The sequence below is a fragment of the Saccharopolyspora dendranthemae genome (assembly GCF_007829955.1).
GTDB lineage: Bacteria > Actinomycetota > Actinomycetes > Mycobacteriales > Pseudonocardiaceae > Saccharopolyspora > Saccharopolyspora dendranthemae.
In genome coordinates, this window is record NZ_VIWX01000001.1 from 342,728 (window position 1) to 400,398 (window position 57,671).

General features: G+C 69.8%; 50 protein-coding genes and 1 riboswitch (2 of these 51 running past the window's edge). Of the genes, 23 read left to right on the forward strand and 27 right to left on the reverse strand.

Annotated features, from left to right (window positions below; genetic code table 11):
- On the reverse strand, positions 1-349 hold the start of the coding sequence (locus FHU35_RS01535) for a M14 family zinc carboxypeptidase (RefSeq protein WP_186459217.1). Its footprint begins 1,007 nt before the window's first position; only the first 349 of its 1,356 coding nucleotides appear in the window; it begins with the start codon at positions 347-349; its stop codon lies beyond the left edge, outside the window.
- 127 nt (positions 350-476) lie between these two features.
- On the reverse strand, positions 477-1,220 hold the full coding sequence (locus tag FHU35_RS01540; protein WP_145735939.1) for a FadR/GntR family transcriptional regulator: 744 nt from the start codon (positions 1,218-1,220) through the stop codon (positions 477-479).
- A 127-nt stretch (positions 1,221-1,347) separates the two neighbouring features.
- On the opposite strand from FHU35_RS01540, the gene FHU35_RS01545 reads away from it, so the two are divergent.
- Both FHU35_RS01545 and FHU35_RS01550 read left to right on the forward strand, forming a co-directional pair.
- Positions 1,348-2,259, forward strand: a complete 912-nt coding sequence (locus FHU35_RS01545; RefSeq protein ID WP_145735941.1) for a carbon-nitrogen hydrolase family protein — start codon at positions 1,348-1,350, stop codon at positions 2,257-2,259.
- Between the two features lie 37 nt (positions 2,260-2,296).
- Complete coding sequence (locus FHU35_RS01550) at positions 2,297-3,670, forward strand: APC family permease (protein ID WP_145735943.1); 1,374 nt, start codon at positions 2,297-2,299, stop codon at positions 3,668-3,670.
- A gap of 105 nt (positions 3,671-3,775) precedes the next feature.
- Here FHU35_RS01550 and FHU35_RS01555 read toward each other — a convergent pair whose 3' ends face one another.
- Complete coding sequence (locus FHU35_RS01555) at positions 3,776-4,771, reverse strand: aldo/keto reductase (protein WP_145735945.1); 996 nt, start codon at positions 4,769-4,771, stop codon at positions 3,776-3,778.
- 269 nt (positions 4,772-5,040) lie between these two features.
- Here FHU35_RS01555 and FHU35_RS01560 point away from each other — a divergent pair, with 269 nt between their 5' ends.
- Positions 5,041-5,577, forward strand: coding sequence for a glutathione peroxidase (locus FHU35_RS01560; RefSeq protein WP_145735947.1), 537 nt, complete (start codon positions 5,041-5,043; stop codon positions 5,575-5,577).
- Here FHU35_RS01560 and pptA read toward each other — a convergent pair.
- Positions 5,574-5,807 carry a tautomerase PptA gene (pptA, locus tag FHU35_RS01565; protein ID WP_145735949.1) on the reverse strand — a complete coding sequence of 78 codons (234 nt, stop codon included), beginning with the start codon at positions 5,805-5,807 and terminating at the stop codon, positions 5,574-5,576. The genes FHU35_RS01560 and pptA overlap by 4 nt on opposite strands.
- 132 nt (positions 5,808-5,939) lie before the next feature.
- Entirely contained in the window at positions 5,940-6,533 is a 594-nt protein-coding gene (locus FHU35_RS01570) for a TetR/AcrR family transcriptional regulator (protein ID WP_246110011.1), read from the reverse strand.
- A 263-nt stretch (positions 6,534-6,796) separates the two neighbouring features.
- Here FHU35_RS01570 and FHU35_RS30115 point away from each other — a divergent pair, with 263 nt between their 5' ends.
- The 3 genes from FHU35_RS30115 to FHU35_RS01575 are packed head-to-tail and all read left to right on the forward strand — an operon-like array spanning position 6,797 to position 8,253.
- The gene (locus FHU35_RS30115) at positions 6,797-6,922 is read left to right on the forward strand and encodes a hypothetical protein (RefSeq protein WP_281290199.1); all 126 of its coding nucleotides are present in this window, start codon (positions 6,797-6,799) and stop codon (positions 6,920-6,922) included.
- A 12-nt stretch (positions 6,923-6,934) separates the two neighbouring features.
- On the forward strand, positions 6,935-7,057 hold the full coding sequence (locus FHU35_RS30120) for a hypothetical protein (protein ID WP_281290200.1): 123 nt from the start codon (positions 6,935-6,937) through the stop codon (positions 7,055-7,057).
- Positions 7,054-8,253 (forward strand): PucR family transcriptional regulator, encoded by a 1,200-nt coding sequence (locus tag FHU35_RS01575; RefSeq protein WP_145735951.1) that lies wholly within the window; start codon positions 7,054-7,056, stop codon positions 8,251-8,253. Before FHU35_RS30120 ends, FHU35_RS01575 begins: the two co-directional genes overlap by 4 nt.
- A gap of 56 nt (positions 8,254-8,309) precedes the next feature.
- On the opposite strand, the gene FHU35_RS01580 is transcribed toward FHU35_RS01575, so the two are convergent.
- The 5 genes from FHU35_RS01580 to FHU35_RS01600 all read right to left on the reverse strand — a co-directional run bounded on the left by FHU35_RS01580 (position 8,310) and on the right by FHU35_RS01600 (position 12,708).
- The gene (locus FHU35_RS01580; RefSeq protein WP_145735953.1) at positions 8,310-9,482 is read right to left on the reverse strand and encodes an NAD(P)/FAD-dependent oxidoreductase; all 1,173 of its coding nucleotides are present in this window, start codon (positions 9,480-9,482) and stop codon (positions 8,310-8,312) included.
- The gene (locus FHU35_RS01585) at positions 9,475-9,669 is read right to left on the reverse strand and encodes a ferredoxin (RefSeq protein WP_145735956.1); all 195 of its coding nucleotides are present in this window, start codon (positions 9,667-9,669) and stop codon (positions 9,475-9,477) included. The genes FHU35_RS01580 and FHU35_RS01585 overlap by 8 nt, the downstream gene beginning before the upstream one ends.
- Complete coding sequence (locus FHU35_RS01590; protein WP_145735960.1) at positions 9,666-11,084, reverse strand: fatty acid desaturase; 1,419 nt, start codon at positions 11,082-11,084, stop codon at positions 9,666-9,668. Before FHU35_RS01590 ends, FHU35_RS01585 begins: the two co-directional genes overlap by 4 nt.
- A 255-nt stretch (positions 11,085-11,339) precedes the next feature.
- Complete coding sequence (locus tag FHU35_RS01595; protein ID WP_145735963.1) at positions 11,340-11,987, reverse strand: 3-oxoacid CoA-transferase subunit B; 648 nt, start codon at positions 11,985-11,987, stop codon at positions 11,340-11,342.
- Between the two features lie 10 nt (positions 11,988-11,997).
- Entirely contained in the window at positions 11,998-12,708 is a 711-nt protein-coding gene (locus FHU35_RS01600; protein ID WP_145735965.1) for a CoA transferase subunit A, read from the reverse strand.
- 160 nt (positions 12,709-12,868) lie between these two features.
- Here FHU35_RS01600 and FHU35_RS01605 point away from each other — a divergent pair, with 160 nt between their 5' ends.
- Positions 12,869-13,651 carry an IclR family transcriptional regulator gene (locus FHU35_RS01605; protein ID WP_145735968.1) on the forward strand — a complete coding sequence of 261 codons (783 nt, stop codon included), beginning with the start codon at positions 12,869-12,871 and terminating at the stop codon, positions 13,649-13,651.
- 16 nt (positions 13,652-13,667) lie between these two features.
- Here the strand turns inward: FHU35_RS01605 and FHU35_RS01610 are convergent, their stop codons facing one another.
- The 3 genes from FHU35_RS01610 to FHU35_RS01620 form a co-directional block, all read right to left on the reverse strand.
- Positions 13,668-14,183 (reverse strand): carboxymuconolactone decarboxylase family protein, encoded by a 516-nt coding sequence (locus tag FHU35_RS01610; protein WP_246110012.1) that lies wholly within the window; start codon positions 14,181-14,183, stop codon positions 13,668-13,670.
- Between the two features lie 62 nt (positions 14,184-14,245).
- On the reverse strand, positions 14,246-15,250 hold the full coding sequence (locus tag FHU35_RS01615; RefSeq protein ID WP_145735971.1) for a pirin family protein: 1,005 nt from the start codon (positions 15,248-15,250) through the stop codon (positions 14,246-14,248).
- Complete coding sequence (locus FHU35_RS01620) at positions 15,247-15,732, reverse strand: MarR family winged helix-turn-helix transcriptional regulator (RefSeq protein ID WP_222429258.1); 486 nt, start codon at positions 15,730-15,732, stop codon at positions 15,247-15,249. The genes FHU35_RS01615 and FHU35_RS01620 overlap by 4 nt, the downstream gene beginning before the upstream one ends.
- Before the next feature lie 420 nt (positions 15,733-16,152).
- Between FHU35_RS01620 and FHU35_RS01625 the strand changes: the two genes are divergently transcribed.
- Both FHU35_RS01625 and FHU35_RS01630 read left to right on the forward strand, forming a co-directional pair.
- Positions 16,153-16,617, forward strand: a complete 465-nt coding sequence (locus FHU35_RS01625; protein WP_145735972.1) for a VOC family protein — start codon at positions 16,153-16,155, stop codon at positions 16,615-16,617.
- Between the two features lie 352 nt (positions 16,618-16,969).
- Complete coding sequence (locus FHU35_RS01630) at positions 16,970-17,557, forward strand: hypothetical protein (protein ID WP_145735974.1); 588 nt, start codon at positions 16,970-16,972, stop codon at positions 17,555-17,557.
- A gap of 15 nt (positions 17,558-17,572) precedes the next feature.
- Here the strand turns inward: FHU35_RS01630 and FHU35_RS01635 are convergent, their stop codons facing one another.
- The gene (locus FHU35_RS01635) at positions 17,573-18,460 is read right to left on the reverse strand and encodes a LysR family transcriptional regulator (RefSeq protein ID WP_145735977.1); all 888 of its coding nucleotides are present in this window, start codon (positions 18,458-18,460) and stop codon (positions 17,573-17,575) included.
- Positions 18,461-18,542: 82 nt separating this feature from the next.
- Here FHU35_RS01635 and gabT point away from each other — a divergent pair, with 82 nt between their 5' ends.
- The 7 genes from gabT to FHU35_RS01670 all read left to right on the forward strand — a co-directional run bounded on the left by gabT (position 18,543) and on the right by FHU35_RS01670 (position 28,463).
- Positions 18,543-19,874, forward strand: a complete 1,332-nt coding sequence (gene gabT, locus FHU35_RS01640) for a 4-aminobutyrate--2-oxoglutarate transaminase (protein ID WP_145735980.1) — start codon at positions 18,543-18,545, stop codon at positions 19,872-19,874.
- A gap of 80 nt (positions 19,875-19,954) precedes the next feature.
- Entirely contained in the window at positions 19,955-21,352 is a 1,398-nt protein-coding gene (locus FHU35_RS01645; RefSeq protein ID WP_145735982.1) for an NAD-dependent succinate-semialdehyde dehydrogenase, read from the forward strand.
- 90 nt (positions 21,353-21,442) lie between these two features.
- Entirely contained in the window at positions 21,443-22,861 is a 1,419-nt protein-coding gene (locus tag FHU35_RS01650) for a PucR family transcriptional regulator (protein ID WP_145735984.1), read from the forward strand.
- Between the two features lie 215 nt (positions 22,862-23,076).
- Positions 23,077-24,558, forward strand: a complete 1,482-nt coding sequence (locus tag FHU35_RS01655; protein WP_145735987.1) for a purine-cytosine permease family protein — start codon at positions 23,077-23,079, stop codon at positions 24,556-24,558.
- A gap of 232 nt (positions 24,559-24,790) precedes the next feature.
- Positions 24,791-26,098 (forward strand): flavin monoamine oxidase family protein, encoded by a 1,308-nt coding sequence (locus FHU35_RS01660; protein ID WP_145735990.1) that lies wholly within the window; start codon positions 24,791-24,793, stop codon positions 26,096-26,098.
- Positions 26,095-27,039, forward strand: a complete 945-nt coding sequence (speB, locus tag FHU35_RS01665) for an agmatinase (protein ID WP_145735992.1) — start codon at positions 26,095-26,097, stop codon at positions 27,037-27,039. The genes FHU35_RS01660 and speB overlap by 4 nt, the downstream gene beginning before the upstream one ends.
- Entirely contained in the window at positions 27,039-28,463 is a 1,425-nt protein-coding gene (locus FHU35_RS01670; RefSeq protein ID WP_145735994.1) for a gamma-aminobutyraldehyde dehydrogenase, read from the forward strand. The genes speB and FHU35_RS01670 overlap by 1 nt, the downstream gene beginning before the upstream one ends.
- 130 nt (positions 28,464-28,593) lie before the next feature.
- Here FHU35_RS01670 and FHU35_RS01675 read toward each other — a convergent pair whose 3' ends face one another.
- The gene (locus FHU35_RS01675; protein ID WP_145735996.1) at positions 28,594-29,754 is read right to left on the reverse strand and encodes a hypothetical protein; all 1,161 of its coding nucleotides are present in this window, start codon (positions 29,752-29,754) and stop codon (positions 28,594-28,596) included.
- A 400-nt stretch (positions 29,755-30,154) separates the two neighbouring features.
- Here FHU35_RS01675 and FHU35_RS01680 point away from each other — a divergent pair, with 400 nt between their 5' ends.
- Entirely contained in the window at positions 30,155-30,907 is a 753-nt protein-coding gene (locus tag FHU35_RS01680; RefSeq protein WP_145735999.1) for an SDR family NAD(P)-dependent oxidoreductase, read from the forward strand.
- A 51-nt stretch (positions 30,908-30,958) separates the two neighbouring features.
- Here FHU35_RS01680 and dnaE read toward each other — a convergent pair whose 3' ends face one another.
- Positions 30,959-34,549: a DNA polymerase III subunit alpha gene (gene dnaE, locus FHU35_RS01685; protein WP_145736001.1), complete on the reverse strand. Its 3,591-nt coding sequence runs from the start codon at positions 34,547-34,549 to the stop codon at positions 30,959-30,961.
- Positions 34,550-34,720: 171 nt separating this feature from the next.
- Positions 34,721-35,506 carry a DUF2470 domain-containing protein gene (locus FHU35_RS01690; RefSeq protein WP_145736004.1) on the reverse strand — a complete coding sequence of 262 codons (786 nt, stop codon included), beginning with the start codon at positions 35,504-35,506 and terminating at the stop codon, positions 34,721-34,723.
- A 249-nt stretch (positions 35,507-35,755) separates the two neighbouring features.
- Here FHU35_RS01690 and FHU35_RS01695 point away from each other — a divergent pair, with 249 nt between their 5' ends.
- Complete coding sequence (locus FHU35_RS01695; protein ID WP_145736006.1) at positions 35,756-37,204, forward strand: aldehyde dehydrogenase family protein; 1,449 nt, start codon at positions 35,756-35,758, stop codon at positions 37,202-37,204.
- 64 nt (positions 37,205-37,268) lie between these two features.
- Here the strand turns inward: FHU35_RS01695 and FHU35_RS01700 are convergent, their stop codons facing one another.
- The 5 genes from FHU35_RS01700 to FHU35_RS01720 all read right to left on the reverse strand — a co-directional run bounded on the left by FHU35_RS01700 (position 37,269) and on the right by FHU35_RS01720 (position 44,028).
- Positions 37,269-39,107, reverse strand: coding sequence for a CocE/NonD family hydrolase (locus FHU35_RS01700; RefSeq protein WP_145736008.1), 1,839 nt, complete (start codon positions 39,105-39,107; stop codon positions 37,269-37,271).
- 196 nt (positions 39,108-39,303) lie between these two features.
- Positions 39,304-40,857 carry an AbgT family transporter gene (locus tag FHU35_RS01705; RefSeq protein ID WP_145736010.1) on the reverse strand — a complete coding sequence of 518 codons (1,554 nt, stop codon included), beginning with the start codon at positions 40,855-40,857 and terminating at the stop codon, positions 39,304-39,306.
- 37 nt (positions 40,858-40,894) lie between these two features.
- A complete protein-coding gene (locus FHU35_RS01710) occupies positions 40,895-42,061 on the reverse strand; it encodes an NAD(P)/FAD-dependent oxidoreductase (RefSeq protein WP_145736012.1) in 1,167 nt (388 codons plus the stop codon).
- 43 nt (positions 42,062-42,104) lie between these two features.
- On the reverse strand, positions 42,105-42,818 hold the full coding sequence (locus FHU35_RS01715) for a GntR family transcriptional regulator (protein WP_186459218.1): 714 nt from the start codon (positions 42,816-42,818) through the stop codon (positions 42,105-42,107).
- A gap of 31 nt (positions 42,819-42,849) precedes the next feature.
- The gene (locus FHU35_RS01720) at positions 42,850-44,028 is read right to left on the reverse strand and encodes an FAD-dependent monooxygenase (RefSeq protein WP_145737889.1); all 1,179 of its coding nucleotides are present in this window, start codon (positions 44,026-44,028) and stop codon (positions 42,850-42,852) included.
- Between the two features lie 83 nt (positions 44,029-44,111).
- Between FHU35_RS01720 and FHU35_RS01725 the strand changes: the two genes are divergently transcribed.
- The gene (locus tag FHU35_RS01725; protein WP_246110014.1) at positions 44,112-44,678 is read left to right on the forward strand and encodes a TetR/AcrR family transcriptional regulator; all 567 of its coding nucleotides are present in this window, start codon (positions 44,112-44,114) and stop codon (positions 44,676-44,678) included.
- Between the two features lie 54 nt (positions 44,679-44,732).
- On the opposite strand, the gene FHU35_RS01730 is transcribed toward FHU35_RS01725, so the two are convergent.
- From FHU35_RS01730 to FHU35_RS01740, 3 genes are all read right to left on the reverse strand, one after another.
- A complete protein-coding gene (locus FHU35_RS01730; protein WP_145736018.1) occupies positions 44,733-46,013 on the reverse strand; it encodes a zinc-dependent alcohol dehydrogenase in 1,281 nt (426 codons plus the stop codon).
- Between the two features lie 72 nt (positions 46,014-46,085).
- Entirely contained in the window at positions 46,086-47,600 is a 1,515-nt protein-coding gene (locus tag FHU35_RS01735; protein WP_145736020.1) for a sugar porter family MFS transporter, read from the reverse strand.
- 327 nt (positions 47,601-47,927) lie between these two features.
- A complete protein-coding gene (locus tag FHU35_RS01740) occupies positions 47,928-48,836 on the reverse strand; it encodes a helix-turn-helix domain-containing protein (RefSeq protein ID WP_145736022.1) in 909 nt (302 codons plus the stop codon).
- Between the two features lie 54 nt (positions 48,837-48,890).
- Between FHU35_RS01740 and FHU35_RS01745 the strand changes: the two genes are divergently transcribed.
- On the forward strand, positions 48,891-50,105 hold the full coding sequence (locus FHU35_RS01745) for a cytochrome P450 (RefSeq protein WP_145736024.1): 1,215 nt from the start codon (positions 48,891-48,893) through the stop codon (positions 50,103-50,105).
- Positions 50,106-50,163: 58 nt separating this feature from the next.
- Here the strand turns inward: FHU35_RS01745 and cobN are convergent, their stop codons facing one another.
- Positions 50,164-53,775 (reverse strand): cobaltochelatase subunit CobN, encoded by a 3,612-nt coding sequence (gene cobN / locus FHU35_RS01750; RefSeq protein WP_145736026.1) that lies wholly within the window; start codon positions 53,773-53,775, stop codon positions 50,164-50,166.
- Positions 53,776-53,908: 133 nt separating this feature from the next.
- Positions 53,909-54,033: riboswitch (cobalamin riboswitch) on the reverse strand.
- Between the two features lie 75 nt (positions 54,034-54,108).
- Between cobN and cobG the strand changes: the two genes are divergently transcribed.
- From cobG to FHU35_RS01765, 3 genes are read left to right on the forward strand one after another with little or no spacing between them, the layout of a single operon-like run.
- Positions 54,109-55,377 (forward strand): precorrin-3B synthase, encoded by a 1,269-nt coding sequence (gene cobG / locus FHU35_RS01755; RefSeq protein ID WP_145736028.1) that lies wholly within the window; start codon positions 54,109-54,111, stop codon positions 55,375-55,377.
- A complete protein-coding gene (locus FHU35_RS01760; protein ID WP_145736030.1) occupies positions 55,378-56,004 on the forward strand; it encodes a precorrin-8X methylmutase in 627 nt (208 codons plus the stop codon).
- Complete coding sequence (locus FHU35_RS01765) at positions 56,001-57,539, forward strand: precorrin-2 C(20)-methyltransferase (RefSeq protein ID WP_145736032.1); 1,539 nt, start codon at positions 56,001-56,003, stop codon at positions 57,537-57,539. Before FHU35_RS01760 ends, FHU35_RS01765 begins: the two co-directional genes overlap by 4 nt.
- On the opposite strand, the gene FHU35_RS01770 is transcribed toward FHU35_RS01765, so the two are convergent.
- On the reverse strand, positions 57,527-57,671 hold the final stretch of the coding sequence (locus FHU35_RS01770) for a cobalt-precorrin-6A reductase (RefSeq protein WP_246110015.1). 605 nt of this gene lie beyond the right edge of the window; the window shows 145 of its 750 coding nt (coding positions 606-750); the start codon falls outside the window, past its right edge; the stop codon is at positions 57,527-57,529. The genes FHU35_RS01765 and FHU35_RS01770 overlap by 13 nt on opposite strands.

Here is a 57,671-nt window from a genome sequence, read left to right on the forward strand (position 1 = left end):
TCAACCGCGTTCCGTCCGGGTCGATGCAGGCGACGATGTGCCAGGTGCAGCCCCACTCCGCGCGCAGGTCCTCGCCCTCGACGAGGGTTCGCGCCAGGTGCAGCGCCGACGCCCCTCCGATCGGCTCGTTGGGATGCACCCCGCCGACGACCAGCACCTGCTCCTCACCGCCGTGGACGGTCAGCGACCACAGCGGTTCCCCGTCGCGCGACGTGCCGATGCGGCGCATCTCCGCCAGTCCCCGGTGTTGCCGCGCGATCTCCCGCATCGCCGCCACCAGCTCGTCGACACCCGCGAACCGATCGAACTCGGGCACTGCGTCGACGAATTTCCCGATGCGCTCGAACACGCCACTCCCCTTCCCCCGGACCCGCGTTCTCCCGCGCGGGAGCCTGCGGTCGTTCGAGGACGACACTAACCGGACCCACTGCTCAGCCATCGGCGGACGCTCCCCCGCTGTCCCGCCTCTTCGCGTGTCAGAGGCCCACGAACATGTCCTGGTGGAGGGTCGCCACGTGCCGCTGGGCGACGTCGGCGGCGGACGCGGCGTCGCCGTTGCGCACGGCTGCGACGAGGTCGACGTGGTCCCGGTTGGACTCGCGCAGGTGCTGCATGGGGTAGGGCAGGTAGTAGCGGTAGAGCTCGCGGAGCAGCCGCGCGTATTCCTCCTGGACCGCGCTGATGCCGGTCGCGGCGGCGACGGCGAGGTGGAACGCCTCGTCGAGCTTGTGGAAGTCGGCCCAGTCCGCGGCGTGGTTCATCTTCTCGGTGAGCTCGTGCAGGTGCTCGATCTTCTCGGGGGTGGCGTTGCGGGTCGCCAGGTGCGCGATGCCGCATTCGAGCACGAGGCGGCGGTCGATGAGGTCGTGCACCTCCGCGCCGGCCGCGCGGTAGATCTCGGCCTCCCGGACCGTGCTGCGCGCCGGGGAGTCGAGCACGCGCGTGCCGCCACCCCGGCCGCGCCGGCGCTCCAGGATGCCTTCCTCGCACAGGGCGACCAGCGCGCGCCGCACGGTGATCTCGGAGACCTCCAGGGCGGCGGCGAGCTGGGCGTTGCCCGGCAGCCACTCGCCCGGTTCGAGCAGCCCGAGGTCGACCGCGAGGGAGATCCGGGCGCGGACGGTGTCGATGGCGGAGAGCCTGCGGATGCCGGAGAGCGCGGACGCCGACAGAGGTGCGGCGGGGTGGTCGTCGTGCTCGTCGGCGTCGGCCCTGGTCATGTGCCCACGGTAACCAGGATCCCAAAAAGTGTTCAAGATGACCACTCTTGTTTAAGTGCTCATCTTGCTCTATTTTATTTCCATCGCTGAGCGATACCCGGCTTGACCTGCGAAGAAAGAAGGCGCGATGTCCCGACTGCTGCCGCTGGCGCTGGCGCAGGTGTCGCCGCAGGCAGCGACGGCCCCCGTGTCGGAGTTCGCGGGCGACGTCGAGCGACTGCTCGCCCGACACCCGCGGACGCGCCTCGTGGTGCACCCGGAACTGCACCTGTGCGGCGTCGAGGGCACCGACCCGGAGCGCACCGCGCGGTTGCAGGACGCGGCAGAACCGCTGGACGGTCCGCGCTCCCGGCAGCTCGGCGAGTTGGCGGGCGACCTGGGGATCTGGCTGGTGCCGGGCAGCGCGTGCGAGCGCGGGGAGAACGGCGAGCTGTTCAACACCGCTGCGTGCTACTCGCCGGCGGGAGAGCTGCACGCCTTCTACCGCAAGGTCTTCCCGTGGCGGCCGTACGAACCGTACGACCCCGGTGACCGATTCGTCGTCGCCGACGTGCCCGAGTTCGGCCGGCTCGGTTTCTCGATCTGCTACGACTCCTGGTTCCCCGAGGTCGCCCGCCACCTGGCGTGGATGGGCGCCGAGGTGATCATCAACCCGGTGCAGACCACGACGAACGACCGCGAGCAGGAGATCGTCCTCGCCCGGGCGCACGCGATCGCCAACCAGGTCTTCGTCGCCAGCGTCAACGCCGCCGGCCCCGTCGGCGTCGGCGGCAGCCTGATCGTCGATCCGGAAGGCCGTGTGCGGCAGCAGGCCACCGGGAGCGAAACCGAGGTCCTGACCGACGTCCTCGACCTCGGTGAAGTCGCGCGGGTGCGCGCATCCGGCACCGCGGGCCTCAACCGCATGTGGTCGCAGTTCACCGACCACGACTCCCCCGTCGAGCTACCGCTCTACCAGGGGCGCATCGAACCAGCTACGTGGCACCCGGAGATCCCGGAAGCCGGCATCCGCATCCCCGGCCCCGAAGCGGCCGGCTGACCGCCGCAACGGCGCGGCGAGCACCGAGGAGCTACTCATGCCCGAAGCAACACCGTCGCTGCAACGGACTCTCACGGTCAGATCGGTCGTCCTGTTCGGACTGGCCTACATGACGCCGCTGATCGCGTTGGGCACCTTCGGCGTCGTCGCCGCGGAAACCGGAGGGGCGGTCCCCACCGCCTACCTGGTGGCGATGGTCGCGATGCTGTTCACCGCCTACAGCTACGGGAAGATGGCCGCCGCCTACCCGGTCGCCGGTTCCGCCTACACCTACGTGCGACGGGCGCTGGACTCACGCGTGGGCTTCCTCGTCGGCTGGGCCGTGCTGCTCGACTACTTCTTCCTGCCGATGGTGATCTGGCTGCTCGGCGGGACCTACCTGCAAGCCCAGTTCCCCGCCGTGCCCTTCTGGGTCTGGATCGTCTCCTTCATCGCGGCCACCACCTTCCTGAACGTTCTCGGGATCACCGTGGCGGAGAAGGCGAACTTCCTGCTCATGGCCTTCCAGTTCCTGGTGATCGGCATCTTCGTCCTGCTGTGCCTGCGCCACGTCCTCGACGCGCGCGGTGCTGCGGGCCTGCTCGACACCGCACCGCTGATCAACCCCGCCACCACCGCCGCGGGCGTGTCCGCCGGTGCCGCCCTGGCCGCGTACTCCTTCCTCGGGTTCGACGCCGTCACGACCCTGACCGAGGAATCGGTGAACCCGCGCAAGACGATTCCGCGCGCCATCCTGCTCATCGCGCTCATCGGAGGCGGTGTCTTCGCCCTCGTGACCTTCGCGGCGCAGCTCGTGCACCCCGGAAGCACCTTCGCGGACTCCGATTCAGCCGTGTTCGAGATCGCCGCGGTCATCGCGGGAGATCTCGGCACCGCCCTGCTGCTGGCCGGGCTCGTGATCGCGCAGTTCGCCTCCGGTCTCGCCGCGCAGGCCAGCGCCGCGCGCCTGCTGTTCGCGATGGGCCGCGACACCGTCCTCCCCCGCAAGCTCTTCGGCTCCCTGCACCCGCGATTCCGCACCCCCGTGGCCAACATCGTCCTCACCGGCTGCGTCGGACTCGTCGCCCTGGTGCTCGACGTCTCCACCTCGACGTCGTTCGTGAACTTCGGCGCCTTCACCGCCTTCACCGCGGTCAACATCAGCGTCATCGCCCTGCACCTGCGCAACCGCGCGGAAGGCCGGCGGCAGGCGCGGTGGACCCTCGCCATTCCCGCGGCCGGAACCCTCATCGACCTCTGGCTGCTGGTGAACCTGGAACCGACCGCCCTGATCCTCGGCGGCATCTGGCTCGCCGCGGGCATCGTCTACCTGGCGTGCCGAACGCGGCTGTTCCGCGTCCCGCCACCGGAGATGGCCACCGGCCCCGACGACGACGTGCTCGCCACGAGCTCCTCGGGTCGAGTGGGCTGATCTCCAGCCGCAATCGGGGTTTCAGTGGAGATCCGCGGACCGGATCTCCACTGAAGCAGGCCCGCAGCTGGTGCTGACGCGCCGCTCCAGACCGTCGGGGAGCTCTCAGCGGTGTCGGACGCCCTCGGTCGCGCCGGGGGCGAGGGTCGGGGCGGTCACGGGGGCGTCGCCGAGCGCGTGGTCGATCGCGTCGAGCAGATCCGGCGAGAGCTCGACGCCCGAGGCCGCGACGTTGGCGCTGACCTGCGAGGGACGCGACGCCCCCACGATGGCGGCGGCGACTTCGCTGCGGCGCAGAACCCAGGCCAGCGCCAGGGTTCCCATGTCCGTGCCCGCCTGCTCGGCGACGGGTCGCAGCCGCTGCACCGCGTCGAGGACCACGGCTTCGTCGAAGATCGCGGTCATCGCCCAGCTCGTCTGCTCGTCGGCCCTGCGGCTGTTCTCGGGCGGCGGGCGACCCGGCTGGTACTTGCCCGTCAGCAGTCCTTGCGCGAGCGGCGACCACACGATCTGCGAGATCCCGTTCTCCGCGCACAACCCGAACACCTCGGCCTCCGGGGCCTGCCACAGCATCGAGTACTGCGGCTGCGAGGACACGAACAGCTCCGGTCCCGCGATGTCGATCGCCGCGCGGATCTGCTCCGGCGTCCACTCGCTGAATCCGAGGTAGCGCGCCTTGCCCTGCTCGACGACGCGCAGCAGGGCCTCGATCGTCTCCTCGATCGGCACCTCCGGGTCGAACCTGTGCGCCTGGTAGAGGTCGACGTGGTCGGTGCGCAGCCTGCTCAGCGACGCGTCGATCTGCTGGGCGATCTTGTCGGCCGACAGCCCGCGCTCGGTCTCCGGCATGTCTCCCCACACCTTCGTGGCCAGCACGTAGGAGTCGCGGGGGAACCGCGTGAGGATGTCGCCCCAGGCCCGTTCGGCCGCGCCCTGCCCGTAGCTGTTGGCCGTGTCGAACAGCGTGATCCCGGCGTCGAGCGCCGCCTCGGTCACCTCACGATTGGCCTCCAGGCTGGTGTTCTCGTCGAAGAACATCCATGAACCGAGCGCGATCTCGGATACCTCCAGATCGGAGGACCCCAGCGTGCGGTAGCGCATCGTGCTTCTCCTGTCTCGTCTCCCGGACGGTGCCCGCGGCCGGGGTCTGCTCGCCGACGAACCCGGCGATCCGGTGCTGATCTGATCCGCGTGCGAGCGAGGAGCATTCCAGGCGAAGCACGTGCTGCGGGGCGGAATCCGCGCAGCACCCGTCCGTTCCGGCGGGGTGCCGCGGTCGTGCGGTGCGCCGTCGTTGACCAGTGGGACCGGCCCGGGAGCCGGCGGATAGGCTCCGGCCGAGCAGATCGTCGAAGAGCGAGGTGTGGATGATGGCGACCGCGTACGACTTCGACGCCACCGCGGCGGACGGCTCGACCGTTCCGCTGAGCGAGTACGCAGGCAAGCAGCTGCTGATCGTCAACGTCGCGAGCAAGTGCGGGCTGACCCCGCAGTACGAGGGCCTGGAGGCGTTGTACCGCGAGTTCAAGGACAGCGGTTTGGAGGTCCTCGGGTTCCCCTGCAACCAGTTCCTCGGGCAGGAACCCGGCACCGACGCCGAGATCCAGGACTTCTGCCAGGTGACCTACGATGTCACCTTCCCGGTCTTCGGCAAGGTCGACGTCAACGGTCCTCGCTCGGCACCGCTCTACGCCCACCTCCGCGCCGAGGCCCCCGGCGACTGGGGCCCGCAGCACGGCGAGTTCTACGAGAAGCTCAAGGACGTCACCCCGGCCACCGAACCCGGTGACATCGTCTGGAACTTCACCAAGTTCCTCGTCGGACGAGACGGACACGTCCTCAAGCGCTACGAACCCACGATCACGCCGGACCGGATCAGAGAAGACCTGGGGCCGTCACAGCCCTAGTCCTGGAGATAATCGGGGCGCTTGATCAGGAGCTCGGGTTGGCCGTTGATCTCGGGCTCGACGACGGTCTCGTTCCAGATCTCCTTCTCCACCGGCTCCAGCGTGACCGACACGGCCCCGTCCCGGGTGCCGAGGTGCTCGATCAAGGCTGCCGTGACCGACTCCGCGAGCTTCCGCTTCTGCTCGTCGGTGACCTCTTTCGGGAAGTGCTTGATGTTCACGTGCGGCATCGATCGCTCCTCGACCTCGGGGATTCCGGTGGGCCTGACCGTAACGCGCACGGCACACCAACCCCTCCCCGAGTCAGCTCACGTCGTTCGCCGCGCCCGCACGGGTAGCGCGAGCGATCACGACCGCGCTCGTCACCCGGGCCTCACGAGGGCGACGATCACGCTGCGGATCTGAGCCACCGCGCTGTCCACGGGGTTCGTGGGCTGCACCAGGTGGCTGAGCGTGAGCCGAACGATGATTTCGACGAGTGCGTCGGAGCCGTCACCGATCGACTCGCCGTGGCAGTCCCGCACCTGGGCGGTGACGGCGTCGATAGCGCGTTGCAGGACGGGTTCGGTCCTGCTCGCCAGCAGTGGCAGCAGGTCCCCGTCGTGGCCACTCGCACCGGCGATGATCGTCTTGATCAAGGGGTTGTCGGCGGCCGCGGTCAGGGCGAACTCGGCGGCTGCGGTCAGCCCTGCCACCGGGTCCGCGTGGGCGCGCAGGCGTTCGTCGACGCCATCGAGGAACAGCTCGGTCTCCCGTGCGACCACGGCCTCGCCGAGGGCTTGCTTGGTGCCGATCTCGGTGTAGAGCGATTGCCGGTGAACGCCAACGCGTTCGGCGATGCGGCTCATCGTCACCGCGCCCCAGCCATCAGTGCAGATCAGTGCCACGGCCGCATCGAGAACCCGCTGCCGCAGTATCTCGCGCATCTCCGCGCGGAAGCTCGTCGTCGCACCCACGGGCGGATCCTACACCAGAGGCCGTCTAGTCCTGGTCTTGACAGACTGAGCGTTTCTGTCTGACTCTATGACAGACCTTGACCATGTGTCCGACTACGAGGGCATGGCGTCCCGGACTCGCGCCGCCGGGGCGGTAGGCCGCGCCTCATCATCGGCGGAACGACGGCCGAGGCCGTGAAGAACTCCCGGAGGGTTTTTCGTTTCGTCGCGCGCTTTTTCGGAATCAACGAATCGATGAACACCTACCTCGTGGGGATTTCATGATGGATCTGCTTCCGAGCATGCTGGCGATCTACCTGCTCATGTTCTCGCCGCTCCTGCTGCCGCTGTCCGGCTGGTTCTTCGGAAAGATGGGAGATCTTCTCCGTCGACGCGATGCCGGCGGCTGAGCGCGCGTTGACGTGTCCGCGTTCCTGATGGCAGGCGAGAACGAGGAAGGCCCAGCGGTGATGGGTGTGGTGTGCGTGCTGTCCGGTCGCGTGACGCGGCGAGAGGACCTCTTCCTGCGCCGGGTCCGCCCATGACTGATCTGACGCAGTGGCTGGAATCGTTCGCCGAGGCTCACCGGGCTCAGGACAACGTCGCGTCCTGGGTCGAACGGATCGGCGTGGCGATCGTCGAAGGCGTCGACGATCTTCCGGACGATCTCCGGCCGATGTTGGTGGAGACCGTTGAGCAGCACTGGCTGGCCTTCCTCGATCGCGTCTCGACCGAGGCCGAGTTCGAGTTGGTGCCGGCGGCCAGGCAGCTCCCGGTCGAACTCGCCCGTCGTCATCTCGGGCTACCGGTCCTGCTCAGGATCTATCGGGTCGCTCAAGAGGCGTCGTGGGAGTTCGCCGTCGAGGTGGTGGCCAACGCGCCGTCCGAGCTGGATCACGAGGCGCTGCTCGTCTGGTTCTGGGGCAAGGCGGTCCAATGGTTCAACTCCTCGGTTGAGAAGTCGGTTGTGCTTCACCAGCAAGAGGTCTCGCGAATCCAGCAACGCGGCGACGCGCACCGCTACGAGGCGGTTGCGGGCCTGCTGTCGGGTCGAGCCGAAGATCCGACCGAGCTCTCGGCCGCTCTCGGCGGCTACCCGGTGAGCGGTTCCCACATCGCGTTGATCGCGCGGGCCGTGACCGCGGACTCGATCTCATCGCTGGAACCGTCGTTGATGGTTCTCGTCGGGCAGATCGGGCGCGCTCCTGCGGTGGTGGTCAGGCCCGGCGGCCGAGAGGTCTGGGCGTGGGTCCGCTCCGATGAGCTGCCGGAACTGGACCCCACCGGCATCGACCCGTGCGCGGTCCGGGTGACGACAGGTGGCCCCGCTGAGGCCGTGGAGGGGTTCGCCGACGCCCACCGCGATGCGCGGGAGGCGCAATCGGTCGCGTTGGTTGAAGGACGCCGACAGCCGTTGACCTGCTACGACGACGTGGCCGCGCTGACGCTGCTGGCCCAGGATCCGCGTGCCGCGGAACGATTCACCCGGCGCGTTCTGCGCGGCCTGGCCGACGGCGGAGCGGGCAAGCTGCGCCAGACGACCCGTGCCGCCCTGTCCACTCCCGGTGGCGCCGAGGCGGTGGCGACGGCCCTCGGCGTGCACAAGAACACCGTCCGCTACCGGGTGGGACAGGCCGAGCGGTTGCTCGGCCATCCGCTCCAGACACGTGCCGGGGATGTGCTGCTCGCCCTGGACTACTACGACGCGTTCTTGGGAGTCGTTTCAGAATCGCGGCGGTAGTCGTTGTTTCCGGTGCGGGACTCAGCCCGCACCGTTGAGCGGGGCGATTTGCGCGATCACCCCTCGGCCCGAGCCGCCGTTTCGGAACGGGACCGGGCGAGCAGGGCGCGCCGCACGCGTGCGAGTGCGCGGGGCTGGTCGATCGCCACCGCGCCGACGAGCTCATCGCCGTCACGGCTGAGCACCAGCCCCTCGTCGATGACCTCCTCGGTGACACCGGTCGTGGTCCCGACGGTCTGGATCCGATGCCCGTACCACTGCGACCACCCGAAGGGCACCGCACCGAACCGCTCGCCCGCGCCTGCCGCGTTCGCTCCGGCGACCCGTCCCTGCTCCGCCGCGGTCGTCCAGTGCTGGGTCGCGTGGTGGCCGAGGCATGCCACGTCACCCGCCGCCCACACTCCGGGGATGCTGGTCGCCAGAGCGTCGTCGACGACGACTCCGCCGGTGGCCGGGTCCACGCCGATCCCGCTGCGCGCCAGCCACTCCGCGCACGGGATCGAGCCGATTCCCGGCACGACCACGTCGGCGGGCAGAACCTCACCCGTGCCGAGCTCGACGCCGACCACCTGACCACCGTCGTGGGCCACGCGCTGCACGGACGTCCCGAGGACGAGGCGGGAGCCGCCGATGTCGTGGAGTCCCGCCAGCATGCCGGCCGCGACCGGACCGATCGCCCGGGCCAGGGGCTGCGCCGCAGCCTCCACGAGCGTCACCGCCAGGCCCCGCTCTCGCGCGGCCGAGGCCACCTCGCTCCCGATGAACCCGGCACCGATCACCACGACCCGGGAGGCGGTGTCCAGGGCATGACGCAAGGCCACGGCGTCGGCGTAGTCCCGGATCGCGTGCACACCGGCGAGACCGGCGGTTCCGGGAAGCCGCCGGGCCCTCCCGCCGGTGGCGATCACCAGCGCGTCGTAACCGATCTCCCCGTCCGTGGTCGCGATGACCCGGCGGTCCGCGTGGAGCGAGGTCGCGGTGACCCGGGCACGGATCTCCACCTCCAGCGCTTCCAGCGATTCCGCCGAACGGAGCCGCGGAACACCGGTCGGCCCGTCGGGTGCCAGCAGCTCCTTCGACAGCGGCGGGCGGTCGTAGGGCGGGTGGTTCTCGGACCCGAGCAGCGTGATCGGACCGGCCCATCCCGCCCTGCGCGCGCCCTCGACCGCCCGAACTCCGGCGACCGAGGAGCCGACGACGACCAGCCGCCCGCCCGGCGCCTCAGTCAACGAGCCGCAGGGCCGAAACCGGACAGGACTCGACCGCAGCGCGCACGAACGCGCGGTCGCCTTCGGGCACGTGCTCCGCCAGCACGTCGACGGAGCCCTCGTCACCGACCTCGAAGTACTCGTGGGCTTGCGCCTCGCACATCCCGATGCCTTCGCAGACCGTCCGGTCCGCCTCGATCCTGCTCACTGGACACTCTCCTTCAGCGGAACGAAGTCGACCTTCTCCCGGACGCCGCAGTCCGGGCAGCACCAGTCGTCCGGGACGTCCTTCCACGCGGTTCCCGCGGCGAAGCCCTCGGCTTCATCGCCCGTCGCGACCTCGTAGGTGTAGCCGCACCCCGGGCACCGCGCCGCGTGCACGTCGTCACCGAACTCCTGCCGGGTGGCGTCGGTCTTCACCGCTGCGCCGACCTCCGCGGCCTGCGTCGGGAACCGCCGCAGCAACCGATGGGTCTTGCCCGGCTGGACGTTCGCCAGACGCACGTCGCCGTCGAAGTGGGCCACGACGCGGTGGTCCATCACCCGGCGCCAGAGCGGGGGCACCAGCGCGAGGACGATCATCCCGGCGTACCCGGTCGGGAGCACCGGGCTCTCCTGGTAGTCGCGCAACACCTGGTAGCGGCGCGTCGGGTTGGCGTGGTGATCGCTGTGCCTCTGCAGGTGGTAGAGCAGCACGTTGGTGGCGATGTTGTTGGAATTCCAGCTGTGCGAGGGCTGAACCCGCTCGTAGCGCCGGGTCTTCCCGCTGGCGACCTCCTGCCGCAGCATCCCGTAGTGCTCCAGGTAGTTCACGACCTCCAGCAAGGAGAACCCGATGACGCCCTGCAGCAGCAGGTACGGCAGGACCTCCGGCCCGAGCCAGGCCACCAGCCCGCCCCACAGCACCGCGGTCATCATCCAGGAGTTGAGGACGTCGTTGCCGAGGTGGAACGGGTGGGTTCCCTTGCGCTGGTAGCGGCGCTTCTCCAGGTTCCACGCGCTCTTCAGCGAACCCGACACGGTGCGCACCCAGAAGCGGTAGAAGTTCTCACCGATCCTGGAGCTGGCGGGATCCTCGGGAGTCGCGACGCGGACGTGGTGGCCGCGGTTGTGCTCGATGTAGAAGTGGCCGTAGAAGCTCTGCGCGAGAGCGATCTTCGACAGCCACCGCTCGTGGCTCTCCTTCTTGTGCCCGAGCTCGTGAGCGGTGTTGATGCCGATCCCGCCGATGAACCCGATCGTCGCTGCCAGCCCGATCTTGTCGATCACCGGCCAGTCCCTGGCGACGATGAGGTACATCGCGCAGACGAAACCGGCGTACTGGACGGGCAGGAAGGCGAAGGTGATGTAGCGGTAGTACCGGTCCTCCTCCAGCGCTTCGATCACGTCGTCCGGCGGGTTGGAGCGGTCCAAGCCCACCAGGAAATCGATCAGCGGGACGATGACCAGGACGATCAGAGGACCGGTCCAGAGCAGGGCGGAGATGCCGAGGACTTCCTTGCCGAAGATCGCGATGAAGGCCATGGAAGGGACGACGAGCCCGAGCAACCAGAGGTAGCGCTTCTGATCGCGCCACCGCCCGGTCGTGCCCTCGGCGACGGTGCCGCTGGCTTCGAGTGGCATGGTGCCTCCTACAAGAGATCAAACCTCTTGCCAGAGTGACGGCCGCACGCACCGCACGTCTCCGTCAGAACTCGCCGAGTTCGCACCCGATTTTTGTGCGTACGCACGAAGGAGCTCGAGGTGCTGCGCCGGCCGAACCGCGAGCTGAACGCACCTCGTGCGGAGGCGGTCGGACCGCCCACCGGCTCACCACGTCCCGTGCGGGGAGGCGAGTTTCAGAACGCCCGCACCGGAAACGCGCCGCCCGCAGGACGCTCACGCCGTCGTCGTGAGCGGTTCCCGGATCGGTGCTGCGGTCTTGTCCCGAACCTCGTCCTCGGTGACGCCAGGTGCGAGCGCGACCAGGTGCAGGCCATCGGCTTTCGCGTCGAGGACGGCGTGATCGGTGACGATCCGGTTGACCACGCCCGCACCCGTCAGCGGCAGCGTGCACCGCTCGACGATCTTCGGGGTGCCGTCCTTGGCCACGTGATCGGTGAGCACGACGATCCGGCGCGCACCGACGACCAGGTCCATGGCGCCGCCCATGCCCTTCACCAGGGATCCGGGAATCATCCAGTTCGCCAGATCACCGGCTTCGCTCACCTGCAGCGCGCCCAGGACGGCGATGTCGATGTGCCCGCCGCGCATCATCGCGAACGACTGCGCCGAGTCGAAGTAGCTCGCACCGGGGTTGACCGTGACGGTCTGCTTGCCGGCGTTGATGAGGTCGGCGTCTTCGTCACCCTCCAGCGGGAACGGACCCAAGCCCAGCAGACCGTTCTCGCTCTGCAACGTCACCCGCACGCCGTCGGGGATGTGGTTGGCGACCAGCGTCGGGATGCCGATGCCGAGGTTGACGTAGTCGCCGTCGCTGAGTTCGGCGGCGGCGATCGCCGCCATCTCCTCGCGATTCCAGGTCATGAGTTCGCTCCTATGCGGCCGACGCGTCGCGGGGACGCACCGTGCGCTTCTCGATGTCCTTGATCCGGTGCCGGGCGCGGACCAGCCGATCGACGTGGATGCCCGGGGTGATGACCCGTTCCGGGTCCAGGTGGTCCTCGCTGAGGTGCTCGGCCTCGACCACCGTGGCCCTCGCGCAGGTCGCCACCACGGGATTGAAGTTCCGCGCGGCCGCCCGGTAGACGAGGTTGCCCGCGGGGTCCGCGGTGTGCGCGTGCACCAACGCGACGTCAGCGACGATCCCGCGCTCCTGGACGTAGGTCCGCCCGTCGAACTCGGCCAGCGGCTTGCCCTCGGCGATCGGCGTGCCCACACCCGCGCGGGTGTAGAAGGCGGCGATCCCCGCCCCGCCTGCGCGCAGCCGCTCCGACAACGTGCCCTGCGGCGCGAACTCCAGCACCAGCTCCCCGTCCAGGTACTGCTGGGCGAACAGCTTGTTCTCACCCACGTAGGAGGCGATCACCTTGGCCACCTGCCGGTTCTCCAGCAGCAGGCCCAGACCCTTGCCGTCCGCACCCATGTTGTTGGACACCACCGTCAGACCGCTGACCCCGCTGTCGCGCACGACCTCGATCAGGTCGTTGGGCACACCGCACAGGCCGAAGCCGCCGACGGCCAGCGTCATCCCGTCTTCGAGAACCTCGGCCAGCGCCTCCGCCGCACTCGATCGGAGCTTGGACACCTCATCACCCCTCGCCTCACCGGTCCGCTCACTGAACGCGGGCAGTACACCCAAGACGACCTGTTCACCGCAATGGTCCGGCACGATCGCGGCGACATGTGCTCGCGGAGCGGCCGAGATCCGGTCACCGCGTCCACTCAGCGAACGCTAGGATGAGCGCATGGGTGACAGCTCGAACGACCACCTGGTCGGCCGCGTCGGCTCCGTGCTCCGCGCGCTGTCAGCCACCAACGAGGCCGGTGCGGCGACCACCGATCTCGCCCGCGCCACCGGCCTCCCCCGGCCGACCGTGCACCGCCTGCTCAGCTCGCTGGCAGCGGAGGGCTTCGTCGACCGCGAGCGGCGCACCGGCCGGTGGTTCCTGGGACCCGAGCTCTTCCTGCTGGGCCAGACGGCAGGCACCCGCTACGACGTCACCCACCACGCCCGCGCGAGCGTCCACCGCCTGGCCGCCACCACCGGTGAGAGCGCGTTCTTCTCCGCTCTGCGCGGCGAGGAGACGGTGTGCCTGCTCCGCGAGGACGGCGACTTCCCGATCCGGTCGTTCGTGCTCTACGAAGGGGCCCGGTTCCCGCTCGGAGTCGTCTCCGCAGGACTGGTCATCCTCGCCCTCCTCGACGACGCCGAGGTCGACGCCTACCTCGACAACACCGATCTGACCGAGCGCTGGGGTCCGGCGCACTCCCCCGACGCCGTGCGCACCCGCATCGCCCAGACCCGCCGCGACGGCTACGCCGTCAACCCCGGCCTGGTGGTCGAGGGGAGCTGGGGCATGGCCGCCGCCGTGTTCGACCGCACCGGGAAACCGGCGTGGGCCCTGACGCTCACCGGCATCGAGACCCGATTCCGCCCGGACCGCCGGCCCGAACTCGGCGCCCTGCTCCTGCACGAAGCGCACGCCCTCGGACGCACCCTCACCAGCAACGATCCGGCCCAGACCTAGAACCGGCTGCCGCGCCTCAGGGCTCGCTGCGCGTGCGGCGAGGGCTGCGGAGGGGATGACGCGAGAGGATGGACACGCGGTTGAACGCGTTGATGGTGATCGCGGCCCAGAGCACCAGCGAGACCTCGTCGTCGGTCAGCGCCGTGCGGGCCCGCGCGTAGGTGGCGTCGTCGGGACGCTGGTCGGCGACCAGGGTCACCGCTTCGGACAGCTCGAGCGCTGCGCGCTCGCGTGCGGTGAACAGCTCGGTGTCGCGCCATCCGGGCAGCACCGCCAGCCGCTGGGAGGTCTCGCCGGCGTCGAGCGCACGACGGGTGTGGAGGTCCAGGCAGTACGCGCACCCGTTGAGCTGGGAGGCCCGGATGTTCACCAGTTCCAGCAGCGTCCGCTCCAGGCCGAGATCACCGGCCTGCGCGCTGATCTCGGCCGCGGTCGCGGTCAGCGCCTTGAACACCGTCGGGGTCTGCTTGTCGAGGAAGATCCGGTCGGTCATCGGGTCCGCGCCCGTGGCCGCGGTGGCGTTCTCAGCCATGCCCGCCCTTTCGGGGTTGTGATGCCGGACGGCACCGGGTGGGTTGGTCTCGTACGAGCGGGTCAGGGGTGCGGGCGGTAACGCCCCTTGGCCTGCAGCCGCGCGTTCGGCAGCACCGGCGCGGGCAGCGCGGCGCCTTCGTAGCCGGACACGGGACCGAAGCGCCGGTCGAGCAGGTCGGTGTCGCGCTCACCCTCCCAGGCAGCGCGGGCGGTCACGATGTCGTCGTGACTGCGGCCGACGAAGTTCCACCACATCACCAGGTCCTCCTGGAACGGCTCTCCGCCCAGGAGCAGCGCGCGCCCTTCGGACGCAGCGGAGAGCGCGACCTCGCGGCGGCCCTGACCCAGGTAGAGCATCGCCCCCACCGGGACCTCCACGTCCTCGACGCTGATGCCCGGGGACAGCGCGAGGATCGCGTGCTCGAAATCCGTCTCGAGCGGAACCGCGATCCGTCCACCGGCAACGACGTCCAGACTCGCGCCGACCATCGGCGAATAGGTCGTGGCCGGCGACACCGACCCGTCCACGCTGCCGACGAGAACGGTGATGGCGCCCTGCTCGAGCTCGTGCCGCGGAAGCTCGGTGTGGAACTCGAAAGCCGGTGCCACCTCCCGCGCTCCCTCGGGCAGCGCGACCCACAGCTGCGCCCCGTAGAGGTTCGACGAGTGGTCCGGCGGCGACTGCTCGGAATGCGCGATGCCGTGTCCCGCGGTCATCAGCGGCAGATCGCCGGGACGCACCATCTGGCGGCTCCCGACGCTGTCCTGGTGCCACACCTCGCCGTCGACCAGCCAGGTCACCGTCTGCAGCCCGATGTGCGGGTGCGGCGGGACCTGCATCCCCTCCTGGCCGGTGATGTCGGTCGGCCCGTAGGAGTCGACGAAGCACCACGCCCCGACCATCCGCCGGTCCCTGTTGGGCAGCGCACGCCGCACCAGCATCGCCCGCGGCCCGCCCAGCGGGACCTCGCGCGGGAGCAGGAGCTCCGCGTTCGGCTCGGTCGTGATCGGCTCTCCGGCCGTGCACATCGACCGCTCGGCCGGCTCGTCTTCGACATTGCTCATCCGGGCTCCTCTTCCCCCGTTCCCGGCCTGCCGGTGTCGTGCAGCCGGGATCTCAACCGCGTGAACACGTCCGCGACGACCTGCAACTCGTGTTTCGCGAGATCATCGGTGAACAACCGCCGCACCGTCTCGATGTGGTGGCGGTCCGCTTCGCGCAGCGCCACCAGTCCGGAGGCGGTCAACACCGCGTGGTGGCCCCGACGATCGTCCGGCGCGGACTGGCGCAGCACCCAGCCCCGCCGTTCCAGCACCTGGATCTGGTAGGTCAGCCGGCTCGGCGAGAAGACCAAGCGCGAGGCCAGCTCCCCCATCCGCAGCCGGTGCGACTCGCTCTCGGACAACACCAGCAGCAGGTGGAAATCCAGCAGGCTCATCCCCGACGACGCCCGCAGGTCCTCGTCGAGCCGCGTCTCCAGCAGCACGCTCGACTCGATGTAGGGCCGCCACGCCCTCCGCTGCCGCGACGTCTCCCAGAGTTCCACCTGATCGACCCTACCGGTTGTTTCAAATCTTGAAATACTTCGCGACGGCCGGGCTCTGAGGACTCCGGGGGTACGTGGAGACGACCTGCACCTCCCCAGGCAACCTGGACCCCGTGGGTGGGGGAAGTTTTCATGAGAACTTCCCCCACGTCACGGAGCGGGACCGCGGCAGAACGGATCCAGGGCAGCGCCCTGCGGACAACCCTCACACGCCACGCACCTCGCGCGAACATCGAATTCCTCTGCCCTGAAGCGACGTTCGTCGATGTCAAGACTATTCTTCCGGAATGATCGGCTTTTCCGCGAGACACCCTCTGCGGACGTGGGGATCAGAGGCGGATCGCGCGTGGGCCGAGTAGATTTCGCAACTGGCCCCCGAGGCGGCCAGCGCGGGGTACGTCGCTCGAACGAGGGGGAGCCATGAGCGAGGTTCAACCAATCCCAGGCGATTTTCCGCGGGTCACCACCTACCTGTGCATCGACGACGCCAATGCCGCGATCGACTTCTACTGCCGCGTGCTCGGCGCGACCGAGCGCATGCGAATGCCCATGCAGAACGGCAAGATCGCGCACGCCGAGATCGCCATCGGCGACGCGGTGATCATGCTCGCCGATGAAGCACCCGAGATGGGCGCCCGCAGCCCGAGAACGATCGGCGGAACGCCGGTGGTTCTCTACGTGTACGTCGAGGACGTCGACGACGTGTTCCAGAAGGCCGTCCAGGCCGGTTCGACGGAGCTCAGCGGGGTCGAGGACAAGTTCTACGGCGACCGGAGCGGGGAGTTCGAAGACCCCTTCGGCCACCGCTGGAGCGTCGCCACGCACGTCGAGGACGTGTCCGAGGAGGAGATGTCCCGCCGCATGGCCCAAGCCATGAGCGGCTGAGCCGCTCCTCGGGATGCTCTGCACGGAAATCCGGCGAGTCCGGGACTCCACCTGAGGATCTTTCGCCCCTGACGACGGTCATTGCGACATTCGGGTACGAGATGTTCGCGAACGGAGCCACTTTCGTCGTACGCGGCATGCGCAACGGGCCCACGGGTGGAACTCTGGTGATGACCTACTCGACGGCTCCATGACCGGCGACGACGGTCCCGCCACCTGAGCGGGGCCCGTCGCCGTCCTGCGCCGCTCACCGGTACCCGCCCGTTCACGAGAAGTGCGCGTGCGGGCCCGGTCCCGGTCTTAGGCGCACCTAGAGGTCGGTCAGCGGAGTCGATCCTCCTGAGGAGCAGCAATGAAGTCCATTCCGCTCTGGGTGGCCGTGCCGGTGACCGTCGCCATCGCCATGCCGTTCGGCCTGTGGCTGGGCGCGTGGTCGCTGCCATTGTGGCTGGCGTTCATCGTGTGGGCCGAGTACTTCGCGCTGGGCGCGAAACCGACCGTGCTCCGCGTCGTGATCCCGTCCTTCCTCAGCGGCGTCGTCAGCGCCGCGATCGCACTGATCTTCTCGCTTCTCGTCGGAATCGCCCTGGGCGACGCCATGCTCGTCGCGAGCGGCGACCTGGCCTTCATCATCGGCCTGCCGGTGGCCCTGCTCCCGATCATCTACGTGATGCAGTTCCTGCCGTTCGCGCAGGACACCGGGACGCTCCCCTTCTTCAACGGGCTGTCGATGGGCCTGGCCACGTACTTCATCGGGATCTACACGAACTTCGGCGGCCTGTCGCTGGCGACCGACAGCGTGTGGCTGCCGCTGATCACCTCGGTGCCCGCGGTGCTGGGCGGATTGCTCGGCGCGTTCCTCGGGTGGTTCAACGTCGCCATCATGACCCCCTTCAAGCGTCCGGCGGCTCAATCGGCCGAAACGGTCGCCAAGGCCTGACCCCGCAGGCAGGGGTCAGGGCGCATCCGGGACGACGTCGGTGCCGTAGCGGGTTCCGCAGAACGTCCTCAAGCGCTCGGCTATGCCGGCGAGCGCGGGGGCGGCGTGGTGCTCGCGCGCCCAGGCGGCGTGCAGCCTGATCCGCAGCGGGCCGCGGTCGCTGTCGATCCGCAACCCGTGGAGGTCGAATCGCGGGTCGTCGGTCACGATGGCGACGCCGCGGCCCGCTGCGGCCAGCGCCTGCGCGACTTGGGCGTTCCCGCACTCGACCAGTTCCGGCTCGGCGAGCCCGTCGGCCTCCAGGGACTCCTGCAGGATCTGCCTCGGGCGGAACGAGGGTTCGAGCACCACGAGACGGTCACCGGCCAGCTCGTCCAGCCCGACCGACGTGCGCCGCGCCCAGCGGTGACCTGCCGGGACGTAAGCCCACAGCGGGAGCACCGCCAGCGGGAGCGATCCCCACCCGGCTCGGGGCGGGTGGGTCGTGATGGCGAGATCCGCGCCCTCGCGCAGCGCTTCCGTGCCCGACCGCTCGACGACCGTCGGCAAGGGGTCGTGCGGTCCGAAGGTCGCCAGGAACGGTGCGATCACGTCGGTGAGCGTGGTGGTCGGTGCTGCGATGGTCACGTGCACGAGATGACCGGCGGCGAACGCCTCGGCAGCCGACACCGCCTCGTCCGCCCGCCGCAGCACGTCGCGCGCGACCGGCAGGAACTGGACCCCGGCGGCGGTGAGTTCGAGCTGGTTGCCGCGGCGGTCGAAGAGCCCGAGCCGCAGCTGCTGCTCGAGCTGCCGGATCTGCCGGGACAGCGCCGGCTGGGTCACGTGCACGACCTCGGCAGCAGCGCTGACCGAGCCGTGCTCCGCGACCGCGACGAAGTAGCGAAGCGTGCGCAGCTCCATGCCTGACAGTATGCCTCATCGGCATGGCTCCCGATCAGAACAGGCATTGGACGGCATGGCCATCTCGTCCAACGATGGAGGCATGACTCCCCCGAGCCCCGTCCCCCAGCGTCGCCACCTCACGACCGAGATCCCCGGCCCCCGATCGAGAGCGCTCATGGCGCGCAAGCACGATGCCGTCGCCGGCGGCGTGGGCACGGTCATGCCCGTGTTCGCGACGCGCGCGAGCGGCGGCGTCATCGAGGACGTCGACGGCAACTCGCTGATCGACTTCGGATCCGGGATCGCCGTCACCACGGTCGGTTCGAGCGCGCCTCGGGTCGTCGACGCGGTGCGCGAACAGGTGGAGGCGTTCACCCACACCTGCTTCATGGTCACGCCCTACGAGGGCTACGTGGAGGTCGCCGAGAACCTCAACCGGATGACGCCCGGAACGCACGAGAAGCGGTCCGTGCTGTTCAACTCCGGGGCGGAGGCGGTCGAGAACGCCGTCAAGATCGCCCGCGCGAGCACCGGCCGGCAGGCGGTGGTCGCCTTCGACCACGCCTACCACGGGCGAACGAACCTCACGATGTCGCTCACCGCGAAATCGATGCCCTACAAGCACGGCTTCGGCCCGTTCGCGCCCGAGGTGTACCGGGCCCCCGGGTCCTACCCGTACCGCGACGACCTCGACGGTCCGACCGCGGCTCGGCGGGCGATCGAGATGATCGAGAAGCAGGTCGGCGACCCGGCCGCCGTGGTGATCGAGCCGATCCAGGGCGAGGGCGGTTTCATCGCGCCCGCCGAGGGCTTCCTGCCCGCCTTGGCCGACTGGTGCCGGGATCGCGGTGTCGTGTTCATCGCCGATGAGGTGCAGACCGGATTCGCCCGCACCGGCGCGATGTTCGCCAGCGAGCACGAGGGCGTCGTGCCCGATCTGGTGGTCACCGCGAAGGGCATCGCCGACGGTCTCCCGCTGTCGGCGGTCACCGGTCGCGCCGAAATCATGGACGCCGCTCACGCCGGTGGTCTGGGCGGCACCTACGGCGGCAACCCGCTCGCCTGCGCCGCCGCTCTCGCCACCATCGAGACGATCGAGGCCGGCGGTCTCGTCGAGCGGGCCCAGCGCATCGAGCAGGTGCTCACCAGCCGGTTGTTGCGGTTGCAGGACGAGGACAAGCGGATCGGCGACGTGCGCGGACGAGGCGCGATGATCGCCGTCGAGCTGGTGCGCGGTGGAACCCGCGAGCCGGACGCGGACCTCGCGCGAGCCGTCGCCGCAGCGGCCCACTCGCGCGGTGTGGTCCTGCTGACCTGCGGCACCTTCGGCAACGTCGTGCGGCTGCTGCCGCCGCTGTCGATCAGCGACGACCTGCTGCAGGACGGGCTCGACGTCTTCGCCGACGCCCTCGCCGACATCGCCGGGTCCTGATCCCCGGCCACCGAACCAGCCCGTCGCACCGAACCCCTTCCAGGACCGGGACTTCGGGCGCATCGAGAAGAGGACTTCGCATGACAGCAGGTCATTTCACCGTGGAGGACCCCGCGACCGGGCGCGCGCTCGACACCGTCGCCGACGGGGGCCCTGCCGAGGCCACCGCCGCCGTCGACGCGGCGGCGGCCGCGGCGCACGACTGGGCGCGCACCCCGGCGCGTCAGCGCGCCGACGCACTGCACCGCGCGTTCGAGCTGATGCTGCGCGAGAAGGACCGGCTCGCCGATCTCATCGCGTCCGAGAACGGCAAGTCCGCGTCCGACGCTCGGGCCGAGATCTCCTACGCCGCCGAGTTCTTCCGGTGGTACGCCGAGGAATCCGTGCGGTCGTCGGGGAACTACGGCCCGTCCCCCGCCGGCGGCACCCGAACCGTCGTCTCCGAACGGCCGGTCGGGATCGCCGCGCTGATCACCCCGTGGAACTTCCCCGCCGCGATGGTCACGCGCAAGATCGGCCCGGCGTTGGCGGCGGGGTGCACCGTCGTGCTCAAACCCGCTGCCGAGACACCGCTGACGGCGCTGGCGATCGTGCGTCTCCTCGCCGAGGCGGGCGTGCCCGAGGGCGTGGTCAACACCGTGACCACCACCGACGCCGCGGGCGTGGTCACCACCTGGCTCGAAGACGCCCGGGTCCGCAAGGTCTCCTTCACCGGGTCCACTCCGGTGGGGCGCGCACTGCTGCGGCAGGCCGCTGACCGCGTGGTGAACGCGTCGATGGAGCTCGGCGGCAACGCGCCCTTCGTCGTCACCCCGGACGCCGACCTCGACGCCGCCGTCGACGGCGCGATGCTCGCGAAGTTCCGCAACGGCGGGCAGGCGTGCACGGCGGCCGACCGCTTCTACGTGCACGCCGACGTCGCCGAGGACTTCGCGGCCCGGCTGGGCAAGCACGTGGAGCAGCTGCGGGTCGGCCCCTCCTCCTGCGCTGACAACGAGATCGGCCCGCTCATCAGCGCGAAGGCCGTCGACGGCGTCACCGCGCTGGTCGACTCGGCGATCGCCTCGGGCGCGCGCGTGGTGGCGCGTGCGGAAGCACCGACCGGAGGTGAGGGGCACTTCTTCGCCCCGGTGGTCCTGGCCGACGTGCCCGCCGACGCCGACGTCGTCCAGCAGGAGGTCTTCGGGCCGGTCGCCGCGGTGGTCACCTGGCAGGAGGAGGACGAGCTGCTGCGCATGGTCAACGACTCCGAGATGGGCCTGGCGGCCTACGTCTACGCCGGCGACCTCCAGCGCGCGATGCGGCTCGGCGAGAGCATCGACGCCGGGATGGTCGGCATCAACCGCGGCCTCATCTCCGATCCCGCCGCCCCGTTCGGCGGCGTCAAGCAGAGCGGCCTCGGCCGGGAAGGCGCTCGCGAAGGACTCCACGAGTTCACCGAGATCCAGTATCTCAGCCTGGCCTGGCCGGAGTCCTGATCAGCGGGATCGTCGCTTCGCCCGGCCGTTCCCAGGTCGGTTAGCCTCCTGTGGTGCCGGTCCGGTCGGTGGAGTGAGGGAGGTCCCGGTTTGCAGGTCGGCGATCTGCTGAGCACTGCCGAACTCGCCCTGCAGGTGCGGGTTCGCGGAGACCTGGACCGGCCGATCCGGTGGGTGCACACCATCGAGGTCCGCGCCCCCGGCAGGTTCCTGCGCGGCGGTGAGGTCGTCCTGACGGCCGGTGTGTGGCGTTCGGCCGAGATCAGCGCCGAGGCCTTCCTCTCCGACCTGGCCGACGCCGACGTCGCAGCGGTCGGGTTCGGGATCGTGCCACCTGAGACCGCGGTGCCCGAGGACTTCATCGACGCCGCCCGCGCCCACGGCCTGACCTGCTTCGTCGTGCCGGTCGACGTGGCGTTCCTGCAGATCGTCGAGACGTTCGTCAACGCCAAGCGGGCTGAGTGGGAACGGCCGCTGCGGCGCCACCTCGCCCAGCACGACGCGATCGTGGCGGCGCTGCGCGTGCGGCGCGGTGTCGACACCGTTCTGGGCACCCTGTCCGGTCAGCTCGGGCAGCCGGTCGCGGTGCGCGGTGGCGGTGGGCTGCTCGCGGGCGAGGAACCGGAGCCCAGCCACCCGCTGCCGCTGGTCGGCGAGGGGCTCGCCGATGCCGAGCTCCTGCTGCCGCGACCGCTGCAGGAGCTCGACGTCGAGCAGCACGCCGCCGTCGTGCAGGCGATGCCGTTCATCGCGCTGGAGATCGAGCGCGCTCGCGCCGTGCGCGCCACCGAGGTCCGCTACGCGTGGGAGCTCTTCGAGTGGGTCCACAGCGGAGCGGTGGAGACCGACACCGTGCGCACCCGGCTGCACTCGCTCGGCCTGCCGCCGGACGGACCGCTGGCAGCGGTGGTGCTGCGCGGTTCCCACCCGGAGGCCGATTCGGTCCGCCTCGGTGACTTCCTGGCCACCGACGGAGTCGCGGTGCGCCGGGGAGAGGAGGTCGTGGCCTTCGCGCGCGTGCGCGACGGCGAGGCCGCACTGGCTCGCCGCATCCACGACGCGCTCACCGACTCCGACGACGTCGTGCACGTCGGCGTCGGCAAACCCGGTGCGGCGGCGGAACTCCGGGTGAGCCTGCTGCAGGCCGAGCACGCCGCCGAGGCCACCTCCTCGCGTTCGGGCGGCGGGTGGATGACCCACGACCAGCTGAGCAGCCCGGCGCTGCTGTTGTCGGTGCAGGACCCGGACATGCTGATGGCGACGTCGACAGCGCTGCTGGGGCCGGTGCTCGATCACGACGAGCGGCGCTCCAGCGATCTGCTGCCCTCGCTCGCCGTCTTCCTCGACTCCGGTGGCCGCTGGCAGGAGGCTGCGAGGCGGCTGCACGTGCACATCAACACGCTCCGGCACCGGATGAGCCGCGTCGAGGAGCTGACCGGGCGGAGCCTGTCGCGCACCGCCGACCGGGTCGACCTCTACCTCGCCCTGCGCGCGCTCCGGCAGACCTGACCCCACCCCTGCCCCGCGCGGTGGCGACCTGCGTGAACGCCGCGGCATCCACCCGCGCGAGCCGGTAGCGCACATCGGCGTTGTGCGATCGTCCAACGTCGGCCGCCGACTTCGGAGGATCGACCCCTATCCGGTTCCGCGTGATGGCGACCACCCTGTTCGGGAGCTGCGCGGCCTGTCGCCGCTCACGCCGAACCGCAGGAGGTCACCACCAGATGCCCCCGGAAACAACGTCGTTGCCGGATCCCGCCGCCGCACCGCGCGACGCGGGTATCGAGAGGCACGGGGTCGACACGATCCCGGAAGAGGACAGGACGGGCCGCCCGCGCGACGTCCTGGGAATCCTGCTCGGGTCGAACATGTGCCTGGGGGTGGTCATCTTCGGGTGGCTGCCCGCCTCGTTCGGGCTCGGGTTCTGGCCCGCCGTCAGCTCCATGGTCGCCGGGACCCTGCTGGGCACGGTGCTGGTCGCACCGCTGTCGCTGGTGTCGTTCCGGACCGCCACGAACCTGTCGACCAGCAGCGGCGGCACGTTCGGCGTCCGCGGCAGGCTCATCGGCTCGATGATCGGGCTGCTGCTGTCGCTCGGGTACGCGGCGCTGACGGTGTGGACCGGTGGCGCCGCGATCGTCGGACCGCTGCACCGGCTGCTCGGCCTCCCCGACGGAGGTGGCAGCTACTCCGCGGCCTACGCGGTGCTGGCCGTGCTGTCGGTGCTCATCGCGATCTTCGGGTACCGGCTGCTGACCCGCCTGAGCAAGTGGGTGGCGGCCGGAACCGTGGTGCTCGTGGTGCTCGGGCTGTTCGGCTACTCCGTGAAGTTCAGCACGGCACCGGTGGTCGACGGTTACGCGATGGGCGATTTCTGGACCACGTGGGCGCTTTCGGCGGTCGCGGCCGGGCTCAGCGGTCCGATGGCCTTCATCACGATGCTGGGCGACTACAGCCGGTACGTCTCCCCGCGGCGTTATTCGAGCTCCAAGGTCTTCGTCGCCTCCGCCGTCGGCATGGTGCTCGGCCTGCTCGTGCCGCAGCTCTTCGGCACGTTCACCTCATTCGCCTCCGGTGCCGCCGACGACTACGTCGGCCCGCTGGTGGCGGCGGCACCGGTGTGGTTCCTGATCCCGCTGCTGCTCAACGGCGTGTTCGGCACGATCGGCAACGCGGGCGCGCTCATCTACAGCATGGGGCTGGACCTGGACGCGATCCTCCCGCCGCTGTCACGAGTCCAAGCCACGATCCTGACCTCGGTGATCTCGACGGCGCTGGTGTTCGTCGGCTACTTCGTCTGGGACGCCCAGGACGCCGTGACCGCGTTCGTGCTGCTGCTGACCGCCGTCGGAACGCCGTGGGCCGTGATCACCCTGATCGGCTTCGTCCACTGCCGGGGCCGCTACGACCCGGACGCGCTGCAGGTCTACAACCGACGATCCCGAGGCGGGATCTACTGGTTCGCGGCGGGCTGGAACCCCCGCGCGGTGGCGGCATGGGCCTTCGGCTCGGCCATCGGCCTGCTGTCGGTGGACACCGCGCTGTTCCGGGGACCGCTCATCGACTGGACGTTCGGCATCGACCTGAGCTTCGTGCTCGCCGCGATCACCACCGCCGTCGTCTACCTGCTGCTGACCATCGGCTCCCGGCAACCGGTGCCGCGCACCGCGAAGACCGAAGCCCCGGCCCGGACCACCACGGTCTGAGCCGCACCTGAAGCAAATCGGTCATTTCAGTTTGCGGCGGAGCCGTTGTCTTCAGGTGTGGGACTCAGCCCGCACCGCCGCGGGTTCTCACACGTCGTCTGGCGAGTACGCCGCGACGCCGTGTATTGGCATACATCAGGAGTGGCGCACGGAGTCCAGACGGCGTGTGAGGTTCCGCCACCCGCACCGCCAAGCAAAGCGATAGTGAAACGATCTGAAGAAAGTACGAGAGATGGACCATTACGACATCATCGTGGTCGGCGCCGGGTTCTCCGGCTTGACGGCCGCCCGCGAGCTGCGGGAAGCCGGGAAGAGCGTGCTGATCTTGGAGGCAAGGGACCGCATCGGCGGTTCCACCTGGTACCGCGCGGACGCGTTCGGCGGCGTCGGGCTGGAGATGGGCGGCACCTGGATCGTCCCGCAGCAGACCCACGTCTGGGGCGAGGTGCAGCGCTACGGCGTCGAGGTCGTCGACAGCGAGCTGCCCGGGCGCATGACCTGGTCCGACCACGGCACGGTGCTCGACACCCTGCTGCCGGTACCACCGGAGGAGTACGGCGCGCTGGAGCACGCGATGCGGTCGCTGGTCGAGGCCGGCGCGCGGCTCGACCCGATGCGCCCGCTGTCCGAGCAGGGGCTGGTCGACCTCGACGTGCCGATCCGGCAGTGGGCGGACGACGCGGGCCTGACCGGCAACGCCAGGGAACTGCTCATCTCGTGGTTCTGCGGTTGCGCCAACGCGAGCGAGGAAACCGGGTCAGCGCTGGACATCATCCGCTGGCTGTCCTCGATGGACAACTCGCTGTGGGGCATGGTGCAGGCCAGCGTCCTCGGCCACACCTTCGCCGAGGGCACGGTGTCGCTTGCCGAGGCGATCCGCGCCGACGGTGCGGCCGAGCTCCGGCTGTCCAGCCCGGTCCGAAAGGTCACCCGGGATGACGACGGCGTGGTGGTCGAGCACGACGGCGGATCCGTCAGCGCGGACCGGGTGCTGCTGACGACGCCGGTCGGGATCTGGCGGGACATCGAGTTCACCCCGCCGCTCTCGGCTGCCAAGACGACGATCTCGCAGGAGAACCACGCCGGGCAGGGCCAGAAGGTGTGGGCGTTGGCGCGCAACGTCGCCGAGGACATCAGCGGTTTCGGCTGGGGCACCAGCTTCGACTACGTCGGCGCGATGCACACCACCGACGACGGCGTGGTGCTGGTCTGCTTCGCACCGGAGCACGACCGGGTCGACACCGCGGACCTGGCCGACGTGCAGCGCGCCGTCCGCGAGTTCGCGCCCGAGGCCGAGGTCGTCGCGGCGGAATCGCACGACTGGGTCAACGACGAGTTCAACAGGGGAACGTGGGCGACCTTCCGGGCCGGCCAGTTCGCCGAGCACGAGATCGCGGTCGGCGAACCGGAGGGACGTCTGCACTTCGGCGGTTCGCACACCGCGCGGCGCTGGCGCGCGTTCATCGACGGCGCCATCGAATCCGGCAAGCGCGCCGCCGCCGAGATCCTGTCCGCTCAGTCCGAGGGAGAGAGCAAGTGACGGAACCCATCGGTCCGGTCGACGCCACCCGCGTGCCCCGCTACGGCGGCGACACGACCTTCGCCCGGCTCCCCCGTCTCGCCGACGTCTCCGACGCCGAGGCCGTGGTGTGGGGCGTGCCGTTCGACACCGGGGTCAGCTACCGGCCCGGTGCCCGGTTCGGCCCCAACCACGTGCGGCAGAGCTCCCGGCTGCTGCGCCCCTACAACCCGGCGCTGGACGCCCAGCCGTTCGCGACCCGCCAGGTCGCCGACGCCGGTGACCTGGGCGTGAACCCGTTCGACATCGACGAGGCGATCAGCACCATCGAGGCGGGTGCGCGTGATCTCTCCGGCACGCGCCGGACGCTGGTCACGGTGGGCGGCGACCACACCATCGCCCTGCCGCTGCTGCGCGTGCAGCACGAGCGGCACGGGCCGATCGCCGTGCTGCACTTCGACGCGCACCTGGACACCTGGGACACCTACTTCGGCGTTCCGCACACGCACGGGACGCCGTTCCGCAGGGCGGCCGAGGAAGGGCTCATCGACTTCGAGCACTCGATGCACGTCGGCATCCGGGGCCCGCTGTACTCCCGCCTCGACCTCGACGAGAGCGAGAAGATGGGCTTCGCCGCGGTGCACTGCCGGGATTTCGCCCGCACTCCGCTGGACACGATCATCGATCGGATCCGCACCCGGCTGGGCTCGCGCCCGGTGTACGTATCGCTCGACATCGACGTGCTCGATCCCGGTTTCGCGCCGGGCACCGGCACGCCCGAAGCGGGCGGGCTCTCCAGCCGCGAGCTGCTGGAGCTCCTGCGCGGCCTGGAGGGGCTCAACCTGGTGGGCGCCGACCTGGTGGAAGTCGCTCCCGCCTACGACCACGCCGAGATCACCGGGATCGCCGCGGCTCACGTCGCCTACGAGCTGCTGAGCGTCCTGCCCGCCGGAGGGAACTGATGCGCACGATCCGCAACATCATCGACGGCGAGCCGGTGGACGCGCAGGACCTGCGCACCACCGACCTGGTCGACCCGTGCACCGGCGAGGTGTTCTGCAGCGCACCGCTTTCCGCGCAAGCGGACGTCGACGCGGCCTACGAGTCGGCGGCGCGGGCGTTCGAGCGGTGGCGGCGCACCACGCCCGCCGAGCGGCAGCGCCGGCTGCTGCGCCTCGCCGACGAGCTGGAGCGGCGGACCGAGGAGTTCGTCGCCGCCGAAGCCGCCAACACGGGCAAGCCGCTGGAGCCGACGCGCACCGAGGAGGTGGGGGCCGCGGTCGATCAGATCCGCTTCTTCGCCGGTGCGGCACGGCTCCTGGAGGGCTCGGCGGCCGCGGAGTACTCGCCCGGGTGCACCTCCTACGTGCGCCGCGAACCGGTGGGCGTGATCGGCCAGGTCGCGCCGTGGAACTACCCGCTGATGATGGCGGTGTGGAAGGTCGCGCCGGCGATCGCCGCGGGCAACGCGGTGGTGCTCAAACCGGCCGACACGACGCCGGTCACGGCCGCGATGCTCGGCGAGCTGGCGGCCACGGCGCTGCCGCCCGGTGTGCTCAACGTGGTCTGCGGTGACCGCGAGACCGGTCGTGCCGTGGTGTCGCACCCGGTGGCCGCGATGGTGTCGATCACCGGCTCGACGCGGGCCGGGCAGCAGGTGGCCACCGCTGCCGCGGACGACCTCAAGCGGGTGCACCTGGAGCTGGGCGGCAAGGCACCGGCCGTGGTCTTCGCCGATGCCGCGCTCGACACCGCGGCCGAGGGCATCGCCGACGCGGGGTTCTTCAACGCGGGTCAGGACTGCACCGCGGCGACCCGCGTCCTCGTCGAGGAGTCGGTGGCCGAGGAGTTCACCGCCGAGCTCGTCGCGCGCGCCGCGGCGATGCGCTGCGGTCCACCGTCCGATGTGGACGCCACCTTCGGTCCGCTGAACAACGCCGCGCAGCTGGAACGGGTCGAGGGCATCATCGAACGCCTCCCGGACCACGCCAGGATCCTCACCGGCGGCCACCGGGTCGGCGAGCGGGGCTGCTTCTTCGCCCCCACCGTGATCGCAGGGCTGCGGCAGGACGACGAGCCGGTCCAGGAGGAGATCTTCGGCCCGGTGCTCACCGTGCAGACCTTCAGCGACGAGCACGAGGCGTTGAGCCTCGCCAACGGTGTCGACTACGCGCTGGCCTCCAGCGTGTGGACGAAGGATCACGGCCGCGCCCAACGCCTCTCCGCCGAGCTGGACTTCGGCTGCGTCTGGGTCAACACCCACATGGTCCTGGTCGCCGAGATGCCGCACGGCGGGTTCAAGCACTCCGGCTACGGCAAGGACCTCTCCAAGTACGGCCTGGACGACTACACCCGCATCAAGCACGTCATGCACAGCGCCACCTGACCACCCGGGGCCGTTGCACCCCCAGCGCAACGGCCCCGGGTCGGCCACCCGGCTGAACTCGATTCAGCCCTAACCAGGACACCCTTTGGGGAGCCTGGGCGCGTACCACGGTTCGTTCCCCGCACAAGCGTCACCGAAGCCGCCCCACGGGGTTCTGATCACCCGGTGCGAGCTGGTGGACATCCGCGGGCGCCGTGGTCTTCGCGGGAAGGACGATCGGGAGGTACCGAGCGTTCTCCGCGAGGAGCTGGCGTTGTGTGGGCAGCGTTTCCCTCCACCGAGCGAGCGCGGATTCGATGTTGGCGGCCGCGTAGGGTCCGGTCGCCTGAAAGGCAGCGGAGAGCCGCGCCTGGTCATCACTGGAGGCGACGACCAGCAACGGGTCCGGCTCACCTGTCTCGTTCCGGACCGCGTTGAGCAAGGTCAGGAACTCCCACCCGCCGTTCTCCTCACTGACGTTCTGCAGGAGCAGCACGAAGTAGGCGGTGTGGCGAGACCCCTTCCGATTGGGGAAGCCCCGGAACCACGGACGCCGGTACTTGTGGCGCAGATCCTCCAGGAAGGCGTGCACCAGCAGCTTCCTGACCTGGTCGTCGTTCTCCGAACTCCGGTAGCCGGCGGTCAGCCGCTCGGCGAAGCCGAGGAATCCCGCCGAGTGCTGGGGAACCATGAACGGCTGGCGCATGAGCCACCTGCGCTCCTGGCGGAGGCCCGGCACCCGCTCGCTCAGCCAGCGGGACAGCGCGAACCGGCACGCCACGATCGCCGCCCGCACACCGACGTTGCCGACCGGAACCGCCTGCACCACGTCGTGGGTCGTCTCGGGATCGACCACCGGATCCCGATTGACCCATGCCCGCAAGAGCTGAACGATCTTGGCCCGCCCCCTCTTCTCCTCGGATGGCTCGAGCTGCTGACCTGTGAGCCAGTTCGCCAGCCGATACCGGTTGAACTGCGTGAGACTCCTGTGCCCTCGGATCTTCTTGCCCGAGATGCCGGCGCTGAGCTCGTCCAGCAGCGGGATGAGCGGGAAATCGTGCACACCGGAGGCCCACCTGGCCTTCGCAGATTCCTGCGCCGTCTCGACATCGACCAGCACGTGCGGGATCTGGCGCTCGTCGGGCTCATCGAGCCGCGCGTTGAGGGCATCCATGAACTCGTTGCCGACCGGCGTCCCCTGCAAGCAGATGATCGGGAGCGGCTGGTCACCACGCACGCCCTTCTCCGATCCGCGCGTGTAGAAGTTCGGGCGCCTGCTGAGCTCGCGGATGGAGGTCAGCAAAGCTTGCACGCCGTCGAAGACGGGGCGCCCCGTGCCCCCTGCATCCATCGCGTGGGTTCCGGATGGAATATTCCTACCTGAAATCGGCGGGATCGAATCGTTTTCCACTTGTGACATGGTGATCTCTTGTATCACGGAACATGCAGTTCGTGAAGCTACTTTCGAGACTGTCGCGGCAAGATCCAGCTAGATCGAGGCTGAATCCATCGGTAAGAGCAGGCGCGAAAGAGTAATAATCGTTCTCTGAGGCAGAACCGAGCCAGTTACGTGCATGCCCCTCGCCGTCGCGATTCGGTGCGCGCGTTGAAGGCGCGGCGAGGTTGTTCGCAGTGGTACGACTGCAGGGGCCCGGCACGAGATCCGGCTCGGGTCCTCTCCCCAGTTCCGTCGACCGCCTTCGGGAGGAACAGTGACCGACCTCTTCGCCCTCAACGGCAGGAACGCGATCGTCACCGGTGGCGCGCAGGGCATCGGCGAAGCCATCGTGCTCGCCCTCCGCGACGCGGGTGCGCGCGTGTTCATCTGCGACATCAACCCCGACGTCGGCAAGGCGTCCGCCGAACGCCACGGCGTCGAGTTCGTGGCCGCGGACGTCACCGATCCCGACAGCGTCGACGCCGCGTTCGAGCACGTGGCCACCACGAGCGGGTCCGTCGACGTGGCGGTCAACAACGCCGGGATCGTGCACAACCACCCCAGCGAAGACCTCGATCCCGAGGACTGGCGCCGGGTGATGGCGGTGAACCTCGACGGCGTCTTCTACAGCTGCCAGGCAGCGGGCAGGCGGATGCTCGCGCAGGGGTCAGGGAGCATCATCAACACCGGCAGCATGAGCGGCCACATCTCCAACCACCCCCAGCCCCAGTCCGCCTACAACGCCGCGAAGGCGGGCGTCATCCACCTCACCAAATCACTGGCCGGGGAATGGGCCGCCCGGGGCGTGCGGGTCAACTCCATCTCCCCCGGTTACGTCGGCACCGAGATGACCAAGCGCGGGATGAGCAACGAGGAATGGCGCCGGGTCTGGATCGAGGGCACCCCGATGAACCGCGTCGCTGAACCCGGCGAGATCGCCCCCGCCGTGGTCTTCCTCGCCTCCGACGCCAGCAGCTACTGCACCGGGACCGACCTGGTCGTGGACGGCGGCTACACCGTCTGGTGACCGGCCGGTGTGGGGAAGTTTTATGAGAACTTCCCCACCTCCCGTGTGCATCTACCGGCCGGCGCGCTCCACGGCGATGCCGCGCACGGACTTGAGCTCCGAGACGAGTTCGGTGCACACGTTGACCGGCCACTTCGGCAGCTCCAGCCGGGTCTTGCCGAGGTGCACGTGCACCGGGGTGGTGCCCTTGTGCGCGAGGAACGTCTGCTTGAGCTCGCTGATCACCTCGGCGTTGAGCTTGCGGGAGTCCGCGTGCAGCACGAGCGGCGGCTCGCTGCCGGGATCCGTCTCGGCCGCGGTGATGTCGACGGGCACGGCGTCGGAGGCGAACACGCTGATCTCGCCTTCGCGCTCGTTGACCCGGCCCTTGACCGCGAGCGCGTTGTCCTCGACCAGGCAGTCGGCGAACATCTCGTAGGACTTCGGGAAGAACAGCACCTCGATGCTGGCCTCGAAGTCCTCCAGCGTCACGATGGCCCAGGGCTGGCCGTTCTTGTTGAGCCGCCGCTGGATTCCGGAGATCATCCCGGCGATCTTGGGCTGCTGCTCCTTGCTGCCGTATCCCGTGGGTTCGCGCTCACCGCCGATCAGCTCGGCGATGCTCGTGTCCTGGTACGGCGCGAGCAGCCGCTCCGCGCCGTCCAGCGGGTGCGCGGAGACGTAGAGGCCGAGCATCTCGCGCTCGTAGGCCAGCAGCTGCTTGCGCGGCCACTCCTCGTCGGTGAACTGCAGGTGCGTCAACGGGGACGTGTCCTCGCTGGACCCGCTGTCGTCTCCGCCGAAGAGGTCGAACTGGCCCATCGCCTGCTGTCGCTTGAGCCCGATCACCGCGTCCACCGCGGCCTCGTGGTGGGCGTTGAGCGACATCCGGGAGTGGCCGAGCGAGTCGAACGCGCCCGCCTTGATCAGCGACTCGATGACCCGCTTGTTGCACGCGGTGATCTCGATCTTGTCGAGGAAGTCGGTGAACGAGGAGAACTTGCCCTTCGCCTCGCGGGAGCCGATGACCGATTCCACGACGTTGGCACCGACGTTGCGGATCGCCCCCATGCCGAAGCGGATGCGGCCCTCGACGGCGGTGTGCTGGGTCATGGACTCGTTCACGTCCGGCGGCAGCACCTGGATGCCCATGCGCCGGCACTCCGAGAGGTAGACCGCGGTCTTGTCCTTGTTGTTGCTGTTGGCGGTCAGCAGCGCGGCCATGTACTCGGCCGGGTAGTGAGCCTTGAGGTAGGCGGTCCAGTAGGTGACCAGCCCGTACGCGGCGGCGTGGGACTTGTTGAACGCGTATCCCGCGAAGGGCAGGACCGTCGCCCACAGCTGGTCGATCGCTTCCTTGGAGTAGCCGCGTTCCTTCATGCCCGCCTCGAACCGGGCGAACTGCTCGTCCATCACGGACTTCTTCTTCTTGCCCATCGCACGCCGCAGCAGGTCGGCTTGTCCGAGGGTGTACCCGGCGACCTTCTGGGCGATCGCCATGATCTGCTCCTGGTAGACGATCAGACCGTAGGTCTCGCCGAGGATGTCCTTCAGCGGCTCGTCCAGCTCCGGGTGGATCGGCTCGACCGGCTTCCTGCCGTTCTTGCGGTCGGCGTAGTCCAGGTGCGCGTTGACGTCCATAGGGCCCGGCCGGTACAGCGCCACGCACGCCACGATGTCCCCGAACCGGGTGGGCTGCATGCGCTTGAGCAGCGACTGCATGCCGCCACCTTCGAGCTGGAACACTCCCAGGCTCTCGCCCCGCCCCAGCATCTCGTAGGTCGGGTCGTCGTCGAGCGGGATGTCCAGCGGTTCGACCTCGGCATCGTGGTTGGTCTTCACCATCCGCACGGTGTCGTCGATCGTGGTCATGTTGACCAGCCCGAGGATGTCGATCTTGAGCAAGCCCACGGCCTCGCACTGCGGGCCGTCCCACCCGGTGATGATCTCGCCGTCGTCGCGCTTCCACAGCGGCAGCACGTCCAGCAGCGGTTCCCGCGAGATGATGTGCGCGCAGGCGTGCACACCGGCGTTGCGGATCAGCCCCTCCAGGCCGCGGGCGGTGTCGAAGATCTTGCCGATCTGCGGATCGGTCTCGATCAGCGACCGGACCTCGGCGGCCTCCAGGTAGCGCTCGTGATCCGGGTCGACGATGCCCGACAGCGGGATGTCCTTCGCCGCGATCGGCGCGGGCAGCGCCTTGGAGAACTGGTCGGCGAGCTGGAAACCCGCCTGGCCCAGGTGCACTCGGGCGGCGTCCTTGAACGCGGCCTTGGTCTTAATCGTGCCGTAGGTGATCACCTTGGCGAAGAACTCGTCGCCGTACTTCTCCTTGGCGTACTGGATGACCCGCTCGCGCTGGCGCTCGTCGAAGTCGATGTCGATGTCGGGAGGCGAGTCGCGCTCGGGGTTGAGGAACCGCTCGAACAGCAACCCGTGCTGGAGCGGGTCGATGTCGATGATGTGCAGCACGTAGGACAGCAGCGCACCCGCGGCCGAACCACGCCCCGGGCCCACCCGGATGCCGTTGTTCTTGGCCCACCGGATCATGTCGCCGACCACCAGGAAGTAGGAGCTGTAGCCCTTCTCCGTGATGACCTTCAGCTCCCATTCGAGCTGGTCCCGGTACTCCTGGGTGAACTCGCCGTCCTTGAAGCGAGTCGGGATGAACTCCTCGACCTCGTCGCGCAGCACCTCCACGTCGGTGCGCCCGACCTCGACCTTGGCCTGCGGCATCCGGTTCTGCGCGGCGAAGGCCTCTTCGTAGCCCTCGACCATCTCGGCGATCATCAGCGTGCTGTCGGCCGCCCCGGGAACCTCCTCGTCCCAGTACTCGCGCATCTCCTCGGAGCTCTTGATGTGGTAGCCGTCACCGTTGAACTTGAACCGATCGGTGTCGGCGATCATGGACCGGGTCTGCAGGCACAGCAGCGCGTCGTGGTGCCCGGCCTGGTCGTTGGTCACGTAGTGGCTGTCGTTGGTCGCCACCGTCCGCAGGTCGAGCTGCTTGGCGATGTCCAGCAGCTCACCGCGGATGTTGCGTTCCATCTGGATGCCGTGGTCCATGACCTCGATGAAGAACCGGTCCGGACCGAAGATGTCCTTGTAATCGGAGGCCGCCTTCAGCGCCTCCTGCTTCTGCCCCAGTCGCAGCCGGGTCAGGATCTCGCCCGCCAGGCAGCCGGACGTGGCGATGATGCCCTCGGCGTGCTCGGCGATGAGCTCCTTGTCCATCCGGGGCTTGCGGAAGAACCCCTGCATGCTCGCCAGCGACGACAACCGGAACAGGTTGCGCAGGCCGGCGGAGTTCTGGGCGAGCATCGTCATGTGCGTGTAGGCACCGGCACCCGAGACGTCGCCGCTCTCGCCGTACTCGTCGACTTCCTTCTTGCCCGTGCGGGCGCGCTCGCCCCAGAACACGGGCTTCTTGTGGAACCGGCTCTCCGGAGCGATGTAGGCCTCGATGCCGATGATCGGCTTGACCCCGGCCCCCACCGCCTTCTCGTAGAAGGAGTGCGCGCCGAACATGTTCCCGTGGTCGGTCATCGCCACCGCAGGCTGCTCGAGTCTGCTCACCTCGGCGAACAGCGCGTCGTGCTTCGCCGCACCGTCGAGCATCGAGAACTCAGTGTGAACATGCAGATGGACGAACTGATCAGACACGCGGTCGTCTCCGGAGCATCGACGAGGGTGGACGGGTGGCCTGCCAACCCTAGACGTCCGGCCCCGAGACGCTGCGGACCACCGGACGCGTGTTGCCGGACGACTGCGACAACCCTCTGACGTGCGGTTCCGCTACCCGCACCGCCACGCAGAGCAAGGCATCGACAGCCCCTAGTCGAAGCCCGGCGACTGAGCACCTCCCCCGAGCGCGCTCGTCGACCCGAAGCCCGCGAGTCGTCGCACTTCGGCGGAGAGCTCCTCCTCCGTCGTCACCGATCGGGAGAATCCCAATCGCACGTCGCGGTCGCCTTCGATCGCCTCGACCCGCAGCCGGATCCCCAGCCTGTCGATCCCGAGCGGCACCACGGGCCCGGAGCGGAGGAGAGGGCTGGGCAGGTGCCGAGCGAGCATGCCGACGACGTCCGAGTGCTGGCGCTGCAGGTGCTGCAGCCAAGGCGATTCGCAAGCCCAGAACGAGTCCGGCTCGGCAGCGGCGTAATCGGCAGGGTCGATCTGCGCGGCCCCCTCGCCATCCGCGAGCGTCAGCGAGACGGGCTCCAGCAGCAGGACGCTCGCCGTGTGCCCGATGTCGAGCAAGCGCTCGTCCGCCAGCTCGTGGGAGACCTCCACCGCCCGCTCCCGGGCTCTCTCGCCGGTGAGCAACGTCAACCAACCGGTGATCCAGAGCAACCCGCGGACCGGCCCGCGCAGCGGAAGCGGCGCGTGGTCGGCGAGTTCGACGAGCGCACCCGCTCGCCCCTGACGAGCCTTCATGACCGAATCGACGACCGGGCCATCGGATGGCAGCACCATCATGACCTCGCCGCTGGCGTGCGCGTGCACCAGAATCGGAGCGACGCGTCCAGCGATGTCGCCGCAGGTCAAGTTGGCAGCAGCAGGTCGAGCTGCGACCGTCTTGGCGCGCTCGGCCGACGCGGGAATGGGCGGGCAGTCCACGATCTCACCTCCATTTTAGGTTAGCCTAACCTATCTGCAGATCCGCGCGGAAGCCCCGCCGCTACCACTGGCCGGAAGGACCGGGTTTTGACGCAGGCACCGGATGCCCGAGGGTGACCGGGCGAAGCCGGTTCTCGTGCTGCGAAGCGTGGCGACGACCGCTGTGGCCGAGATCCACAACACCTGGGCCGAGCAGGTCGATCGCGCGAATCGGAGCCCCGCACCGACCACCCGAGCCGAGAGAGAACGATGAGCACCACCTGGGAAGACAAGATCTACAGCACCGGCGGGTTCGTCCCCGGCAGCGGCGGCACGTCCGTGATCGCGGCACCGGCGACGGGTGCGGCCATCGCGACCGTCGGCCAGGCCGACCGCTCCGATCTGGACGCGGCCGTCGAGGCCGCCACGCACGCGCAGGCGGTGTGGGCGGCGCGGCCCTACACCGAACGGGCCGCGGTGCTGTCGAAGGCGGCCGAGCTGCTGGCGGCCGACCTGGCTCGGTTGACCGGCTGGCTGGTGCCCGAATCCGGTTCGGGGCAAGGCAAAGCGTCGTTCGAGGCCGGATTGGTGGCCTCCGAGCTGCGCGAGTCGGCCGGGCTGGCGGCTCAGCCGTACGGCCAGCTGCTGCGCTCGCACAAGCCCCGCCTGTCGGTCGGACGGCACGTGCCCGTCGGCGTGGTGGGCGTGATCAGCCCGTTCAACTTCCCCGCCATCCTGTCGATGCGCTCGGTGGCGCCCGCGCTGGCGCTCGGCAACGCGGTGGTGCTCAAGCCGGATCCGCGCACCTCGATCTCCGGCGGGCTCGCGCTCGCCGAACTCCTCGCGGAAGCGGGTCTGCCCGACGGACTGCTGCACGTGCTGCCCGCCGGGGCCGACGTCGGAGCCGCCCTGGTCACCCACCCCGACGTCCCGTGCCTCTCCTTCACCGGCTCGACCGCGGCGGGGCGCAAGATCGGCGAGGCCGCGGCACCGCTGCTGAAGAAGGTGCACCTCGAACTGGGCGGCAACAACGCCATGCTCGTGCTGCCCGACGCCGACATCGAGGCCGCGGCATCAGCCGGCGCGTGGGGCTCGTTCCTGCACCAGGGCCAGATCTGCATGACCACCGGCCGTCACCTCGTCCCCCGCGAGAAGCTGGACGAGTACGCCGCGCTGCTCGCCGAGAAGGCCGAGAACCTGCCGGTCGGCGACCCGACCGACCCGGCCAACGCACTCGGCCCGATCATCGACCAGGACCAGCTGGACCGGATCCGCGACCTCGTGCGGCGCACCGTCGACGCCGGCGCCACGGTCCTGGCCGGAGGCACGCACGAAGGACCGTTCTACCGGCCGACCGTGCTCACCGACGTGCCCCTGGACGCCCCGGCGTTCGCGGAGGAGGTCTTCGGCCCGGTCGCGCCGGTCATCGGCTACGACACCGTCGAGGAGGCCGTCGACATCATCAACTCCTCCGAGTACGGCCTGTCCGTGTCGATCCTGACCGCCGACCCGTTCCGCGCGTTCACCCTGGCCGACCGGATCAAGTCCGGCGCCATCCACATCAACGACCAGACCGTCGACGACGAGGCCACCGCGCCCTTCGGCGGCACCAAGGCATCCGGCTCCGGCGGTCACTTCGGCACCTCGGTGAACCTGGAGACGTTCTGCGACCTCCAGTGGATCACCGTGCAGTCCGACGTCGAACGCTACCCGTTCTGACCGATCACGCGGCTTCCGCGAAAGGGGGTGGGGCGACCCGCTTCCGAGTCGCCCCGCCCCGAATTCAGCGGCCGCCCACCGGTTCTACGTAGCCGCCGGTGAACACCGAGTCCGGTGGCGGGTCCGCGAGCGGGCCCGGCAGGGCGAAGTCGACCGAACCGCTCGTGGCCTCGGCCGGGGCACTGGCCCGCTGCTGGTCCAGGTAGCCCGCGAGCTGCACGCCCGGAGCGCCCTGCACCGTCATCGTGCGGCGGTGTTCGAGGAAGGGCAGATCGACCGAACCACCTCGGACCTCGACGGTCTGCCCGCTGGGTGCGGCCAGGCGCCACCAGTCCTGGTTGTTGTCGGTGACGCGCACGCCGATCCGGTGACCTGCCGGCAGCTTCCAGTCCGCGCCCCAGAGGCGCAGCGGAACGGTCGACTCCCCCGGTTCGCGAACGAGGTGGCCCTGGCGCGTGATCAGCGGGCCCGTTCCGTCCGGGCCGAGGTCGTAGACGTCGACCACCAGGTTGGCGTTCGGCCTCGCCGTGGTGACGTCGACCGAGGCCTTCGGCGAGCCCGAGAGGTGGACGTCGTGCGGCAGCGGGTTCGACACGGTCCACACGCCCGAGGTGACGGCCGGGTCCGAGGGCTTCCCGGACGTCGAACCCGCTGCGGTGGCGGCGGATTGGGCGTGGTCGACGTAGGTTCCGCTGTTCAGCGGCGTCCGGAACTCGCGCATGTCGGCCGGGGGCCACTGGGCTTCCGAACGCCAGAACCCGTCGTTGGTCTGCACGGCGTTCGGCGGGTCCGCGACGGCCGGGGCCCGGTCCTTGAGGAAGCGGTCGTAGAAGCGCATGACCTCGTCGAACCAGCCCTGACGCCCCATCTTGAGACGTCCGGTCTCGTCGGTCTCGTTGCCGCGCACGTGCTCCCACGGGCCCAGCCAGGTCCGCTCGTAGCCCTGGTGGTTCTCCAGGTACTCCTGCGTCCCGTCGGCGACGGTGTTGTTCTCCGTCAGGCCCTGGGCGAGGAACAGCGGGACGGGGGAACCGGCCGCGCCGGGGATCAGGTCGCGCTGCCGCCAGAACTCCGAGTCGTGCCGGTCGTCGCCTGCCTGCTTCGCGAGGTTCTGGGCGAGGCACACCGGATCGTTGAGGCTCCGGGCGTTGTACCCGGCAGCATCGGTGATCGGCCCCGGCGCGGCGGCGATGGCGTCGTAGAGCGCCGGCGTCGCGAGGGAGTTCACCCGGCGCATCCCGTCGCCGTAGAGGTACCGGTAGTCGTCGTACACCGGCTCCTGGCTGACGACGGCGGACAGCCCCGGTGGCCGTTCGTTGACCCCGACCAAGCCGGTCACCCCGTCGTAGGACTTTCCGTACATGCCGACCCGGCCCGTCGACCACGGCTGGTTCGCCGCCCACGTGACGGCGTTGACCACGTCGGCCTTCTCACCGGGTCCCGACCAGTCCAGGCAACCGGTGGACCCGCCGAAGCCGCGGAGGTCGACCATGACGAAGGTGTAGCCCTGCTTCAGCAGCCCGGAGCCCTCGACGAAGTCCTGGAACCGCTCCGAAGGACCGGCGTTGGGCCCGACCGGGTCGTACGGAGTCCCCTCGACCACGCCCGCGGGCCCGGTTTGACCGGAATGGTTGAAGTACGGCCCGATCGAGAGGATCACGGGAGTCTTGTCGGTGTCCTTGGCGCCTTTGGGACGCAGGACGTCCGCGTGCAGCGTCGCGTCGCCCGCGCTCGACGGCGACGGGATCCACGCCTCGCTCCACTCCGCGTCCGGGTAGGCCACACCCGCGGCCTGCGCCGGCGGCGCGAACGGCACCATCACCGCCACGACCGCGCAGGCGACCGCCCCGGCGCCCCGACGACGCCACGACTTCCCGAACCTGGTCAACGCCCGCTCTGACATGCGGCGATCACCCTCCCCGACACCGGTGCGACCTGGACGCGTCTCCTCCGAGCACCGCGTGACCCCGCGCCACGCGGTCGTACGTCCGGGCGACGCTAGAGGACCAAACAGAGGAAGTCAGGGGTCCTTGTCCACACCGTTACCCGTCGCGAACTCCCCACGGACGAACCGGAAAGACGACGAACCGCGTCGGGCTCTACCTGACGGGGATGCCCGGGCCCAGGAGGATGCCGAGCGTGTACCAGAGGGCGAACAGGGCGGTCCAGGTGATGAGGAAGACGGTGGAGATGGGTACCGCGAAGGACATCAGGGTTCCGATGCCCGCGTTCTTGCGGTATTGCTGGACGAATCCCAGCGCGAGGACGAAGTAGGGGCTCATGGGAGTTACGGCGTTGGTGACGGAGTCGCCGATCATGAAGGTGGTCATCGCGGCTTCGGGGCGGATCCCGAGGTACATCATCATCGGCACGAGGATCGGGGCGAGGATGGCCCACATCGCCGAGCCGCTGGTGACGAGCATGTTCAGCACTGCCACCGCCACCGCGATGGTCAGCAGGATCACCAGGTGCGGTGCGTTGATCGAGTGCAGGAGGTCCGCGCCCTTGACCGCTAGCACGGAACCGATGCCGGTCCAGGTGAAGTAGGCCAGGAACTGGGAGACGACGAAGAACAGCACGATCACCGGGGCGATCTTGCTGATGCCGTCGGTCATGATCGCGGGGACGTGGGACAGCCGCGGGATGCTGGCGGTGATCCGTCCGTAGACGAACCCCACCAGCGCGAACAGCAAGGCGATGAAGACGCTGATGTTCTCCATGACCACCGACCGCACGATGCTGCCGTTCTCGCCCATCAGCGGCGAACCGGGGATCATCAGCAGCAGCACGACGGCGGCCGCGTAGAGGACGAAGACGCCGACGGTCAGCCTGAGCGCCCGGCGTTCGGTGGAGCTCAGCTGCAGGCGCGCGGGTTCCGTTTCGCCGGCCGCTCCCCCGGCTTCGGCCGAGAAGTCCGGTCGTTTCGCCAGGACCAGCTCGACCACCAGCGTGATGATCATGGCGAGGAACAGCGAGGACACGGCGGAGAAGAAGTACGTCGCGACGGGCGTGACGATGTAACCGGGGTCGACGGTCTGCGCGGCGGCAGCGGTCAGCGCGGATCGGACGGCATCGGACGGGGTGACCAGGGGGCTGGCGTTGAAACCGGCCGATACCGAGACGTAGGCGACCATCACGCCGAGCACCGGGCTGCGTCCTGCCGCGCGGAAGGCGAGTGCGCCGAGCGGGATCATCACCAGGTACGCCGAATCGCTCATGACGTGCGCGATCATCCCGCTGAAGGCGATCGCGAACGTGACCCCGCGCCCCGGCAGGCGGACGATGGTGATGCGCAGCAGCGCTTCGAGGAGTCCGCTCTTCTCGGCGACGCTGACCCCGAGGATCATGACCACGATGATGGCAAGCGGCGGGAAGCTCGCGAAGTTGTCCACAGCGGACTCCGCGGCAAAAGCGAGCCCGTCCAGTGAGATCAGGTTCTTGATCTCCACGACCTTCCCGGTCTTCGGGAGGATCGCGGAGACACCCGCCATCGACAGAGCGCAGCTGACGAGGGCCAGCACCGCGGCCAGGATCCAGAACAGCCAGAAGGGATGGGGAAGCTTGTTGCCCACCCGTTCGATCGCGCTGATCGCGCGGAACAGGAGGTTCGTGCCGGTCTCGGAAGGAGTGTTGCGACGCTGCATATCTGTCATTCCGAATGACTTTCCGTGATGGGCCGCGTTGGGCGGGTTATTGCTCGCCGAGGCGGGTCGCGTGCTGATCCACCGCGACTTCCGGGAGTTCTCGCCCGTCGAAGCGCGAGGGCCGGAAGTTCGCGAGCAGGTCCTGGTCCTGTCCGGTCGCGAGTTCGGTGGCGACGAGGCGTCCCAGCACCGGCCCGAGGGTGATCCCGCTGTGCGAGACGACGGAGTAGAGGTGCGAGTCCGGCGAGGCGTGGCCGGCGATGGTGTGGCCGTCTGCGGGAAGCGACCGCAATCCGACCCGGAAGCTGATCTGTGGTGGGGTGTTGCGGCTGGGCAGCAGTTCCTCGAGCCGCTGGGTGATCGTGGCGGCGACCGGGCCGTCGGGGGCGGGTGGTTCCGCCGGGTCGATGCCGGCGTTGAGGTCGAGGGCCTGCACGACGGCACCCGCACCTGCTTCCGGGCGCAGGTTGAGGCCTGGTGTGTGCAGAACGCAGCGCAGGTCGACGTCGGGGGCGTGCACGTAGCCGAGCAGTCCCACGGTGGGGGAACCCCGGTCGAAGCCGGTCAGCATGGGCAGCTCGATCCCGGCGCGCGCCGCGAGCGGCGCTGTCCAGCGGCCGGTCGCCAGCACCACACGATCACCGGTGAAGACCCGCCCGTCGGCCGTCGTCGCCGATGCGCTGCGGGCGCCGTCATCGAGGGCCACGACCTCGCCGATCGACAGCTCGGCGCCGTGGCCTCGGGCATCTGCCAGCAGGTTGGCCACCAGTCGGTCCGGCAGGACGTACCCCTCGCCGGGGAAGTGCGCGAACGCGGTGACCGCTGCGGGAATTCGGAGGTCGCCGGCGATCCGGGCGGCTTCGTCCCGCTCGACCCAGCGCACGGGGTAGCCGAGCGAGCGCAGCCGGTCCACGTTGTCGGTGAGCCACGGTTCGCTGTCGGCGTCCGCCCACTGCAGCGCGCCGCTCGGGAAGTAGGCCTGCTCGCCGGGCAGCTGCGCGGCCAGAGCCGCGTGCTCCTGCATCCCGGCCACGTTGAGGTGGTGGTAAACGGGGTCGTACTTGCGGTTGGCGTTGGTCCAGGCGAACGTCGTCGCGGTGGTTCCGGTGCCCGGTCCCCGCTGGTCCAGCAGCACGACCTCCTCACCGGCGACTGCCAGGGACCTGGCGATAGCTGCGCCGAGCACGCCCGCGCCCACCACGACGATCTTCATGCGGGTTGTCCTCTCCTCGGGAGCTTCGGGAGCGAGATGCGGTTCATACGGCCGAAGCGGGCAGTTCCACGAAGAAGTCGGCGGTGCCGGGGCGGACGAGCGTGGTGACCACCTCGATCACGGTTCCACCGGTGACGCGCAGTTCCCTCCGTCGCATCAGAGCCGGTGTGCCCGGCGTGCTTTCGAGCAATTCCGCGTCGTGCTCACCGAGCACTACGGGGTCGAGGTGGAGCCGGATCGTGTCCACCTCGACCCCGAGCTCGCGCAGGTACGGCAGGCTGACGAGCTCTTCGAGGTCCTGGTCCAGCAGTTCGGGTGCGGCGGAGAACAGCACCACGTGCCGCTCCACCGATTGAACGGAGTCGAGCAGGTCGAACTTGCGCCGAACCAGTTCCGTCACAGCCGTTCCGGGATCGGCGCCGGGCAGTGGAGCGACCGCGTCCGCTGCCCGGACCACGCGCGCCGAGACGACCTCGTGCCTGCCGGGAGTGCCCTTCTCCGCCGTTTCCGGCACGACGAAGTTGAGCAGGTTGATCTGACGCACGGCGTCCGCCACGAACGTTCCGTGCCGTCGGCGGCGCACCGCGAGTCCGGCTTCGGCCAGGTCGTTGAGCACCCGCTGAGCCGTAGGACGGCTCACGCCGTACTCCTCGCACAGCTGCTTCTCCGTCGGGAGCCGTGCTCCGGGCATCAAGCGTCCGGCGTGGATCCGGCTTTCCAGATCACGCCTGATCTGCTTGTACACCGCCTCTGCCATGATTTGAACTTACAATTCGGAATTTGACAGGTCAATAGCGGCCTGACGCTCGAGCGGTCGCTTCGGCGTCGTGGCCGTGGATCCATCGCAACGTGGCGGGAATGTTCGCCAGCGCCTGATCCCGCTCGTTCGCCGCCGGCCCGTCGGGCACGTGCAGCAGGTCCGACGCCACCCAGGAGCTGCGCTGGACCGCTCGGGTGCGGGGCTTGCGCAGCCGTTCGTAGCGGGCCAGCGCATCGTCGCGACTGTCGCGATGCAGGCATTCGGCGAGGGTCGCCGCGTCTTCGATGGTCTGGTTCGCACCTTGACCGTGATGCGGCAGCATCGCGTGCGCAGCATCGCCGAGCAGCACGATCCCGTCCCGATGCCAGCGATTCAGCGGCGCTTGCCCGAAGAGCGCCCAACGCCGGTGCACGGTGGTCGCTCCCACCATCTCGCGCACTCCCGGATGCCAGGCCCGGAACGGTGCTTCGAGAGCCTCCGGGGAGACCTCTCGCACCCAGTGCTGCGCGGCCCACTCGGACGGTTCGTGCACCACCGCCAGGAAGTTGACGACCGAACCATCTCCGATCGGGTAGTGCAACACGTGCGCACCCGGCCCCATCCAGAACTGGATCGCCCCCGGATCTGGCAGGGACGGCATGGCGTCCACCGCGATGAGCCCGCGAAAACCGCTGGTACCAGAGTAGACGGCCGGGTCGACGTCGCTGATCCACCGGCGCACCGTGGAATGGACACCATCCGCGCCGACGACGACATCCGCGTGCGCGTCGGTGCCGTCGGCGAACCGGAGGCGATGCCCGCGTGCCGAGGGCGACACGTCCACCAGCTGCTTCCCCAGGAGCAACCGTTCCGAGCCGCATGCCGAGGCGAGAATCTGCTGCAGGTCGGCGCGATGCACGCCGTAGTAGGGCGCGCCGAACCGTGCCGAGTAGCCCTGTCCCACCTCGTAGGCCGCAATTCTCCTGCCGCCACCCCAGTGCCGGTAGATCAGCTCGGTCGGCACCGCCGAGCGCTCTACCAACTCCCCGCTCAGTCCGAGGTCGTGCAACACCCGAGTTCCGTTGGCGGACAACGCGACTGCCGCACCCACCTCATGAAGCTCGGCAGCTCGCTCGTATACGACGGCGTCCAGACCGCGCCGCCGCAGCCCCAGGGCGAGGGTGAGCCCGCCGATCCCCCCGCCGATGATCGCAACCGTCGCCGCCATGGCCACCCACTTCCTGATCGTCAGGGGCGTACCGATCGGTACACCCTTTGCACCGTAGGTGTACCGATCGGTACGGTCAACGGGTGAACGCACGCTCCAAGCGGGACGAGTTGCTGAACCGAGTCGTTGACCACCTCGCCACGCACGGCCTCGCGGATCTCTCGCTGAGCCCGATGGCCGAACAGCTCGGCACCAGCAAACGCATGCTCATCTACTACTTCGGCAGCCGCGACAACCTGATCGCCACAGCGATCCGGGCCAGCCGACCGGATGTCGCCGACCTGTTCGGCGACGTGCACGACGAGTCGAGTCTCCGCGAAGCCGGTCACGCGCTGTGGGAGGCGATCACCAGCGGACGTCAACGACGGCCCATCCGGATCCTGTTCCAGGTGCTGAGCCTCGCACCCACCCAGCCGGACTTGTACGGCGCAGTGGCCGACGAGGCGGTCACCGCCATGGTCGATCCCCTCGTCCCCGTTTACCGGAACCTCGGTTACGACGACCTGGACGCCCGCGCCCGCGCCAGCCTGCTCATCTCCGGACTCCGCGGCCTGTGCCTGGACCGGATCGCCACCGGGGACGTCCCTCGCACCGACGCTGCCGCCCGAGTCCTCATCGCCACGGCCACCGCCCGGCCCGCACGGAGCTGATCGGCGGAATCAGACGGGATGGATCCGCCGCTTCCCCACCGCGAACCGACCCGCCTATTCGGTGAGGATCGTCTTGGTGGCTTCTCCTCGGAGGTGCTCGCCGATGACGCGATCGGCGGCGTCCAGCGCGCCGAGGTGCGACGTCACCAGGGCTGCGTCGAGAGCGCCGGACGCCATGAGGTCCAAGACCGCCGGAATGTGGGCGCGGGCGTGGGAACGCGCCAGGTGGTAGCTGATGTTGCGCCCGTACATCAGCGCGGTGGGAATCCTGGTGGTCCGCCGCAGCGACGCCGTGGACGCGCAGACCCCGTCGGACGCCGTCTTGGTGATCGCGGTCATCAGGCCTGGCCCGGTGACCGTTCCGTCGACGACCAGCGGCGCGGGCGGCAGCTTCCGCAGATCCTCGGGAGCGTGGGCGTGGAGCCCGATCGCTTCGGCGTGCCTGCGGACGTGTTCGCGCCGGTCCACGAAGTGGACTTGCCGGGCACCCAAGGCTTTCGCGGTGAGCGCCGCGTAGAGCATGGCGCTGGAGGACAGCGGGATGCGGTGACCGAGTTCGCCGAGGATGAGCACCTCGGAATCCGGGTCGTGCTCCAGCAGCGCGGGCAAGTGCGGGGCCACGCAGCGATATCCGTCGCTGACGTTGTCCGCCACCGACGCCGCCGCGGCGGGATCGACGCCGTCCGGGAGCCGGACGAGCATGCCATCGGCGAACGGGACCGTCACCAGATCGGCCAGGACACCGCCCCAGTGGCCGCCCGTGAGGCCGAAACCGTACATCGAAATCGGTGGCACAGCGGCACAATTCCCGGTCAGTCCAGCCGAGCACTGCTGGCAGCGACCGCAGTTAATCTGGAACGGCACCACCACCCGGTCCCCCGGGCGGAAGGACGTGACGGCCTCGCCGACCTCGGTCACCTCCGCGACGCACTCATGCCCGAACTGGAAGGGCAGCAGGAAGGGCGTGCGCCCGAGCCCCATGGCGCGATCCAGATCGCAGGTGGCCACCGCGATCGGATGCACCAGGGCCTCATCCGGCCTGGGATTGTGCGGAGCAGGCACATCGCACCAGCGCAACTGCCCACCCGGGCTCGCCACCAGAGACCGCATCGTGGGGCCCGACGCCTTCCTTCCGCGCCCCCGCGCCGCCGCCTTGAGCCGCTCGAACCGTTGATCGGCTGAGCGATCCAGCGCCACGCGCATCAGGGTCGGCCCCGACGTCGCGGTCGCGACGCCTGCCAGGTGACGGAACCAGCCGTGCGGCGCGTGCTGCCGACCTTCGGGATAGCCGAAGGCTTCGTCGACGATGCGAGCCGCCGATCCGCTCGTGCCCATGCCCACCTCACTCACCAGCTCGGTCGAGTGGCCCGGACTTCGCTCTCCTGCCCGAACCTGCGCAACGCGGTATCAGGAACCGCTCTGGGAAGGCTCTGGGAGGAAGGTACCGCGTTTGAGGCTCTGCTCGATGGTTTCCAGGGAACGGCCCTTGGTTTCGGGCACGCGGAAGTAGATGACGACCAGCGCGATGACGTTGAGGGCCGCGTACACCAGCATCGCTCCGCCGAGGCTCAGCGCGTTCACGAGACTGAGGGCGGTGGCGGTGACCAGGAGGTTCGCGCCCCACAGCGATGCGGCGTGCAGACCGGTGGCCGCCGGGCGGATCCTCAGCGGGTAGATCTCCGAGCCGAGCAACCAGCCGACCACCTGGATGCCGCCGGCCTGGAAGAACATGAACGCCAGCAGCAGGACCAGGGCGAGCCAGGGGTTCGGCTGGTCCCCGGACACGAGGAACACCAGGCCGAACAGCGCGATCGAGATCGCGGAGCCCGGCAGCATGGTGAGCATCAGGCGTCGTCGGCCGAGCCGGTCGACCACGAGCTTTCCGACCACGGTCATCACGACGTACACGACGCCGACACCGACGTTGGCCCACAGCGAGAAGTCCGAGGAGAAGCCGACCATGGAGAGGATGACCGGCGTGTAGTAGATCATCATCTCGAGGCCGGTGATCTGGGTGAAGACCGCGACCGCGAGCCCCGCGATCAGCGCGGGGCGCAGCCACGCCTCGCCGAGCGCCGACCAGGGGCCTCCCTCGGCCTCGTTCTCCCGGCGCAGCACGTGGCGGATCTCCCCCACCTCGTCGTCGGCGGCCTTGCCGTCCGGCCTGACCCAGCGCAGCACCATCCGCGCGGCGCTGACGTGGTCGTTGTTCACCAGCCAGCGCGGGCTCTCGGGCGCCCTGAGCATTCCGATGATCAGCAGCACGGCGGGGACGACCGCGACCACGATCTTCCAGTGCCAGCCGGCGTCTTTGAACACCACGTTGACCAGTGCGGCGCTGAGAATGCCGAGTCCGATGGCGACGTTGAAGAACGTCACGAAGCCACCGCGCCTCTCCGGCGGCGACAGCTCGGCGATGTAGGTGGGGATCGTCTGGGTGCAGCCTCCCACCGCGAGTCCCAGCAGCAGCCGGCTGCCGATCAGCGTGAGGGGTTCGGGAGACATCCCGGCGAGCACCACGCCGACCGCGAAGATCACCGCGACCGTGATGATCGTCGCCCGGCGGCCGAACCGCATCGCGAACCACCCGGCACCGAGCGCGCCGATCACCGCACCGACCAGGATGGAGGCGGTGATCGTCTCCTGGATGGTGTGCCCGGAGAAGGTGGCGCCGAACAGGTCGTAGGACTCGGTGATCCCGAAGTCCTGGGCGATCTGGATCAGGGTGCCGGAGATGACGCCGGTGTCGTACCCGTACAGCAAGCCGCCCAGCGCGGCCACGAAGGCCACGTAGTAGACGTTGCGGATCGGGTCGTCGGGGGTCTGAGAGGGCACGCCCCGCAGCTTCCGCTCCTCCGCGGACAGCTCCGGCTCGCCGCCGAAGTCCGCGCGGGTGGAATCCTCGGATCGTGGACCGGACATCCGCCCCCCTCGCGAAGTCTGGCGAAGAGCCGTGCGAATGCGATGCTATGGCACCGCGCACCTGGCCGCATCGCCGAACTCCGGCGCCGGAGAAACAGAAACACGCCCACCGGAACTCAGTCGTTCCCTGTTGCGAAGAGCGCACCAAGTCCCAGTTTTAGTCCAAACCGAGCCATGATCACGCCCGAAATGTCTGCTCAGTTATGACTAAAACTGGGAACTGGTGACCGCGTTGTTCGGGAGTGGTGTGAGCGCCGCAAGTCCTCACCGTCTCCTGTGGAATGTGCGGGGTGCTGGACGTTCTCGGTGGTGAGTCGGAGCGTGCGGTCACTCGGCTCCGCTGAGGCGTTGGGCGGTGGTGCGCAAGTGGGTGATGCAGTGCTCGCGCTCGGAACGCCCGACCGACGCGCGCAGGGGCCCGAGCTGCAGCTCCCACGCGGCCGCACCGGTGGCGTCGAAGACGGGTGCGACCAGGTAGCTCAGCGGCAGGGGTTCCTCCGAGCCGATGTCGGCCGCGGTGTAGGGCAGGCCGCTGATGTCGGTCATCAGCGACCGCACCCGGGTGCGCAGCTCGCGCGGAGCCGGGTGCTCGGCGAGGTGGTCGACGACGTCGGCCAGCACGTCGAGCTGCGCGGGAGCGGCGGCTCCGATCCCCCAGGCGGCGACCAGGTCGGATCGCAGGAGGCGCAGGGCTTCCGCGAGCCGGTCGCGTTGAGCCTCCTCGGCGCCGGCCAGCCACCGGGTTCGCTCCCGCTCGGAGCGGAAGGCGACCGCGGCGGCGCCCGCGGGGGCTCGCAGCGGCACGACGGTGTCGGGGGTGATCCCCGCTGGGATTCGACCGTCACCGGCGAACACCGACACGAAGGTGAGTTCGGTCGCCGTGACCGCGCTCAGCGCCACCCCGCACCCGGCGGCCTCGGCCAGCTCGCGCAAGGCCTCCTCGGTCCCCGGGGGCACGGCCGGTTCCGGTGCACCGCGCGCGATGAGGGCAGCCAGCCGCGCACCGAGCCGATAGCGCAGGTCGGTGCCGCGCGAGACCCACCCGCGCTCGGCCAGTGAAGCCAGGACTGCGAGCGCCGTGGATCGGCTCAGCTGCAGCTCGTCGGCGATCTCGGCCGCCCCGAGCGGCTCGGAGCGCCCCGCCAGCAGCTCGACGATGGCGACGACTCGCTCGGTGGGCGGCGACGAGGAACGTCCCTTGCCTTCCCTGGGCGAACTCCCTACCGTGCTATTCACATACTCACTCTAACGATTCGAATATTCGTGCAGCCAGTCAGGGAGGGTCCGCCCGTGACGACTTCACCGTTGGCAGCGGCCGCTGACCTCGACGACGTCGACTTCGCCTTCGAGGACGCGCCCGAGCTCCACCAGGTCCTCGCCGAGCTGCGGGCGAGCAAAGCCCACGCGGTGGTGCCCTTCGCAGGGGCGCACGCGGTGCTGCTGCTCACCCACGAGCTGGTCAGCGCCGCGTTCAAGGACGAGGACACCTTCCCCGCCTCGGCGATCTACCCGCTGACCACCGGCCCGGTCCTGGGCCGCACGTTGCAGTGCATGTCCGGGCGCGAGCACCGCATCAACCGGGCGATCGCCTCACCACCGTTCCGCCGCAACCGCGCCACCGACTACGTCGAACCGATCCTGGAACCGCTCGCCCACGAGCTGGTCGACCGGATCGCCGATCGCGGCGAAGCCGACCTGGTCGAGGAGTTCACCAGCACCTATCCGGTCCTGGTCATCAGCCGCCTGCTCGGGCTGCCGGTCGAGGACGAGCAGACCGTCCGGCGCTGGGCGCACGACCTGTTCTACTACCCGTTCGAGCCCGAGGCGGCCAAGGCGAGCTCGCGGGAGTTCACCGACTACCTCCGGCCGGTCCTGCAGCAGCGGCGATCCGAGCCCGGGGACGACCTGATCTCCAGGCTGGTCACCGAATCCGCGGAGGACGAGGCGCTCACCGACGAGCAGGTGCTGTCGTTCCTGCGCCTGCTGTTCCCGGCAGGCGCGGACACCACCGCGCTCGGACTGGCCAACCTCCTGACCGGACTGCTGACCCACCCCGACCAGCTCGCCCTGGTCCGCTCCGATCCGCAGGAGCACGTGCCCTGGGCGGTCTGGGAGGGCCTGCGGTGGGAGCCACCGGTGGGATTGCTGCCGCGGTTGTGCCCGGAAGCCACCACGTGGCACGGGATCGACGTCCCGCCGAACACGTTCATGATCTTCTCGATCAACGCCGCCCTGCGCGATCCGGCGAAGTTCGCCGACCCGCACCGGTTCGACGTCACCCGCCGCGAGACGGCGATGCTCGCGTTCGGTCAGGGACCGCACACCTGCGCGGGGACCTGGCTGGCCCTCGCCGAGCTGCGCACCGCCCTGACGGTCCTGCTCGAACGGCTCCCGGGACTGCGCTTGCACCCGGCGGCGACCGCCGAGCAGGTGCGGGTGCGCAGCCAGGTCGGCGTCGCCCTGCGCGGCCCCCGCTCCCTGCCCGTCCAGTGGGACCGGCCGTGAACCCGCGGACGCGCGCGACCCCCGGACGGACGGATCCGGCCGGGGGTCGCGCGGTTCGTCAGGCCGGGCCGTCTTCGAGGTCGCCCTCCGCCTGGAGGTAGACCTCGCGCAGCGCCTGGAGGGTCTCCGGGTCCGGTTCCTCCCACAGCTTGCGGTCAGCCGCTTCGAGGAGCCGCTCGGTGATCCCGTGCAGGGCCCACGGGTTGGACGTGCGCATGAACTCCTGGTTCTCGGAGTCCAGCACGTAGCTCTCGGCGAGCTTCTCGTACATCCAGTCCGCGACCACGCCGGTCGTGGCGTCGTAGCCGAACAGGTAGTCCACAGTGGCCGCGAGCTCGAAAGCGCCCTTGTAGCCGTGCCGTCGCATGGCCGACAGCCAGCGCGGGTTGACCACGCGAGCGCGGAACACCCGCGCCGTCTCCTCGTGCAGGGAGCGTGTCTTGACCGAGTCCGGCCGCGTGCTGTCGCCGATGTAGGCGGCCGGGTCCTTGCCGGTCAGCGCGCGGATCGTGGCGATCATCCCGCCGTGGTACTGGAAGTAGTCGTCGGAGTCGGCGATGTCGTGCTCGCGGGTGTCGGTGTTCTTCGCGGCCACCGAGATCCGCCGGAAGGCGCTTTGCATGTCCTCCCGCGCCGGGACGCCGTCGAGATCGCGGCCGTAGGCGAAACCGCCCCACACCGTGTAGACCTCGGCCAGGTCCTCGTTGCCGCGCCAGTCGCGGCTGTCGATCGCGGGCAGCACGCCCGCGCCGTAGGAACCCGGCTTCGAACCGAAGATCCGCATCGTCGCGCGACGCTGATCCCCGTGGGTGTCGAGGTCCGCCCGGGAGTGCGCCCGCACGAAGTTCTGCTCGTCGGGCTCGTCGAGGTCGGCGACCATCCGCACCGCGTCGTCGAGCAGCGCCACGACGTGCGGGAACGCGTCGCGGAAGAACCCGCTGATGCGGATGGTGACGTCGATGCGCGGACGGCCCAGGTCCTCCAGCGGGATCGGCTCCAGGCCGTTGACCCGCCGGGACTGCTCGTCCCAGGTCGGGCGAACACCCAGCAGCGCGAGGACTTCGGCGACGTCGTCGCCGGAGGTCCGCATCGCGGAGGTCCCCCAGACCGACAGGCCCACCGACTGCGGCCACGTCCCGGTGTCCGCCTGGTAGCGCTCCAGGAGGGAATCGGCCATCGCCTGGCCGGTTTCCCACGCCAGCCGGCTCGGCACGGCCTTGGGGTCCACCGCGTAGAAGTTGCGGCCCGTCGGCAGCACGTTGATCAGACCGCGCAGCGGCGAACCGCTGGGGCCGGCGGGCACGAAACCGCCTTCCAGCGCGTGCAGGGCGGCGGTGACCTCGTCGGTGGTCGCCGCCAGGCGCGGGATGACCTCGTTGGCGGCGAAGGTGAGCACGCCGGCCACGGTGGAGTCGGAACGACCCAGCACCTCGCGGCAGGCGGCATCCGCGGCACCCGGGTCCCAGTCGAGGCGCTCCATCTCCTCGACCAGCGCGTGCGCCTGGGACTCGGCGTCGTCGGTCTGCTCGCGCGAGGCGCTGCCGTCCTCGGACATGCCCAGGGCTTCGCGGAGACCCGGCAGCGCCTGGCTGCGCCCGCCCCACATCTGCCGCGCGCGCAGCATCGCCAGCACGAGGTTGACCCGGGCCGGTCCGGTCGGTGCGTCACCGAGGATGTGCAGCCCGTCGCGGATCTGCGCGTCCTTGACCTCGCACAGCCACCCGTCGACGTCGAGCAGGAAGTCGTCGAATTCCGCGTCGTGCGGGCGTTCCGCGAGACCGAGGTCGTGGTCGAGCTTGGCGGCCTGGATCAGCGTCCAGATCTGGCTGCGGCTCGCCGGGAGCTTCGCCGGGTCCATCGCGGCGATGTTGGCGTGCTCGTCGAGGAGCTGCTCCAGGCGCGCGATGTCGCCGTAGCTCTCCGCGCGCGCCATCGGCGGCACGAGGTGGTCGACCAGGGTCGCGTGCACCCGGCGCTTGGCCTGGGTGCCCTCCCCCGGGTCGTTGACAAGGAAGGGGTAGATCAGCGGGAGGTTGCCCAGCGCGGCGTCCGGCGCGCAGGACGCGGACAGGCCCGCCGACTTGCCCGGCAACCACTCCAGGTTGCCGTGCTTGCCGAGGTGCACCATGGCGTGCGCGCCGAAGTCGTCGGCGATCCACCGGTAGGCGGCCAGGTAGTGGTGGCTCGGCGGCAGGTCCGGGTCGTGGTAGATGGCGATCGGGTTCTCACCGAAGCCGCGCGGCGGCTGCACCATCAGCACCACGTTGCCGAAACGCAGTGCGGCGAGGACGATCTCGCCCTCGGAGTCCTGAGACCTGTCGACGAACAGCTCGCCCGGCGGCGGGCCCCAGTGCTGCTCGACCTGCTCGCGCAATTCCGCAGGGAGCGTCTCGTACCACTGCCGGTACCGCTTGGCGGGCAGGCGGATCGGGTTGGACGTCAGCTGGTCCTCGGTCAGCCAGTCGCGGTCCTGACCACCGGCCGCGATCATGGCGTGGATCAGCGCATCGCCGTCCTGCTCGGCGAGCCCGGGAACGGCGTCGGAACCCGTTTCCGGCCCGACGTCGTAGCCCTGGTCGCGCAGCGCCTGCAGCAGGCGAACGGCGCTGACCGGGGTGTCCAGACCGACGGCGTTGCCGATGCGCGCGTGCTTGGTCGGGTAGGCGGACAGCATCAGCGCGACGCGGCGGTCGGCGGCCCGCACGTGACCCAGCCGGGCGTAGCCGACCGCGATCCCGGCCACCCGCGCCGCGCGCTCGGGGTCGGCGACGTAGACCGGCAGCCCCTGGGAGTCGTTCTCCTTGAACGAGAACGGCACGGTGATCAACCGGCCGTCGAACTCCGGCACCGCGATCTGGGTGGCGGAGTCCATCGGGGACAGACCGTCGTCGTTGGCCTCCCACTGCTCGCGGCTGCTGGTGAGGCACAGGCCCTGCAGGATCGGGATGTCCAGCTCGGCGAGCTTGCCGATGTCCCAGGCCTCGTCGTCGCCACCGGCGGAAGCCGTTGCGGGACGGGCACCTCCGGCCGCCAGCACGGTCACCACGAGCGCGTCGGCGCCGCCGAGCGCGTCCAGCAGTTCCGGGTCGGGGCTGCGCAGCGATGCGCAGAACAGCGGCCGCGCTTGGGCTCCCGCGTCCTCGATCGCTTCGCAGATGGTGTGCACGAACGCGGTGTTGCCCGCCATGTGGTGCGCGCGGTAGTAGAGGACCGCGACGGTCGGACCCTCGGTGGTGCGAGGCTCGCGCTCCAGCACGCCCCAGGAGGGCGCCGGAACCGGCGGTTCGAAGCCGTTTCCGGTGAACAGCAGCGTGTCGCTGAGGAAGTTGTAGAGCTGCGAGAGGTTCTCCGGCCCGCCGTGGGCGAGGTAGCTGTGCGCTTCGGCGCAGACACCGCCCGGAACGGTCGAGCACTCCATGAGCTCGGCGTCGGGTGCCTGCTCGCCGCCGAGCACGACGACCGGGCGCGGGCCCGCGAGCAGCTGGTCGAGCCCGGCCTCCCACGCGCGACGTCCGCCCAGGATGCGCACGACGACGAGGTCGGTGCCCTCGACGAGTTCCTCGAGCTGTTCCCCGGCTTCCACGCGCGCCGGGTTGGCGAGGCGGAAGTCAGCACCGCTGGCGCGCGCGCTGAGGAGATCGGTATCCGATGTGGACAAGAGCAGGATCATGCGGTGAATTCCTCGACGTGCTTCGTCGGCAGCGCGATGACTTCGCCGAGCGCAGGCGGCCAGGACGCGGTTCGCATGGTGCACCTCTCTCGGGGTCCTCGCCCCGGACATGGCTGGGTGGGCACGGCAGGCGGAGTTTCCTGGCTCCCGGATCGGCGCGCACCCCGGTCTTCCAGCCGAACGCGGCCGTGATCTCGTGGTGGGGTTTGCTCCCCGGTGACAGTGGCGGGACCGCGCCGGAATCGCACCGGCTTCCTCCCCCTGCTGCAGTCGTCGGTGATCCTACCGACAGGCGCTGATGTTGCAAACAAGCTGCAACTACCATGTATCGCCGTGCCCACCTACGACCACGATTCCCGGCTCCGGGACGACGCCTGCCCGGGCGCGGTGCGCCTGCACCCGGCCGAGGACGGTGGCCTGGCACGGATCCGCGTTCCCGGCGGCAGGCTGACCGCTGATCAGCTGCGGTCGGTGGCCACTGCCGCGCACGAGCTGGGCCAGCAGCATATCGAACTCACCTCCCGCGGGAACATGCAGGTCCGCGGCTTGCGCGACGACGCGGGAGAGGAGTTGGCGCGCAGGCTCTCCGCGAGCGGACTGCTGCCCTCCGTTCCGCACGAGCGGGTGCGCAACATCCTCGGCTCGCCGCTGAGCGGATGTGACCGGATCGGCCTCGTCGATGTCCAGCCGCTGGTCACCGACCTCGACGACAGGGTGTGCGGTGATCCAGAACTCACCGCGCTGTCCGGGCGCTTCCTGTTCGCCTTCGACGACGGCCGCGGCGATGTCGCCGGTCTGGGCGCGGACGTCTCGGTCATCGCGGTCGGCCCGCACGAGGCCGCGCTGCTGCTGGCCGGGACCGACACGGGCCTGCGCACGCCCCCGGCGAGCGCCGCCGCGGTGATGCACGTCGCAGCCCGCGCGTTCCTGGCCGAGCGCGAGGCGCAGGACTCGGGCGCGTGGCGGCTCGCGGAGCTCGACCGGGGATCGCCGCGGGTGACCGCGCGGGTGCGGGCCGTGCTCGACGGCACCGAACACCCCCTCCGGCAGGGCGCGCCGCTGCCCGACCTGCCGGCACCGGAGTCGACCGTTCCCGCCGGCGCGATCGAGGGCGTGGACGGGCAGGTCACGCTCGCGACCGTGGTGCCGCTCGGCCGCTTGTCGGGCGAGCAGGCGGCCGCGCTCGCCGATGTGGCGAGCGCCGGTGCGGGCGAGATCCGTCTCACTCCGTGGCGCGGCGCGCTGATCCCGTTCATGCTCGACCCGGCCCGGAAGCACATGTCCACTGTGGAGCGCGCTGGGCTCGTGACCGACCCGATGTCGCCCTGGATCGGCGTCACGGCGTGCACCGGTCGCCCGGGATGCGGCAAGGCGCTCGCGGACGTGCAGACCGACGCGGCACGCGCGTTGCCGCTGATGCCGAGGGGAAAGGCCGTGCACTGGGCCGGATGCGCCCGCCGCTGCGGTGTTCCCCGGGGGGACGTCGTCGATGTGGTCGCCACCGAGGGCGGTTACCAGGTGAGCCACGGCGGTCAGGTCCGCACGCACAACGGCAACATCGATGACGCCGCCACCGCGGTGGCGGCGTCCCGGAGGGAATGAGTGAACGACTACATCCGCGACGGCGCGGAGATCTACCGCCAGTCCTTTGCCACGATCCGCGCCGAGACGGACCTCTCCGGGCTGTCCCCCGAGGTCGCTCAGGTCGCGGTGCGCATGGTTCATTCCTGCGGGATGGTCGACATCGTCGACGACCTGGACGTCTCCGCCAACGCGGTCCTCGCCGCCCGCGCGGCCTTGCGGCGCGGTGCCCCGATCCTGTGCGATGCCAACATGGTCGCGGCCGGGGTCACGCGCAAGCGGCTGCCCGCCGACAACGAGGTGATCTGCACGCTGGGCGACCCGCAGGTCCCCGAGCTGGCGAGCGAGTTGCGCAACACCAGGAGCGCGGCGGCGATGGAGCTGTGGCGCGGTCGGCTCGACGGCGCCGTGGTGGCCGTCGGGAACGCGCCGACCGCGCTGTTCCGGCTGCTGGAACTCGTGTCCGAAGGGGCCGGGGTTCCCGCTGCGGTGCTGGGCATCCCGGTCGGCTTCATCGGTGCCGCCGAGTCCAAGGTGGCGCTGGCCCGCAACGACCTCGGACTGGAGTACGTGGTCGTGCACGGGCGTCGCGGCGGCAGTGCTCTCACCGCAGCCGCCATCAATGCAATTGCGAGCGAGGAAGAATGAACGCAGCGGAAGAAACCAGCCCTGGGACGGGCCGACTTTGGGGCGTGGGCCTCGGCCCCGGCGACGAGGAGCTCGCCACCATCAAGGCCGTCCGGCTCATCGGTTCGGCGGACGTGATCGCTTTCCACAGCGCCCGCCACGGTCGCAGCATCGCCTACTCGCTGGCCGAGCCCTACCTCCCGGGCGGCCAGATCGAGGAGGCGCTGGTCTACCCGGTGACCACCGAGGGCACCGACCACCCCGGCGGGTACCAGGGCGCGATCGACGACTTCTACGCCGACAGCGCCAACCGCCTCGCCGCGCACCTCGACGCGGGACGGGACGTCGTCGTCCTGTGCGAGGGAGATCCGCTCTTCTACGGCTCCTACATGCACATGCACAAGCGGCTCGCGCACCGGTACCCGACGGAGGTCGTGCCGGCCGTGACGTCGATGAGCGCCGCTTCGGCCTCACTCGGCCGTCCGCTCGTGGAGCGCGACGAGGTGCTGACCGTGCTCCCGGGGACCCTGCCGAGCGACGTCCTCGCCGAACGCCTCGCGGGCACCGACGCCGCGGCGATCCTCAAGCTGGGGCGCACGTTCGGGTCGGTCCGCGAGGCGCTGGACAAGTCCGGCCGGCTCGACGAGGCCTGGTACGTGGAGCGCGCCTCGACCGAGCGCGAGCGCTTCGAACCGCTCGCCGAGGTCGATCCGGAGTCGGTCCCCTACTTCTCGCTGGCGCTGATCCCCAGCCCGGCCAACCGCCCGCAGGCGGACGGGACTCCCGCCGCCGCCCCTCCGGCGCCCCCGCAGGTGGGCGAGGTCGTGGTGGTAGGGCTCGGTCCCGCGGAGCGCTCGTGGTTGACCCCGCAGGCCCAGGACGCCCTGGCCACCGCCGACGAACTCGTCGGGTACGGGCCGTACCTGGACCGGGTTCCGGCCAACCCGCGGCAGATCCGGCACGCCTCGGACAACCGCGTGGAGGCCGAGCGCGCGGAGCACGCGCTGGAGCTGGCGCTCAACGGTTCTCGCGTCGCGGTGGTCTCCTCGGGCGACCCCGGCGTCTTCGGCATGGCCACGGCCGTCCTGGAAGCCGCCGCGGACCCCAGGTTCGAGAAGGTGGACGTGCGGGTGCTGCCGGGCCTGAGCGCGGCGCACGCGGTCGCCAGCCGCGCGGGCGCGCCGCTGGGCCACGACTACTGCGTGCTCTCGTTGTCCGACCGGCTCAAGCCGTGGGACGCGATCGCCAAGCGGCTCACGGCCGCGGCCGAGGCAGATCTCGCGCTGGCGCTCTACAACCCGGCATCGCGCAGCCGCAAGTGGCAGGTCTCCGCCGCGCGGGACCTGCTGCTGGAGCACCGGAGTCCCCAGACGCCGGTCGTGATCGGCCGCAACGCCGGGTACGCGAACGAGCACATCACGGTGACGACGCTCGCGGAGCTCGACCCCGACGACGTCGACATGCGGTGCCTGCTGATCATCGGCTCGTCCACCACGCGCGTGGTGCAGCGCGGTGACAGCACGATCACCTACACGCCGCGGCGCTATCCGGCGTAGTCGTCCAGCCACGCGATGGCGGCCTCCACGGTCGCCACGCGTGGCGCCTCGGGCGGCGGAGGTCGACGCACGACAATCACCGGCAACCCGAGCTCGCGGGCGGCCACCAGCTTCGCCGCGGTCATCTCCCCT

Excerpts from the sequence above, each read along its gene's own strand:
- FHU35_RS01575 (WP_145735951.1), top strand. The coding sequence starts at position 7,054 with ATGACTGATCTGACGCAGTGGCTGGAATCGTTCGCCGAGGCTCACCGG.
- FHU35_RS01695 (WP_145736006.1), top strand. The coding sequence starts at position 35,756 with ATGAGCACCACCTGGGAAGACAAGATCTACAGCACCGGCGGGTTCGTC.
- pptA (WP_145735949.1), bottom strand. The coding sequence starts at position 5,807 with ATGCCGCACGTGAACATCAAGCACTTCCCGAAAGAGGTCACCGACGAG.
- FHU35_RS01710 (WP_145736012.1), bottom strand. The coding sequence starts at position 42,061 with ATGAAGATCGTCGTGGTGGGCGCGGGCGTGCTCGGCGCAGCTATCGCC.
- FHU35_RS01560 (WP_145735947.1), top strand. The coding sequence starts at position 5,041 with ATGGCGACCGCGTACGACTTCGACGCCACCGCGGCGGACGGCTCGACC.
- FHU35_RS01550 (WP_145735943.1), top strand. The coding sequence starts at position 2,297 with ATGCCCGAAGCAACACCGTCGCTGCAACGGACTCTCACGGTCAGATCG.
- FHU35_RS01730 (WP_145736018.1), bottom strand. The coding sequence starts at position 46,013 with ATGGGCACGAGCGGATCGGCGGCTCGCATCGTCGACGAAGCCTTCGGC.
- cobN (WP_145736026.1), bottom strand. The coding sequence starts at position 53,775 with ATGATCCTGCTCTTGTCCACATCGGATACCGATCTCCTCAGCGCGCGC.
- FHU35_RS01625 (WP_145735972.1), top strand. The coding sequence starts at position 16,153 with ATGAGCGAGGTTCAACCAATCCCAGGCGATTTTCCGCGGGTCACCACC.
- FHU35_RS01555 (WP_145735945.1), bottom strand. The coding sequence starts at position 4,771 with ATGCGCTACCGCACGCTGGGGTCCTCCGATCTGGAGGTATCCGAGATC.
- FHU35_RS01645 (WP_145735982.1), top strand. The coding sequence starts at position 19,955 with ATGACAGCAGGTCATTTCACCGTGGAGGACCCCGCGACCGGGCGCGCG.
- FHU35_RS01715 (WP_186459218.1), bottom strand. The coding sequence starts at position 42,818 with ATGGCAGAGGCGGTGTACAAGCAGATCAGGCGTGATCTGGAAAGCCGG.
- FHU35_RS01605 (WP_145735968.1), top strand. The coding sequence starts at position 12,869 with ATGGGTGACAGCTCGAACGACCACCTGGTCGGCCGCGTCGGCTCCGTG.
- FHU35_RS01590 (WP_145735960.1), bottom strand. The coding sequence starts at position 11,084 with ATGCCACTCGAAGCCAGCGGCACCGTCGCCGAGGGCACGACCGGGCGG.
- FHU35_RS30115 (WP_281290199.1), top strand. The coding sequence starts at position 6,797 with ATGGATCTGCTTCCGAGCATGCTGGCGATCTACCTGCTCATGTTCTCG.
- FHU35_RS01660 (WP_145735990.1), top strand. The coding sequence starts at position 24,791 with ATGGACCATTACGACATCATCGTGGTCGGCGCCGGGTTCTCCGGCTTG.
- FHU35_RS01615 (WP_145735971.1), bottom strand. The coding sequence starts at position 15,250 with ATGAGCAATGTCGAAGACGAGCCGGCCGAGCGGTCGATGTGCACGGCC.
- FHU35_RS01595 (WP_145735963.1), bottom strand. The coding sequence starts at position 11,987 with ATGACCTGGAATCGCGAGGAGATGGCGGCGATCGCCGCCGCCGAACTC.
- FHU35_RS01705 (WP_145736010.1), bottom strand. The coding sequence starts at position 40,857 with ATGACAGATATGCAGCGTCGCAACACTCCTTCCGAGACCGGCACGAAC.
- gabT (WP_145735980.1), top strand. The coding sequence starts at position 18,543 with ATGACTCCCCCGAGCCCCGTCCCCCAGCGTCGCCACCTCACGACCGAG.
- FHU35_RS01655 (WP_145735987.1), top strand. The coding sequence starts at position 23,077 with ATGCCCCCGGAAACAACGTCGTTGCCGGATCCCGCCGCCGCACCGCGC.
- FHU35_RS01610 (WP_246110012.1), bottom strand. The coding sequence starts at position 14,183 with ATGGCTGAGAACGCCACCGCGGCCACGGGCGCGGACCCGATGACCGAC.
- FHU35_RS01735 (WP_145736020.1), bottom strand. The coding sequence starts at position 47,600 with ATGTCCGGTCCACGATCCGAGGATTCCACCCGCGCGGACTTCGGCGGC.
- FHU35_RS01545 (WP_145735941.1), top strand. The coding sequence starts at position 1,348 with ATGTCCCGACTGCTGCCGCTGGCGCTGGCGCAGGTGTCGCCGCAGGCA.
- FHU35_RS01700 (WP_145736008.1), bottom strand. The coding sequence starts at position 39,107 with ATGTCAGAGCGGGCGTTGACCAGGTTCGGGAAGTCGTGGCGTCGTCGG.
- FHU35_RS01635 (WP_145735977.1), bottom strand. The coding sequence starts at position 18,460 with ATGGAGCTGCGCACGCTTCGCTACTTCGTCGCGGTCGCGGAGCACGGC.
- FHU35_RS01540 (WP_145735939.1), bottom strand. The coding sequence starts at position 1,220 with ATGACCAGGGCCGACGCCGACGAGCACGACGACCACCCCGCCGCACCT.
- FHU35_RS01630 (WP_145735974.1), top strand. The coding sequence starts at position 16,970 with ATGAAGTCCATTCCGCTCTGGGTGGCCGTGCCGGTGACCGTCGCCATC.
- FHU35_RS01720 (WP_145737889.1), bottom strand. The coding sequence starts at position 44,028 with ATGGCGGCGACGGTTGCGATCATCGGCGGGGGGATCGGCGGGCTCACC.
- FHU35_RS01765 (WP_145736032.1), top strand. The coding sequence starts at position 56,001 with ATGAACGCAGCGGAAGAAACCAGCCCTGGGACGGGCCGACTTTGGGGC.
- FHU35_RS01670 (WP_145735994.1), top strand. The coding sequence starts at position 27,039 with ATGCGCACGATCCGCAACATCATCGACGGCGAGCCGGTGGACGCGCAG.